The following is a 57,080-nucleotide window of genomic DNA, read 5'->3' on the forward strand; positions in this document are numbered from 1 at the left end:
CGACGGTGTTGACCTGGCCGCCGTAGGGCACGAACAGCAGGGTCGAGGCCGGGTTGCGGTAGTCGGGGTCGGTGAGGTGCGTGTGAATGGTCTCGATCTGGCTGGTGGTGTAGGGCTTGCGCAGGTACGCCGCCTTGAACTTCCCCCGCGTCGGCGACATGCTCTCCGCGATCGAGCGCGCCCGGGTGATGTTGAGGAACGGGCCCTCGACCGACTCCGAGACGAACGGCGCCGGACTCAGCCCCTCGATCATCGCGTCGTTGAACGCCTTGAGGAGCTTCTTGGCGTTGGGAAGCGTGCCGTCGATCTGCGTCGAGAGCAGGAACCCTTCGGCCGCACTGGGGGGAATCAGGAACGGGCTGTAGAGGCTGGCGTAGGGCGAGCCCGGCGCGGAGTTCTTCGCGTACCAGGAGAAGTAGTTGGTGAGCGCGCGGGTGAACGACTCCTTGGTGACCGCCGGCCAGCTCCACAGGACGAGGTTGCTCAGCAGGGTCGCGGGCGGCTGTGGCAACGCCTTGGTCGGATCGTTCCCGGAGGCGCCCTGGCTGCGCATGAGGTAGCGCGTGATGACGCCGTAGTTTCCGCCACCGGCACCGGTGTGTGCCCACCACAGGTCGCGGTTGGGGTCGGACTTCTCCCGGGTGGCGATGACCGGCCGAGCCCGACCGGACTTGTCCACGACCACGATCTCCAGGCCGTACAGGTGGTCGACGACCGACCCGTGTACGCGGGAGAGCGGGCCGTATCCGCCGCCGCAGAAGTGGCCGCCGACCCCGACGGACAGGCAGCCGCCGCCTGGCACGGTCACGCCCCACCCGTAGTAGAGCGCGTCGTACACCTCGTCCAGCGTCGCGCCCGCACCGATCGAGAAGGCTCCGTGCCGCTCGTCCCAGGACACGTCGTTCAGCTGCGACATGTCCACCAGCATCTTCACCTGCGGGTTGTCCACGAAGTCCTCGAAGCAGTGGCCGCCGCCACGAGCCGCGATCCGCTTGCCGGACTTCACCGCGTCCTCGACCGCACGGACGACGTCCTCGGTCGAGCGCGGCACCCGAATCTGGTCGGGGCTGCTGGAGAAGAGCCTGTTCTGGCCGCGCAGCACCAGGTCGGCGTAGCGCGGGTCGTCGGGACTGATCGCGCCGGAACCGCCGGCACCTCCCTTACCAGCGGTGCGGACCCGGGACGTCAGCTCCTCGGCGGAAGCGACGCCCGCCGAGGTGCCGACCAGCCCGAGCCCAGCGGCACCACCGAGCGCGACGGTCCCCGTAAGGAGGCCACGCCGGCTTACGTCTGTCATCGCTGAACCCCGTTCCATGTAGAAGAAGCGGGCCATGGCGGCCCGCTGGTTCCAGAACGTAGCGAACGGCCGCACCCGGTCACATCCACCGATCAGTTGATCATCCGGTGGGGCTTGCCCCCACGGATCGGGGGGTTGGCATGTCCGATCGACGGGTTTCGCTCCGACCAGCAGGTGAGAGGGGTGAGGACACTCCCCCGAAGCGAAGGAGCACCACCATGGGTGACGTCATCGTCGATCTGAGCATGTCGCTCGACGGATTCATCGCCGGCCCCGACGACGGACCCGAGCATCCGCTCGGCCGGGGCGGAGAGCGCCTGTTCACCTGGATGGCCGCCGGTCCGGAGTCCAACCGCGTCGAACGCCGACTCGTCCCACCGGACGCGAGCAAGGTCGTCATCGACGAGTGGATGACGGACTGCGGCGCGATGATCAGCGGCCGCCGAACGTTCGACATCGCGCGCGGCTGGAAGGACGGCCATCCGGTGGACGCACCGATCTTCGTGCTCACCCACGAGGCTCCCACGCACGGCGAGTGGAGCCCGCGGGTGTCGTTCGTGACCGAGGGGATCGAGCGTGCCCTCGAACTCGCGCGGAAGGCCGCCGGCGACCGGAAGATCTCCGTCTGCGGCGCCGACCCGGTTCAGCAGCTCCTCCGTCTCGGCCTGCTGGACGAGATCCAGGTGAGCGTCGCCCCCGTCTTGCTCGGATCGGGTGTGCGACTCTTCGACCACCTCGGAGGGGAGCCGATCGAGCTGGAACAGACGAGGGTCATCGAGTCCGAGGGCGTGACCCACCTGCGCGACCGCGTCCGGCGCGGTTGAGACGCCGGTCAGGACACGCGACCTCTAGGGTCGGAGCTGGACGACGAGGGCGGTCGCGTAGGCGGCGAGGCCCTCACCGCGTCCGGTGAAGCCAAGCCCGTCCGTCGTCGTCGCCGACACACTGACCGGCGCGCCGCAGGCCTCACCGAGTACGCGTTCGGCCTCCGCGCGGCGCCGGCCGATCCGGGGGCGAACCCCGACGACCTGCACCGAGATGTTGCCGACCCGCCAACCGGCGGCGCTCACCCGGCGCGTCATCTCGGCGAGGAGTACGACCCCGGAGGCGCCCGCCCATGCGGGGTCCGACGTTCCGATCTGGGAGCCGAGGTCACCAAGGCCCGCGGCCGAGAGCAGGGCGTCGCAGCAGGCGTGTGCGGCGACGTCGCCGTCGGAGTGCCCGGCGAGGCCGACGTCCTCCTCGGGCCAGTGCAGCCCGGCGACCCACATGGGCAGGTTCGGTGCGAACGCGTGGACGTCGATGGCGGTGCCCACTCTCGGCAGGTTGAGGTCTCCGGCCGGTTCAGCGGCCACTGGCGGCCCTCCGCCTGGTCAACAGCGCCTCCGCGACCAGCAGGTCGAGCGGCCGGGTGACCTTGAACGCCTCCTCCGCGCCGGGGATGGCCACGACGGACACGCCGTGACACTCGACCAGGCCGGCGTCGTCGGTGATGACGCTCAACTCGTCGACGGGCAGGCCGGCCGCCCAGGCGTGCGCGGTGGCGAGGGCGGCCCGCCGGAACCCCTGCGGCGTCTGGACCGCACGGAGTTCGGAACGGTCGAGGGTTCGGACGACCTTGTCGCCGGCGACCACCTTCACCGTGTCGGCGAGGGGGACGACGGGGACGCAGGCGTCGGCCCCGTGCCGGATCGTCATCGCCACCGCGTCCACGAGTTCGGGCGGGGCGAGCGGACGGGCGGCGTCGTGGACCAGCACCACGTCGACGTCGGCCGGCAGCGTCGCGAGCGCGCGGGCGACGGAGGCGTGTCGGTCCTGACCGCCGGGGACGACGTGAACGTCACTGCCCCATTCGTAGTCGGCGAGCAGGCGTTCGACCGCCGTCACGTCGTCAGGTGGGGCGGCGACGACCACGAGGTCGACCGAACGCGCCTGGTCGACGGCGCGGATCGCGTGGACGAGCAGAGGGGCGCCACCGAGCACGCGGAGCGCCTTGGGAATGCCAGGACCCAGGCGTTCGCCACGCCCAGCGGCCGGAATGATCGCAGCGGTTCTCATCACTTCTACGAAGCCAGGAAGGGGTGCGGGCGCACCCGAGCGCAAGGAAAACCTCGGCCCCGGGGTTTGTCCGGGGCCGAGGGCTGACGAGCGTCGTCAGGAAGCGAGCACCTCGTCGAGGAGGGTCTCGGCCTTGTCCTCGTTGGTGTTCTCTGCCAGTGCGAGTTCGGACACGAGGATCTGGCGTGCCTTGGCCAGCATCCGCTTCTCACCCGCGGACAGTCCGCGGTCGCGCTCACGACGCCAGAGGTCTCGAACTACCTCCGCCACCTTGATGACGTCACCGGAGGCGAGCTTCTCGAGGTTGGCCTTGTAACGCCGCGACCAGTTGGTCGGTTCTTCCGTGTGTGGCGCGCGAAGGACTTCGAAGACCTTCTCAAGACCATCCTGACCAACTACATCGCGAACGCCGACCAGGTCGACATTGTCCGCAGGGACCCGGACAACGAGATCGCTTTGTGCGACGATGCGCAGGACGAGGTAGATCTTGTCCTCGCCCTTGATCTTGCGTGTCTCGATGTCATCGATGACGGCAGCCCCATGATGGGGGTACACCACTGTCTCGCCGACCTTGAAAGTCATATGTCAGGTACCCCTTCCTTGGTGACAAGGGTAACACGGGGCGATCCTGGCACCCTCGACGTTTCCGCAGGTCAGCGCGGGGATAGGGGGTTGACAAGCCGTACACCGCCATGCTCGGGCAGGTGAGCGGGCCCTCCGCGAGGCCTCAGGACCACTCCTCACAACCGCGAAAAGCAAGGTGTTCTCCGGGGATGTAGGTGGGCTTGGGCTGGTAGGGATTGACCCCCGGCTCGCCCCGGAGCAGGAAGGCGCTGGCCCAGGGAAGTTCGTCGGAGACGATGCGGGTCGTGGTCGGGATATAGCGGATCGTGAGTCCGCAGCGGCGGTGTGGAGACGTGTTCGCGTTGCTGCCATGGACGATGTGCGGGTGGTGCACCTCCACGTCGCCGGGCGCGAGCACGACGTCCACCGCCTTGTCCTCCTCGACGTCGACGGCGATCTCCTTCCCGAGAACGCTTTCCACGTCGGTGTTGTCCCGCATCCCCGCGACGTCGTGCTTGTGTGTTCCCGGGACCAACCGGACACAGCCGTTCTCCGGCGTCGAAGCGTCCACAGCGAGCCAGAGCGTCACGACCTCCATCGGCTCCAGCGGCCAGAAAGCGCCGTCCTGGTGCCACAGGACCGGCTGACCGGAGTACGCCGGCTTGCAGATGTAGTGCGACGCGAAGAGCGCGATGTCGGGTCCGACGAACAGTTGCGCGATGTCGAGCAACCGGTCGTCACTGATCAGCCGAACCCAGAACGGGTCGTTTTGCATCAGAACGTGCCCGAGCTGTTCCGGGCGGAGCTCGGGGTGGCGGGCCTGCAGCCACTCCACGTGCGCGTTCACTTCGTTGATCAGCTCCGGGTCGATGACGTTCCGGAAGATCATGTAGCCGTCGGCGTCGTAGCGTTCGAGGACCTCCCGCTGGTCCACGGCTGGTGCGCTCATGTCCTGCCCCTGCTTTCTCTGGCCGGTTCGGCGGTTGCCGACGTGGTTGCTGCCATCGTCGAGCCGGTACCGGTCCGGAGATAGCACTGCGAATGCGGGAATGTGTACTTTCGTGACATGCCGTCCGGGCAGCCGCTCCGGTTCGAGTCCCACGCACTGGGGCGCGCCTTCCACGCCGCCCACGTCCGGCTCGGGCCCCGCTCCGGCGGCTCCGACCTGCACGGGCACGCCGACTTCTACGAGCTCATGGGCGTCGTCGACGGATGTGGCGAACACCACGCGGGATCGGGGTCTCACCCATTGGAACCGGGCGACGTGGTGCTCGTCCGCCCGCGTGACCGGCACGCGATCGCCGGCCGCCCGCCGCGCGGCCTGGCCTTCGTCAACGTCGCGTTTCCGGCACCGGCCTGGGAGGCGTTCGTCGACCTGACCCACGCCGACCCGGAGGGGACCTGGAACCGGCGCCGGGAGCCTCCGCTGCTGTCGCTCCGGGGTCGGCGAGCGGTCGCGGCGCGGGCGGCGTTCGACCGGGCGCTCACGGCGTTCCAGCGCACACCGACGATGCTCGACCTGGTGCGGTTCTGGTCCGACGTCCTCGACCTGGCCGCCGACACCGACTTCGGTCGCCTTCCCGGCATGGACGGCGACGCCGGCGCGGGGACGACCAGTGCCGTACGCATCGCGGCCGCCACCGACAGCGACGGCGCGGTCCGGCCGGAGTGGCTGGTGCGGGCCCGCGCGGCGATGCACCGGGAGGAGAATCTTCGGGACGGCGTGGCGCGCCTGCGCGAACTCGCCTCCGTCAGTGCCGCGCACCTGGCCAGGTCGATGCGGGAGCACTACGCCACCTCGCCGACCCGGTTCGTCACGGCGCTGCGGCTCGAACGCGCGTGCGCGCTGCTCGCGACGACCGACCTCACCGTCACCGCCATCGCCCACCGCTGCGGGTTCGCGAGCCAGTCGTACTTCACGCGGTGCTTCCGCGCCGCCCACGGCGTCTCACCTCGGGCGTTCCGGCAGCGGGCTCGGCGTGCCTTCGTGCCCTGAGCGCGGAGTGCCGCAGGCACGCCCGATACGCTGTGCCCGCGCTGGGTGTGGACCTCCGAGGAAGGAACGCCGTGCAGTCATCGAGGGTCAGCCGCGGCCTCGTCGCGGGCTTGGTCGTAGTCGCTCTGCCCGTACTCTCCAGCTGTGTGGCCGTCTCCGGCTCACAGACTCAGGAGCCGTACACGCCGTCCGACGGTGTCTGGGCCAACAGCAACGGGCTCGAGCTCCGCAACGTCATCGCCGTCGCTCCTCGTAACGGGGAGGCGACGCTCGTCGGCACGATCCTCAACAACGGCGGGTCGGCCGACTCCCTGGTGAGCGTGCGGGTCAACGGAGCACGGACGCGGCTCGGCTCGGCTCCGCTCGAGCTTCCGGCCGGCCAGACGAAGCAACTCGGCGTCGACACCAGCCTCGGCCGGGCGGTCCCGGCCAGCCTGGAGGGTTCGTCCCTGAAGTCCGGCTCGACCATCCCGATGACGTTCGAGTTCGAGCGGGCCGGCGACGTCCGCCTCGACGTCATGGTGGTCCCCCAGTCGGGTTACTACGCCACGGTGCCGGCTCCCAGCGACGCGCCCTCGCCCTCCCACACCACCCCGGCCATCCCGGGCTGAGCACCGACGGCCGCGACGCTCCTCAGCACGTTCGAAACACCGCACCGCACCGCCACGGAAGTTCGGCGATGCGGTGCGGTTTTCCATGCTCGGCGCGGGTCCGATCCACGAGGCGGACCAGGCGAACCAGTCCCCAGGTCGAGGGGAGAGGGATCGGTGGGCGACGCCCCACCGAAACGAAGGTCCGCCGGGCCGAGTGGCTCCGGCGGACTCAGAACATCAGGGATGTCCCGTCGACCAGACGTTTGCGCTGGCCAGGGCGTCGGTCTCCCGGGGCGTCGGTCTGGCCAGGGCGTCGGTCTCCCGGGGCGTCGACTCACCGTTGACGTCGACTCCGCCCTGAGGGAGACCACCTGCCCCTCGAACCCCCGCCAGTCGGGGGCCGAGGGCTAGCCCTCGAACTTGTAGCCGAGGCCGCGCACCGTCACGAGGTGGCGCGGGTTGGACGGGTCAGGCTCGATCTTCGCCCGCAGCCGCTTGACGTGGACGTCCAGCGTCTTGGTGTCACCGACGTAGTCGGCTCCCCACACCCGGTCGATCAGCTGCCCGCGGGTCAGCACCCGGCCGGTGTTGCGGAGGAACATCTCCAACAGCTCGAACTCCTTCAACGGGAGCCGGACGTCGTCGCCGCCGACCGAGACGACGTGCCGGTCGACGTCCATCCGCACCGGGCCACCCTCCAGAGTGACCTGGACGACCTCGCTCACCTCGAACCCGCGCCGCAGCACGGCCCGGATACGCGCCACCAGCTCACGCGGGCTGAACGGCTTGGTCACGTAGTCGTCGGCGCCGAGTTCCAGCCCGACGACCTTGTCGACCTCGGTGTCCTTGGCGGTCACCATGATCACCGGCACGTTGGATCGGCGCCGCAGCTCGCGGCACACCTCCGTGCCCGGCAGTCCGGGCAGCATCAGATCCAGCAGCACGATGTCGGCGCCGCCTCGTTCGAACTCCTCCAACGCGACGTTGCCGTTGGCGGCGAGCGCGACCTCGAACCCCTCCTTGCGGAGCATGTACGAGAGCGCGTCGCTGTAGCTTTCCTCGTCCTCCACGACGAGAACACGTGTCACCGGGTTGCCTCCTTCGGGCGACGTCCGGCGGTGGTACCCGCCGGCATCGTGGGACTGTTCCGTCCATTCGCCGCCTGGCCGGGGTCACCGGCTGGTGCGGGCCCTTCCCCCGTGGTCGCCCCGTTGGGTCCACCGGGGCGAGGGATGTCGACTGTGGGATCGTTGCGCAGTGGGAGCTGGAGCGTGAACGTCGACCCTTCGCCCTCCACACTCCACACCTCGACCGCTCCGCCGTGGCTTGCCGCCACGTGCTTCACGATGGAAAGCCCGAGGCCGGTGCCACCGGTCTCGCGGCTGCGGGCCTGGTCGACGCGGTAGAAGCGTTCGAAGACCCGCTCAAGCTCCTTCTCCGGGATGCCGACGCCCTGGTCGCTGACCGAGATCTCGATGATCTGCGACACGCCGTCGACTCCGGCGGTGTCGGGGTCCGGCGCGGTGCGGCGTACGTCGACCACCACCCGGGTGTGGTGAGGGCTGTAGCTCACGGCGTTCTCGATCAGGTTGCCCAGAGCGATGACGAGCTGCTGCTCGCTGCCGGCGACGCGCAGGTCGGTCTCACCGGCGCGGACGAGTTCGACGAACTTCGCCTGCGCGTCGACGCGGGACCGGTCCAGCGCCCCGTCGATCACCCGGTCCAGGCGGACCACGGAGGCCTCCTCCACCGGATCGTCGGCCTGGACCCGGGAGAGCTCGATGATCTGCTGCACCAGCCGGGTCAGCCGCTCGCTCTCGATCTGCATCCGGTTGGAGAACCGCTGGACCGCCTCCGGGTCGTCGGCCGCGTGCTGGACCGCCTCGGCGAGCAGGACGAGGGCGCCGATCGGGGTCTTGAGCTCGTGGCTGACGTTGGCCACGAAGTCACGCCGGATCGCGTCGACGCGGCGTTCCTTGGTGCGGTCCTCGACCAGGACGAGGATGAGCTGGCTGCCGACGGGGGCGACCCGGGCCGAGACCGACAGGACGTCCTGGCCGAACCGGTCGCGGGGCAGCTCGAGGTCGCACTGGCGGATCTCCCCGTCGCGGCGTACCTGGCGGACCAGGTCGAGCAGCTCCTCGACGACGATCCGGGTGCCACGCACCAGGCCGAAGGATCGGGCGGGCGCGCTCGCCTGCCGGACCTCGTCATAGGGTCCGACGACCACGGCTGCCGAGCGCAGCACGGCAAGGACCTTCGCCACGTCGGGGGGAACGGCCGGCTCCGGGCGCTCCGGAGCCCGAGCCTGGGCGCGCTCGCTGAACCGGAACGCGAGGGCAGCCACTCCACCGACGGCGAGGCCGACCAGACCGCCAAGGGTGGCGGCAAGTGTCGCGTCCACGCCACGATGGTAAGCCGACATCGGTGCGGTAAGCCCCGCTCAGGGCCCTGCGCCCACCTCGCGACGACCACTGTTCACCCGTTGTTTGACACAGGACTTCGCACCGCCACCTGGATCACCTACGGTGTTCGCTATGCGAGACGCATTCCATGAGCAGCTGCAGCACCTCAACGACCGTCTGGTCGAGATGGCCAACCTCGTCGAGGTCGCCGTTCGGGAGGGTACGGCCGCCCTGCTGGAGGCCGATGCGAGGCGGGCCGAGCGGGTGATCGCCGCGGATGCCCAGATCGACCGCTTGCAGGCTCTTGTGGAAGAACGCACCTTTGAGCAACTTGCCCTGCAACAGCCGGTTGCGGCCGATCTGCGGTCCCTGGTCGCGGCCCTGCGGATGGTGGCCGACCTGGAGCGGATGGGCGACCTCGCCGAGCACGTCGCCAAGATCGCCCGGATGCGTTACCCCGAGTGCGCGATCCCGGAGGAGCTGAAGCCGACGATCGCCGAGATGGGTCACGTCGCCGAGCGCATGGTCCACAAGGTCTCCAAGACGGTGGAGGCCTCCGACGTCAGCCGCGCCGTCGACCTGGTGGCCGAGGACGACGAGATGGACCGGCTGCGACGCTCCCTCTTCCACACCCTGCTCGACGCGGAGTGGAAGCACGGCGTGGAGGCCGCGGTCGACATCGCGCTGCTCGGCCGTTACTACGAGCGAATCGCCGACCACGCCGTCTCGATGGCCCGCCGGGTCATCTACCTCGTCACCGGCGACGTGCCCGCGCGCACGTCCTGACCGGCGACCACCGGACCTCTCCCGGCCCGGAGACCTCCCGGCCTGACACCCTCACACCGAAGACCTCGTGGCCGGCCCGTCCAGGGCCGGCCACTTCCGCATCTGAGGTGACCGGCCGCACCGCCTCGGCACCCGATGACACCCGGGTGGCCGGAGACACGCCGCGGTCCGCGCAGGCGTATCCCCGACCACCCTCCCGGCGGTGGTCTACGACGCGGGTGACATGCGCGCCGCCTGGAACTCCTCCGAGCTCTGGTCCGCGACCACCCTGCCGTCGTGCACGGTCACGATCCGGTCCACCCAGCGCAGGGTCTGCGGTCGGTGGGCGATGACGATCGTCGTACGCCCGGCGGCCGCCCGGCGCATGGCCTCCTCGACCCGCCGCTCGCTCTTCAGGTCGAGGTGTGACGTCGCCTCGTCCAGGACCAGCACCCGAGGATCGAGCACCAGGGCCCGGGCCAGGCACAGCAACTGCCGCTGGCCCGCGGACAGCGACTTGCCACGTTCCTGCACCTCGTGGAGGTAGCCGCCGTCCAGTTGGCTGATGAACTCGTGCGCGCCGACCGCCCGGGCCGCCGCCTCGACGAGCTCGTCGCTGACGTTCGGCGTCCCGTAGGCGATGTTGTCCCGGATGGTGCGGGAGAACAGGAACGGTTCCTGCGGGACGTAGCCCATCGCCTGTCGGTACTCCGACGGGTTGAACCGGGTCACCGGCGTACCGTCAACCTCGACCTGCCCGTCGGTGGTGTCGTAGAACCGCGTGATCACCTTGGCGATCGTCGACTTGCCGGCGCCGGTCTGTCCGACGAAGGCGACCCGCTCACCCGCGTCGATGCGCAGGTCGGCGTTGCGCAGGGCCGGCTTGCGGGTGCCGTTGTACTGCAGGGTGACGTCCCGCAGCTCGATGTCACCGCGCAGCTGACCGACGGTGGCCGGCTGCTCCGGCGTGGGCACGCTGATCTCCTCGGCGAGCAGAGCCGAGATCCGGGTGATGCCGGTGCGCGCCCGCTGGTAGATGTCGAACACCGTCGCCATCTGCTGGATCGGCGCGAACGCCAGTGCTAGGTAGAGCAGGAACGGCACGAGGTCCGCGACCTGGAGCTGACCGGCGTCGATGAGGCGCCAGCCGACGATCAGCGTGGTGGCGATGGTGAGACCGGCGAGCAACTCGATGAACGCGACGTAGAGCGCCGTGGCGCGGTTGCTCGTCCGCCGGGCGACGAACTGCTGGCCCGCCAGGTCACGGAAGTGCTCCTGGTTGGCCGCCTCCCGCCGGAACGCCTGCGTCACCGGCAGCACCGCGAGCGTCTCGTGCAGGTAGGTGTTGAGTGCGGAGTTGAGCTCCCGGGCCTGCTCGTACGCCGGTCCCACCACGCGGCGGTACCAGATCGTCGCGAGGGTCGCCGGCGGTACGACCGCGAGGACCACCAGGGCGAGGGTCGGGTTGAGGATCAGTAGCACCACGGTCATGCCGGTGAACGTCACGATCGCGACCAGTGCGTTGGTGAGTCCGGCCTGGATCAGCTCGGCGACCGCGTTGACGTCGGAGGTGAGGCGGGTCATGATGCGGCCGGCGTGCGTACGGTCGTAGTAGTCCATGCCGAGCCGCTGCAGGTGCGCGAACATCCTTACCCGCAAGCCGTACAGGATGCGTTCGGTCGTACGCGAGGTCACGAACGTCGTCGCCCACACGTCGCCCCAGTCGATCAGCGCGACCGCGCCGAAGATCGCACAGGTCAGGAGCAGCAGACCGAGCGACTTGTTGCCGAGCGCGTGCTGGAGCCCGTTCTGGACCAGCAGAGGTCCGGCCAGTACGGCGAGTGCGTCCACCAGCAGCAGGATCAGACCGAGGACGATCCCCCACTGCTGGGTGCGCACCATCTTGACAAACCGGAACCGGCCGATCCGCGTCGCCTCCCGCTCGATGTCCACGCTGGCCTCGTCGGTGGCCGGCCGCAGTGCGGCCAGCGCCCTCAGCAGTTCGGGCGAGACGGGGTCTCCGACGCGGGCCCGCAGCGGGTTGACGGCGTGCTCGGAGGGCTGCCAGGCCTCGGGTGTGACCTCGGCGGTGGCAGTGTTCTCCTCCTGCGCGGTGGCCCCGTCCGCGAGCTCCGACATCAGGGAGCGGTAGAGCGTGGACCTGGCCAGCAACTCCTCGTGGCTGCCCTCGTCCACGACCCGGCCTCCGTCGACCAGGACCACCCGGTCGGCGAGTTGGACCGTCGACTCCCGGTAGGCGACGACGATCACCGTCCGGCCGGCCACGACGTCCTGCATCGCGTCGAGGATGCGGCGTTCGACGTGGACGTCGACAGCCGAGGTCGCGTCGTCGAGCACCAGGACGTCGGCGTCGGCGACCAGGGCGCGTGCCAGCGCGATCCGCTGCCGCTGTCCACCGGAAAGGCTCAGCCCCTCCTGGCCGACCTCGGTCTCGTAGCCCTCGGGCAGACCCTCGATGAAGTCGTGGATGGCGGCGATCTTCGCCATCCTGACCACCTCGTCGTCGGTGGCGTCCGAACGGCCGTAGGCGATGTTGTCGCGGATCGAGCCGGACAGCAGCATGGCCTCGTCGAAGACGACACTGACGCGCCGGCGTAGGTCGGGCAGGGACAGCTCCCGGACGTCCACTCCGTCGAGGAGTACGCGACCCTCGCTCACGTCCCGCAGACGGGACACCAACTGCAGGGCGGTCGACTTTCCCGAACCGGTCGGACCGACGATGGCCACCGTCTCGCCGGGAAGGACGTCCAGGCTGAAGCCGTCGAGTGCCCGCGGACCCTCGGAGTACTGGAAGCCCACGTGGTCGAAGCTGACGAACGCGCCCCGCTCCTCGTGGTCATGGTCGTGATCGCGACCGTCAAGCTTGCCTTGACGCTGTTCCCGGGGTTCCTGGCGGTCCTGCACCTCGGGCTGGACGGCGAACACCTCGGCGATCCGCTCGGTGCCCGACCGGGCCCGCGGCAGGAGGGTGAGCACCATCGCCAACAGGCGGGCGGACCCGTTGAGGTCGGCGAGATAGGCGAGGAACGCGAAGAACGTACCGACGGTCAGGTGGCCGTTCAGGGCGAGCCAGCCGCCGAGCATGAGCACGAGCACCTGTCCCACCAGCGGAGACGCCTGCAGGGTGGCAAGGAGCGGCGAGCGTTCCCGCACCGCGCGCACACGCGAGCGGAACATCACGGTGAGCGACTCGACGAACCGGCCGAGTTCGGCTCGCTCCTGTCCGAAGCCCTTGACGACGCGGACACCGGTGATCGCCTCCTCGGCGACCGTGGTCATGTCGGCCTCACGCTGCTGGGCGTCCCAGGAGGCCGCGTAGACCCGCATGTGCAGGCGCCGCGCGACGACGACCAGCCCGACGAGCACGGCACAAAGGACCAATGCCAGTGGGGGCGACAACGTTGCCATGATGAACAGCGCCGCCACGACCTGAAGCACGGTTCCCAGCACCGGCGGGAGCAGGCCGACGGCCTGTTGGATCAGTACCAGGTCGGAGTTGACCCGGGCGACCAACTGGCCACTCTGCATCCGTTCGTGCGCCGCGGCGTCGAGATGTTGCAGGTGGGCGTAGAGATCGTCGCGGATGTCGTTCTGAACGTGGATGCTCAGCCGGCCGCCCGTCTCACGCCACAGGCAACTGCTCGCGGCACGGAACGCGACGACGGCGACCAACGCGGCCACCCAGGGCAGAACGGGCTTGCTCCGCGCGATGATCGCGTCGTCGACGACGATCTTCTGCAGCAACGGCGCGGAGACCATGGCCGTGGTCCAGGCGGCAGCGGCGACCAGCGAGAGCACCAGGGCGCGACGGTGCCGGCCGAGGTAGGGAGCGAGCCAGCGCAACCATCCCTTGACAGGGGTCTCCGGTTGGGAGATCGCCTTGTCAGAAAGGGAATCCGGCGTCGCGGTCGAAGGCGACGGACGGTTCGATCGGGGCGAGGGCAGGGCAGGTCTTGTCCGGGACCCGGCGCGGGGTCCAAGGGAAAACACGGATTCGTCTTTCCCGCCGACGGCGGAGCGTCAGGAGTAGCTGTTACCAGTGCGCGGGCACCTCCGCCGACGACGAGGTGTTCCGAAGCTCGAGTCGCGCGCGGAGAAGGAGGACGTGGACTCCATGGCAGGGCAGGAAGCCGGATCAAGGCACCGGGCACACCACAGCACGCAGGGACGTGCGCGTGAGGTCCAGGCGAGTCTGTCAGCGCGTGGGCATGGCGGTGCCACACCGTCGCGCGTCAGTCTCGCTGTCCGGGCGTGAAGAACCCACTCAGGTGGCTTCTAGCAGGGCCACAGGGTCCGGCGTATCCCTCTCCACACGAGGCTCTCAGGCGCCCGTGCTGGGAATCCCTGTCACAAGATGGAAGGGAAGAAGTAGGCGGGGACGTGCGGGTGGTACCGCACCGCAGCTCGTTGGGGAAGGATCTTGCGAAGCGTCCTAAGTGACGCTGACATGGCGCGCACGCACCTCGACTGCAGCTGGTGGGCTGGTAAGGAGAGAGTGAAGGAATCTGGAACTACGTCGTCCCCGATGCCAGAAGGCTAACCGTGCGGTGCGAGGGGCGCGACCGCTTTCCACATCATGGACGGCGGCGCGACCTCCACCACTTGGCAGGTCGAAGATTCCAACACCTGAGCGTTGCCCGCGGTTGCGCCACGGCCCGCACGTTTTCGAACTTTTCCTGACGGGGTTGGTCTCCGCGCGTCGACCAGCGCGTTCGCGCCAACACCGGTAGTGATCACCGTGGTCGACGCTCCTGGCACGCGTGCATGCGCACCGCGGAGGTAGCCGAACCAGACCACCTTCCCTCCTGCGGGCGGGTTCCGTCATCCGCGCGGAGTGAAACGCACGACACAACTGAGGATCTCCGCGAGCGCCGCGCGGTCGTCGTCTGATGATCAGAGCACGATCTCCCGTCTGATCATCAGACGGGAGAAGGGCCGGTCCGCCCGATCTTCGTGGGCGGTCACACCGGAACCGTCCGCCGACCTGGACACGGCCGGCGGACGGGGTGGCGTCAGAGCCTCAGCGGCGGCCCTGGTTCTTGACCGCCTCGATCGCGGCGGCGGCCGCCTCCGGGTCGAGGTACTCGCCACCGGTCTTGATCGGGCGCAGATCGTCGTCGAGCTCGTAGAACAGCGGGATGCCGGTCGGGATGTTGAGGCCGACCACCGTCTCGTCGTCGATCTTGTCCAGGTGCTTCACCAGGGCGCGCAGCGAGTTGCCGTGCGCGACGACCAGTACGGTCTGGCCCCGGCGCAGGTCGGGAACGATCGCGTCGTACCAGTACGGCAGCATCCGGGCCACGACGTCGGCGAGGCACTCGGTGCGGGGAAGCAGCTCGGGCGGCAGGTCGGCATAACGGGCGTCGCCGGCCTGGGAGAACTCCGAGTCGTCGGCCAGCGGCGGCGGGGGCGTGTCGTAGGAGCGCCGCCAGATCATGAACTGCTCTTCGCCGAACTGCTCCAGCGTCTGCTTCTTGTCCTTGCCCTGGAGCGCGCCGTAGTGGCGCTCGTTGAGCCGCCAGCTCCGGCGGACGGGCAGCCAGTTGCGGTCGCAGACGTCCAGCGCGATCTCCGCGGTCCGGATCGCCCGCCGAAGCAGGGACGTGTGCAACACCTCGGGGTGGATCCCCCGCTCACGGAGCAGCTCACCGCCGCGGCGCGCCTCCGCCTCACCAGCCGCGGACAGGTTGACGTCGACCCAGCCGGTGAAGAGGTTCTTGGCGTTCCACTCGCTCTCGCCGTGGCGAATCAGGACCAGTCGCTTGGACGCTGTGCTCATGCGCCCGACTTTACCGAGCGAAGCTTGGAGGCCCGTACACCGGAAGGGTTGACTTGGCCGCGTGACGAACCGCTTACTCCCCGATGACCCGGAGGCCCTCCTCCGGCTCGGTCGGGAGCTCCTCGCCGCGCAGTCGTTCAGCACCCTGCTCGGGGCGCGGCTGGACGTGTTCCGCCCGGGGTACGCCGAGCTCTCGGTGCCGCTCGGCCCCCAACTGCTGCAGCAGTACGGCCACGCGCACGGGGGCGTGACCAGCTACCTCGCGGACAACTCCATGAGCTTCGCCGGTGGCTCGCTGCTCGGCCCCGCCGTGGCGACGGCGGAGTTCAAGATCAACTATCTCCGGCCCGCCGTGGGTGAGCGGATGGTCGCCACCGCGACGGTGGTGAACGCCGGCAGCCGGCTCGCCGTGGTGCGGTGCGAGATCGGCACCTCCGACGCCCGGGAACGCACGACCCTCTGCGCGCTCGCCCAGGGCACGATCATCACCGTCGCCGGCGGCGAGGTGCTGGTCGAGGGCTGACCTCAGCCCTCCTCGGGAGCGAGTCGGCGGAACGCCTCCAGGTTGGCCGTCGACTCACCCCGCGAGGTCCGCCACGCCCACTCGCGCCGGATCGCGGTCGCGAAGCCGAGTTCGAGCAGGTGGTTGAACGACGAGTCCGCCGCGGAGAGGACCACACCCAGCACTCGGTCGATCTCCTCCGGCGTCACGGCGCCCAACGGCAGCTTGCCGGTCAGGTGGATGTCACCGAGATGATCCACGGCGAACGCCACGCCGTACAGCCGTAGGTTCCGCTCGAGCAGGAAGCGGTAGACCGCTTCGTGGTTCTCGTCCGCCCGGCGTACGACGAAGGCGTGCACGCTCACCGCCTGCTGCCCGACCTCGAGGACGCAGGTCGTCGTCAGCTTCTGCTCCCCCGGCAGGGTCACCACGAACGTGCCTGGTCGCGCCTCCTCGTGCCGCGCGTCCAGGTCGGCGAGGGCGGCCCGGATCACGCCGGCAGGGTCATCGCTCACCAGCACACCGTAACGGTTGACTGCTCACTGACCACCCGTGCTAACTTTTGACCATGCGGTCAGAAAAGCAGCCGGACGGTCAGCCCGCGGCCGAGGCCACGCCGCGCTCCTTCATCGAGGAGGCACGACGGACGCAGATCATCGACTGTGCGATCGACACGATCGCCGAGGTGGGCTACGCGGGCGCCTCGCTGTCGCGGATCGCGCAGCGGGCGGGGATCAGCAAGGGCGTGATCTCCTACCACTTCGCCGGCAAGGACGAGCTGATCGAGCAGGTCGTCGTCCACATCTACGCAGTCGGTGGGGAGTTCATGTGGAACTCCCAGCTCAAGGACGCCACGGGGCCCGTCGAACAGCTCCGGGCCTACATCTCGGCCAACATCGAGTTCATCGCGACGCACCGCAAGCAGATCGCGGTCGTCACCGAGATTTTCATGAGTTTCCGCGACAAGCAGGGGCGACCGAAGTACGACGTCGCGGCGGAGGAGCCGGTGTTCGCTCCCCTGATCGAACTGCTGCGCGGCGGCCAGGAAGCCGGCGTGTTCCGGACCTTCGACGTTCGGGTGATGGCGCTCGCCATCCGCCGGCTCATCGACGGAACCGTCGGCGAACTCCTCGCCCACCCAGACACCGACGTGTCCGCCTACATCGACGCGGCCGTCGACCTCTTCCACCACGCCACCCGAAAGTGACGCCATGACAACCCGGTCCGACACGTCGAGAACCTGGGAGGTCGTGGCGCGGCGAGCCCGTGGTGGTTCGGACACACCGTGCTGGCCCACCACCTGGCCATCACCTACGGCAACATCCCCGCGTGGACCTACCTGGAGCCGCCGAGCAACCCGGCCGAGGGTGCGCCACTCGACCTCCTGGTCGGGCTGAACCAGGTGTACTTCATGGGGTTCTTCTTCCTGCTCTCCGGCTACTTCACGCCACGCTCGTTCGACACCAAGGGCGCGCGGCGGTTCTCCCTCGACCGGTTGCGTCGGCTCGGGATCCCGCTGCTGGCGTTCCTGTTCCTGCTCCGCCCGCTCTACACGCTGCCGGCATACTTCGCGATCGCGCCGGACGAGCGCCCGTCGTACGCGTTGTACTACGTCCTGAGCTTCGACCCCGGACCGCTGTGGTTCGTCGAGGTGCTGCTGGTCTTCGCGCTCGGCTACGCGCTCGTTCGCACCTGGCGGCCGGCTCCCGCGAAGGTCGTCGACGAACAGGCGCGTCCGCCTCGCATCTGGGCGGTTCTGGGGTACGGCGTCGCGCTCGGCGCGGTGTCCTTCCTCTGGCGGATGCTGGTGCCGGTCGGGACGTACATCCCGGTCGTCGGGCTGCCGAGCGCCGCCTACCTGCCGCAGTACCTCAGCCTGTTCGCGGTCGGCGTCCTCGCCTACCGGCGGAACTGGTTCCACCGGCTGCCCGGCTCCTACGGTTGGCTCGGTGGCGCGGTGATGCTGGTCGCGAGCATCGTGTTCCTCCCGTTGATGAACCTCGATGCGAGCGCCGGCCAGTCGGCCGGGGGCAGCGCCGCCCTCGCCCAGGCGATGTGGGACGCGCTGTTCTCCGTCGGCGCCATCCTCGTGCTGTTCACGGTGTTCCGGCGGTTCCTCGACCGGCGTGGGCGGCTGGGCGGGTTCCTCGCCCGTAACGCGTTCGCGGTCTACGTCATCCATCCGGTCGTCCTGGTCGCGATCGGGGTCTCCCTGCGCGGCCTGGACCTGAACCACCTGCTGAAGTTCGCGCTCACCTTGGCGATCGCGGTTCCCGTGACCTGGCTGCTGGCGGCGGCGGTCCGCAGGTTGCCGGTCGCCCGGGGCGTGCTGTGAGGACTCCGGACGGCCCGGCCCGGGTCAGCGTCCAAGGACCCTGACCGAGTGTTCCGGCGGCGCGAGCGCGGCAGCGTAGATCTCCAGCGTTCGCGCCGCCGTCACGGCCCAGCCGAACCCCTGCGCATGCTTCACGCCGCCCAGACCCAACCGGGTCAGCTGGGCGGGGTCGCCCAGCAGCTCCTCCAGGACCCTGGCCCACTCCCGTGGATCGTGCCCGTCGACGAGGATGCCGGAGTCACCGTCGGACACCGCGGTCAGCAGCCCGCCGGTGGCGGCCGCCACCACCGGCGTACCGCAGGCCTGCGCCTCCAGGGCCACCAGACCGAACGACTCGTTGTACGACGGAACCGCCACCAGCGTCGCGGCGCGATACCACTGGGCGAGCTCGGCCTGGCGTACCGGCGGGACGAACCGCACGTTGGCGGCGATGCCGAGGTCGGCGGCCAGGTCGGCGAGCGCATCTGGCGCGGCCGTCCCCGACCCGCTCGGCCCACCGACCACGGCCACGACCAGCCGATCGCGCAGCTCCGGCCGCAGCGTGAGGAGCTCCGCCGCCGCCCGCACCAGAACGTCGGGTGCCTTGAGCGGCTGGATCCGGCCGACGAACATCAACACCACCGCGTCCTCGGGCAGCCCGAGCAGCCGACGGGCGGCCAGACAGTCCCCAGGGGTGAACACCTCCAGGTCCACGCCGGGGTTGACCGTGACGACGGAGCGCGGGTCGGCGTCGTACATCTCGATCAGCTGGCGGGCCTCCTCGTCGGTGTTGGCGACCAACCAGTCGGCCGCCTCGACCACCTGTTCCTCGCCGATGATCCGGGCCCGCGGCTCGGGCTCGTCCCCCGCCGCGAGGAGGGCGTTCTTCACCTTTCCCATGGTGTGCATGGAGTGCACCAGCGGGACGCCCCAACGCTCCTTCGCGAGCGCACCGATCTGGCCGGACAACCAGTAGTGGGAGTGGATGAGGTCGTACCACCCGACCTCGTGGTCCGCCTCCGCGCGCAGGACGCCGCGGGCGAACGCGCACAGCTGGGCGGGCAGCTCGTTCTTCGCCAGGCCCTCGAACGGTCCGGCCACGACGTGCCGCACCCGCACACCCGGATCGGCCTCCACCACCGGCGGCAGGTCACTGCGCGTCGCCCTGGTGAAGATCTCCACCTCGATGTCGAGTGCCGCGATCCGGCGGGCGAGCTCGACGACGTAGACGTTCATCCCACCGGCGTCGCCGACGCCGGGCTGGTCCAACGGGGACGTGTGAACGCTCAACATCGCCACCCGCCTCGGCCGGGTCCTGTAGCGCACCCCGACGCACCTCCTCGCGGCTCTGAGCACGAAACGACGCGCCCGCTCGGGTCGGTGCTGCGATTGTGCGGGCCAACCAACGACAACCTCCGACCGGCGCTCGGTCATTCCCCGCTGTCCGACATCGCGCGCGAAAACGCGGCATAGACGGGCGCGGTGAAGAGGACGAAACGTACCTCCTGCACCCGGGTGGGCGTGTTGCGGACGATCCGGACAGCGGTTTCGGCGGCGTCGTCGAGGGGCCAACCGAACAGACCGGCGGAGATCGCGGGGAACGCCACGCTCGCGGCTCCCAACTCGTCGGCGACGCCGAGGGAGTTGCGGTAGCAGGAGGCGAGCAGGGCCGGATCACGCTGGCCGGCGTTCCAGTTCGGTCCGACAACGTGGATCACCCAGCGGGCGGGCATGTTGCCGGCGGTCGTCCAGCCGGCCTCGCCGGTCGGCACCCCGTCGGGGTAGCGGCGAACGCACTCCTCGAGGATGGCCGGCCCGCCGGCGCGGTGGATCGCCCCGTCCACGCCTCCTCCGCCCCGCATCTGGCGGTTGGCTGCGTTCACCACCGCATCGACCCGCTGCGTGGTGATGTCTCCCTCGATGAGTAGGACGTCCACGCTCACCTCCGACTCGACGCGCCGTGGCCGACGCCGTTCAACAGGGACAGGACGGCGATGCCCACCACGAGGTTGATCGCGCCGGTGACGAGCTCACTGGTCAGGTTGGCGGAGGCCAGAAACGGTACGACCACGCCGACGACCGTGGTCAGCGCGACGATCCAGGAGAAGAACAGCAGCGGGCGTGGTGCCGCGATGAGCAGGACGTGCAGGAGACCGGTCGCGGCGACCGCCGCGACGGCTGCTGTCACGGCGTAGGCGAGCGTGGTCGATTCGCCGAGTTCGGCGCCACTCAGGGGCGGAACGACGGAAATGTGAGCGAATGCCCGGACGACGACGAGACCCACGACCACGACCAGTGCGGAGACGAGCGCCGTGGCGACACCACCGGCCCACAGCCGTCCGGCGTCCACAACAGGGGCGCGGTCGTGCTGCGTCGTCAGCGACGGTCTGCGATGCTCGGTCATGGCGGTTCCAAGACCTTCATAGTCGCACAGGAGCGACGCTCCGGAGGCCGGTCAGGGAGCCAGCCGGATGCGCACCCGCCGGAAGCCGCGGCCCTTGTTCTCCACCTTGGCGATCTCGATCGCGCCGATGCTTCTCGTGGACGCGACGTGGGTGCCCGCGTCGGCCTGGACGTCGAGTCCGGTGATGTCGACGAGACGGACGACCTCGACCTCGGGCGGGACGAGGTTGGTGGCGGTGCGGATGATGTCGGGCAGGGCGAACGCCTCGGCCCGCGGCAGGACCCGCACCTCGATCGCCCGGTCGGCGCTGACCTCGACGTTGGCGGCCTCGGCCACCCGGTCCCGGAACCCCTCGGGCAGGGAGTCCAGGTTGAAGTCCAGCCGGCCCTCCAGCGGATTCATGTTCGACCCGGTGATCAGCGCGCCGTAGTCGCGGAAGACGACTCCGCCGAGCAGGTGCAGCGCCGAGTGGGTGCGCATGAGTGCCGTCCGCCGAGCGTCCTCGACCGCTCCTCGTACGGGCGTTCCGACCGGCGGGATCGGGTCGTCCTCGTGCGGAAGGAGGGCGAGGTCGTCACCCTTGCGGACTCCGACGATCCGGGTCCGTACGCCGCCCCAGAGCAGGACACCCTCGTCCGGTGGTTGCCCGCCCCCGCCGGGATAGAACGCCGAGCGGTCCAGCACGATGCCGCTCTCCGGTGCGGAGTCCAGGACCGTCGCGTCCCACTCCCGGACACTCTGGTCGGTCAGCTCGAGCCGCTGCGTACGGCCGTGACGATCGATCTCCGCGCTGGTCATGAGAACACGCTAGCCGCGGTGCTCGGCGACTCCACGCACCACGGCGGCGAGTGTCCGCGGTCCGCCGCCCAGGTCGTGCCCGCGGGAGGCGCACCCTAGCCGTTGAGAAACGCGGTGATGCGCTCGCGCACCTGCTGGCGGTGCGCCCACAGGAGGCCGCCGGGCGGGAAGAGGCTCAGCTCGCCGCGCGGGAACGCGGCCGCCACCTCACGGGCCACCTCCGCCGGGTGCGCCTCGTCTCCGGCCTGACCGATCACGAGGACGGGGACGACGCAGCGGGCCAGGACCTTCCGGTCGGTCAGCGGAGGCTGTCGGGAGAAGGCCCGCACGATCTGCGCGAACGGTGTACCCGCCAGCGCCTGCGCCCGCTCGCGTGACCAGGCCACGACGTCGGGCCGGCTCCGCGCGACCTCGGGCTGCAGGTCGCGCAGGGCCCTCGCCAGGCCGTCGTGGTCCCGGCGGTCCACGAGGTCGGCGGCCGCGTGCATCCGGGCTACGACGGAGTCGGGGCGGGGGGTGTCCAGGCTGGCGGGGAGCAGGAGGACGACGCGCTCGAACCGGTCAGGTGTGTCCGCGAGCAGGCGCAGGATCGCGCCCGCGCCGAGGGACAGGCCGGCCGCCCGGGTCGCTTCGGTGTCATCGGCCACCATGCGGAGTTCGGCGGCCAGGTCGGCGTGGCGCCACCGCTCCGGTGGTGTCTTCGTGGCGGGCAGCGCGCCGCCGTGACCGCGGAAGTGGAAGAAGGCACGGGTTCCGCGGACGCCACTGCCGAAGGGGCGCGTCTCCGCGATGGAGCCGGCCAGTCCGTGGGCGAACACCGTGACGGGCCGCCCCGCGCCCGTCAGGAGTGCTTTCGGACGGGGTGGGTGCGGCCCGGTTGACGGCTGTGCGAACGACTCGGTAGACGACCCGGCGGGCGGATCAGCCGGGGGTTCGGGTGGCGGAGGGGCTACGGGGGGCATCGCGGGCGTCGGGTGTGACGGGGGCGGAACCGGGGCGTCCCGGCTCACCAACCGCCGTAGGGTCCGTCGTTGCGGCCGCCGCGCTGGCCACCGATCTCGCGGACGGCCGGGCGGACCCCGACCACGTAGACCGCGGCGGCGATGGTGCCGGCGATGTTGAAGATGCTGAGCGGCGACCAGAACTGCGGGATCAGGTGGATCAGCAGGGCGAGCCCGGTCAGGATCAGCCACAGCGGCTTCGTCTGCTTGTTGACGGCCGGGAAGGCGTCGGTCGGACGCATCACCGCGTCACCGAAGGCGAACGCCTTCAGCACCAGCAGGACGACCCAGAGAGCAAGCTCCACGTAGCCCACGATCGAGATGGGTTCGAACACACCCCGAGGGTAGCCGCGATTCGGTCATCAGTGGTGTCACCTGGCGTCAGTCCCGGATGGGTGCCGGTCAGGATGGCCGCTTCAATCCTGACTCGCGAGACATTTCCGGGCGCCATGATCCTGGACAGCCTGGACGTACGTCACCAAGCGGTCCGGCAGTGGACGCGGGGTCAGGCCACCGCTCAGGTCGCTCCGCGCACGCTCGGGACACACCGCGATGGTGCGCCGGCCGATCGGCGATCACCGGTGGTAGGCGACCGTGTCGCACACGTGTCCACGGGCGCACCGCGGGGCACTGGTACGACGTCGAGGCACGCGGGGGCATGCCCCACCGCCGCGACGACGGGCGGGGCCGGCCGGCCGTGGGGCAGGCCGGCAGGACGGCGTTCGCCCCGGGACGCCGCCCGCCCTCGCCTCGGACCAGCCGGTTCAGGCGTCAGCTGTTGGTGGACGTCGACGTGGTGGACGACGCCATGCTGGGGCTCGTGCTCGGCGCGGTGCCGGCGTTGGCCCGTGAGCTGTTGTTCGTCGAGGTCGACTTCGCCGCCGAGCCGCGGGTGCCGGTGCTCTTGCGGGTTCCCGCCGTGGACGACGAGGCCGTCGAACGGCCCTTCGTGGCGGAGCGCTTGCGGGTGGTCGACTTGCTGGTCGAGCGGGCCGACTTGCTCGCCGACTTGGTCGTCGACCGGCCACCGGCCGCCTTCGACGTCGAGCGCCCACGGCCGCTCGAGGACGAGGAGCGCTTGATCTGGCGGCCGTTTTGGCCACGCAGGTGGACGACGACGTTCTGGCCACGCTCGGCAAGGTCGCCGTAGGCGTCACCGGCCTGCATCCAGGCGGACTGGATGACGGCCTGCGCCCGGTCCGACAGCTTCTCCGCCTGGGTGCGGATGTCGTTGGTGGCGCTGCGCAGGACGACGCTGAGAGAGTCCGCGCCTTCCTCGATGCGATCCTGCATGCGGTCGGAGACGACGGCCGGGTCGGTGTTTTCCAGGGACGAGATCTTCTCCGAGGCCATCCGGGAGAACTCGCGGATCTTCTCTACGGCCAGGTCACCGGCGCCGGCCAGCACGTAGAGCGGACTGGCGGGCTCGCTGTGGTTCTTGCGAGTGGTGCGGGGCATTTCAATCCTCCTGACGGGCGTGTCGGACCGCCCGGTTCTGGGTCGTGCTCTCGCGTTCCGGCTCACTGGTCTCTTCCTCATCGGCCTCGCGGCGAAACGACGAGTAGATGTCGAGCAGGACCCGCTTCTGGCGTACGGAGAGATTCGGGTCGGCGTGAATGGCCATCTCGACCGAAATGTCCTCCCGCTCCCCACCCTCCGTGGAATCGAGCAGTCCAGCCCGGACGTAGAGCACCTCTGCCGATACCCGCAGCGCCTTCGCGAGCTGTTGGAGCACTTCCGCGGAGGGCTTGCGCACGCCTCGCTCGATCTGGCTGAGGTATGGGTTGGAGACCCCAGCGAGGTCGGCGAGCTGCCGCAGCGAAAGCTCCGCGTTGCGCCGTTGCTCCCGCAGGTAGTCACCAAGTGTGCCGATCGACCGAACCTTCATAGCTCCAGTCTGCTTGCAAAAGTTAGCACTCGCAAGCCACCAGCTACCGCATGTTCGCGCTATCCCGGAGTCCGGGATGGAGGGATGGGTGTCGCGTGGGTAGGCCGCGGGGCGTCAGATCCCGACGGCTCGGATCTCACCGACAGGAACGCCACCGCCGTGGAGCACGGTCGCCGCCTGCGCCTCGACCACCGGGTTGGTGACGCCGAGCCGGCGCAACAGTGCGGACATCACGACCGGGCGGGCCCGCTGTGCGCCGTCCTCGATCTTCAGGGCAATGGCCCGACCGTCCGCGAGCGCGACGGCGTAGCAGCCCTCGGCGCCGCCCTTACCGAACAGTCCGGGCGTGGCAGCGATGAGGGCGGCCTCGTCGCGCTTCGTGCCGCTGGTGAAGGCCGGGTGCGCCTGCACCGCCGCGACGATCCGCGCCTCCGGAGATCCCGCGGGGGCCGCCACCATCGCCTGGAACGCCCGCGCCAGTCCGGTGAGGCTGAGTGCGAAGAGCGGCGCACCACAGCCGTCGACGCCGCTGTGTGCGATCTTCTCTCCGGCGAGCTCCTCCACCGTGTCCTTGATCGCCACCTGCAGCGGGTGCCGTGGGTCGAGGTAGGTCTGCGTCGGCCAGCCCGCGGCGACGCAGGTGGCGAGCATGGCCGAGTGCTTGCCCGAGCAGTTCATCGTGATCGGCTCGGGGCCGATGCCGGCCAGGATCCGCACGCGTCGTGCGTCCTCGTCGACGGGCAGCTCGGGTGGGCAACGCAGGGCCGACTCGTCGAGCCCCGCACCGGCGAGGATGCGGCGGGCGCCCTCGACGTGGAACGCCTCACCGGAGTGGCTCGCCGTCGCCAGCGCGAGCAGCTCACCGTCGAGGTCCAGACCGTTGCGCAGCATGGCGGTCGCCTGCATCGGCTTGTTGGACGAGCGCGGGAAGATCGGCGAAACGGCGTCACCCAGCGCGAACGACGTCGTACCGTCCGGATCCAGCACCACCACCGAGCCCCGGTGCCGGCACTCCACGAACCCGGACCGGACGACCTCGGCCAGGACGGGCAGCGACTCAGGCGCTGATGCGGTCGACGACTCGAGCGAGGATTCAGGCGCGGACACGAGGCCGAACACTACCCGGGCTTCACGTTGAGAAGCTCCCGCGCGTCTTCCGTCGTCATCGGCGGCCGCTGGGCGAGCCCGGCGAGCTGGGCCGCTCGCTCCACGAGTTCGACGTTGTGGCGTACGGGCCGGCCGCGGGCGAAGCTCCTGGTGTCCTCCATGCCGACCCGCAGGTGGCCGCCGCAGCTGAGCGCGGCGAGCGCGACCGGCAGTGTCGTACGCCCGATCCCGGTCGCCGACCACGAGGTCACCACGTCGGGGAGCGCCTGGACCACCGCCACCAGCGTCGGCGCGTCACCCGGCATGCCACCGGGGACGCCCATGACCAGGTCGCAGTGCACCTTGCCGCCCGCCGGGAGGCCGTAGGTGTCGAGGAGACGGTGGAGCGCCGCCACGTGGCCGAGGTCGAACAGCTCGAACTCCGGCACGATGCGCAGCTCCTGGGTGCGTTGGTAGAGCTCGGTCACGAACGGCCAGGGGTTCGCGAACACGTCGTCGCCGAAGTTGACCGTCCCCATGGTGAGCGAGCAGGAGTCCGGATCGGCGTCCAGAACCCGCAGCCGGTCCTCGAAGGAGTCGGTCACCGCGCCGCCGGTGGACAGCTGGACGACCAGGTCGGTCTCGGAGCGGACGGCGGCCACGGCGGCACGCAGCCGGCCGAGGTCGAGGGTCGGCCGATGCTCCGCGTCGCGGATGTGCAGGTGGATCATCGCGGCGCCGGCCGCCTCGCAGCGGCGGGCGGTCTCGACCACTTCGGACAGCTTCGTCGGAAGCGTCGGACAGGCGCCCTTCGTGGTCTCCGCTCCTGTCGGGGCCACCGTGATCAGGGTCGGCATAGGTCGCATCCTCGCAGAGCCGGAACAATAGGGGGATGCGTGCGGTGGTGCAGCGTGTCTCCCATGCCAGTGTCGTCGTCGACGGCGAAACTGTGGGCGCGATCGACAAGCCGGGACTCCTGGTCCTGCTCGGCGCGACCCACACCGACAGCCCGGCCGAGGCCGAGAAGCTGGCCGGCAAGATCTGGGGCCTGCGAATCCTCGACGGCGAGCGGTCGTGCTCCGACGTCGGCGCTCCCCTGCTGGTGGTGAGTCAGTTCACCCTGTACGCCGACACCCGCAAGGGCCGCCGCCCGTCCTGGTCGGCGGCCGCGCCCGGTGAGGTCGCCGAACCCCTCGTCGAGCACTTCTGCACGACCCTGCGCGGGCTCGGCGCCACCGTCGAGACCGGTCGGTTCGGCGCGCACATGGACGTCTCGCTCGTCAACGACGGCCCGGTGACCCTGATCGTGGAGGTGTGAGGCGTGAACACTCGTGCGGATCTGGAGTCCGCCGCCGATCTTCCCAGCTGGGCGCCCTCGCCCAGGGAGTACGACGACCTCGCGCTGGCGCTGGACGGGATCCTCGCCGAGATCACCGTCGTGGCCCCGCCCGACGCCGTTCCGGCCGCCGCGGGGGTCACGGCCGTCGACCTCACCGACCTTGAGGGGACGCCGGTGGCCCGGCTGTCGGTGAGGAGGAGCGCGCCGGTCGGACGTACCGTCGGACCCGCCGACGCGGTGTCGCCGGCTGACGCGGTGTCGCCGGCTGACGCGGTGTCGCCGGCTGACGCGGTGTCGCCGGCTGACGCGGTGTCGCCGGCTGACCCTGCCCCCGGCCCGGAGCGGTGGGCCCTGACCGGCCCGGTCACGCCACTGCGTCCTCGGGAGGACGGCGTGTTCCGGCACCTGCACCGCAGCCCGGCGCAGGTGCGCGCGGACCTCACCGGGGGCACCTGCGCCGGGACGGTGAAGGTCGCGGCCGTACCCGTCGACGGTCCACTCGACACGGCGACCCTGAACCGCCTGGCGGAGACCACGGCGGCCTACGACGCGGTCGTGCTGCTCCCGCTGGTCGGTCTCGGATCACCGCGCGGCGTGTCCGCCCACACGCTGGTCCGCGTGACCGCGGCGGCCGCGGGGCTCCTGCCCACGCGACCGCTGGTCGTACCCGTCCACCTGGCCGCGCGCGCCGACGCCGACGAGGACGCCGCGCTGCGGCTCCTGGTCGCCTCGGCGTACGGCGAACCCGTCGAGGTGGCCGACCACTCCGACGGCGGGGACCCGACGACCTGGACCGACCTCGGGCGCTACCCCGCCCCCGTCGCCGACCTGCTTCGGGCCGAACACCCGCCCGCGCACCGACGCGGGTTGGTCGTCTTCTTCACCGGGCTGTCGGGGTCGGGCAAGTCCACCCTCGCCCGCCAGCTCCACGACCTGGTGCTCGAACGCGGCGACCGGACCGTGACGATGCTCGACGGCGACGTCGTACGCCGGATGCTGTCAGCCGGGCTCGGCTTCTCCCGTGCGGACCGAGAAGCCAACATCGCCCGGATCGGGTTCGTCGCGGCCGAGGTGGCCCGGCACGGTGGCGTGGCCATCTGCGCGCCGATCGCCCCGTACGCCGGCACCAGGAACGACGTACGGCGCATGGTCGAGGCGGCGGGTGGCGTGTTCGTCCTGGTGCACGTGTCGACCCCGCTGGCCGAGTGTGAACGCCGGGACCGCAAGGGTCTCTACGCCAAGGCGCGCGCCGGCCTGATCAAGGAGTTCACCGGGATCACCGACCCGTACGAAGTCCCCACCGACGCCGACCTCGCGCTCGACACGTCCCACCTCAGCGTCGACACCGCGACCAGCGCCGTGATGGACCTCCTCACCGCACGCGGGTTCCTCACCGCACCCGGGCGGGCCGGGTCGCCGGACCAGCCGTGAGCGTCACCCGGGCCGCCAGCCCGATCGCCACGCAGCCCGCCACGACCACCGCCATCGGCAGCGCCGACCTGACCTGCACCACCGTGACCAGCGGCCCGACGACCGCACCGATGACGAACTGCAGGGTGCCGATCAGTGCGGACGCCGTGCCGGCCGCCTCCGGGTGCCGGGCGAGACCGAGCGCCATCGCGTTCGGGCCGACCATGCCGAAGCTCGCGATCGCGACGAACAGCGGGACGAGGACGCCGGGCACGCCGGCCGCCGAGGTCGCCGCGCCGACGACCAGCAGGACCGCGCCGAGCAGCGAGATCAGCTGGCCGGCCGCCAGCAACCGGTGCGGGTCGATCCGGCGTACCAACCGGCCGTTGGTCTGGGAGAACACCATCAGCCCCACGCCGTTGGCGCCGAACAGCAGGCCGTAGACCTGCGGGCTGATGCCGAACACCTCCTGGTAGACGAACGGCGAGGCGGAGATGTAGGCGAACATGCCCGCGAAGCCGAACCCACCGGCCAGCGCGTACCCGAGGAACGCGCGGTCGCGGGCCAGCCGGGCGTAGGTGTGCAGCGCGTCGTTGATCCCGCCGACCCGGCGGCGTTCCGGCGCCAGGCTGTCCCGCAGCCCGAGCAGGACGGCGAGGAAGAGCACCACCCCGAACGCCGCGAGCACGCCGAACAACACCCGCCAGCCGCCGAACCGCAGCAACTGGCCGCCGACGACCGGCGCCAGGATCGGGGCGAGCCCGGTGACCAGCAGCAGCATCGAGAACAGCCGGGCGACCTCCCGGCCGGAGACGAGGTCCCGGACGACCGCGCGGGCGACCACGATGCCGGCCGCCCCGGCGAGGGCCTGCAGCAACCGTCCGGCGATGAGTACCTCGATGGTCGGCGCGACCACACACACCACGGAGGCGAGGACGTACGCCGCCAGGCCGACCAGCAGGGGCCGTCGCCTCCCCACCGCGTCGGAGATCGGGCCGACCACGGCCTGGCCGACGGCGAGCCCGACGAGGGCCGCGGTGAGGGTGAGCTGGAGCAGCGTTTCGCTGGTCTCCAGCTCACGCGTCATCCGCGGGAGGGCGGGCAGGTAGAGGTCGATGGTCATCGGGCCGAGCGCCGTCAGCCCGCCGAGCAGGACGACGAGACCGGCCGCGATCCGGCGTGGAACCGCGGGGTCCGGCTGTGACGGAACGGGCGACATCGGGGCAGTCTGCACGTTCACCGCAGCAGCGCGGAAGCAGTGGTTCTTCCGGCGTACGGCGAACACGTCACGATACGGACAGGGTCGGCCTTCGTTCCGACGCTCGCGGTGGTGACGACGCCGCGAGGGTGACGACGCCGCGGAGCTTGCCCTAGCGGTTCGCGAGCTTGGCGAGCAGGAGCGTCTCCGCCACGCAGGCCTTCTCGAAGTCGCCGAGGTGCAGGCTCTCGTCCGTGCCGTGGGCCCGGCTGTGCGGGTCCGCCGCGCCGGTCACCAGGATCGCCGCCGCCGGGAAGGTGTCGGCGAACTCCGCGATGAACGGGATCGAGCCGCCGATTCCGACGTCGACCGACTCCCGTCCCCACACCTGCGCGAAGGCTTCCCGGGCCGCGTCGTAGACCGGGCCCTCCGCGTTCGCGGTGTAGGGCTGCCCGACGTCGCCGGGTGTCACGGCGACCTGGACGCCCCACGGCGCGTGGGAACGCAGGTGCTCCATGAGCGCGTCCAGGGCCTTCGAGGCGTCGTCGCCCGGCGCCACCCGCACGCTGACCTTCGCGCGGGCGACCGGGATCAGTGTGTTGGACGCGTCGGCGACCCTGGTCGTGTCGATCGCGAGGACGGTAGCCGTCGGGGCGGACCAGATGCGCTCGGAGATGGTCCCGGTCCCGAGCAGCTGGACTCCGTCGAGCACGGACGCCTCCGCCCGGAAGCGCTCCTCGGGGTAGTCGACGGTGGGAGCCGGTGCCCGCCCGAGCCCTTCGATCGCGACGTTTCCGGCCTCGTCGTGCAGGCTCGCGAGGAGCCGGCACAGCGCGGTGAGCGCGTCGGGGGCTGCTCCGCCATAGACACCGGAGTGCACACCGTGGTCGAGCGCCCGCACCTCCACCACGCAGTCGGCCAGGCCGCGTAGCGTCGTGGTGAGCGCGGGAACGCCGACGTCGAAGTTGGCCGCGTCGGCGAGCACGATGACATCGGCGGCGAGCTGGTCGCGGTAACGCTCCAGGAAGGTGCCGAGGGCCGGCGACCCGATCTCCTCCTCGCCCTCGACGAAGATCGTGACACCGACCGGTGGCCTGCCCTGGTAGGCCCGGATCGCGCCGAGATGGAGCGCGATGCCCACCTTGTCGTCGGCGGCACCCCGACCGTAGAGACGTCCGTCACGCTCGGTCGGCTCGAACGGCGGGCTGGTCCACTGCGCCGGGTCACCCGTCGGCTGGACGTCGTGGTGGGCGTAGAGCAGGACCGTGGGCTGACCCTCCGGCGCGGGGAAGTGCGCCACCACGGCCGGTTTGCCGCCTTCGACCTCGAGGATTTCGACGCCGGTCGCCCCTTCGGCGCGGAAGAGTTCGGCGGTCACCTCGGCGGTGCGGCGTACGTCAGCGGCGGCGCCGGGGTCGGCGCTGATCGACGGGATGCGGATCAACCCTTCGAGCGCCTCGCGGACGCCCGGGAGAACCGCGCGAACTGCCTCAGCTGCGTCAAGTTCGGTCACGATCCGGAAGCGTACGCCGTTCCCGGTACGCCCGTCTGTCTCCACATGTGGACAGACCTTCGCCTGATCCGGGTCCCAACTTCTAGCCTTCTTCTCTACTCAGGCGATAGGAAATATGGGAAGGGTGGGGACGTGCGCAAGCTCGTGCTTCTCGCGATCGTCGGGCTGGCCGCCCAGCTCGTGGACGGCAGTCTCGGTATGGCGTACGGCGTCACCTCGACGACCCTGCTCCTCGCCACCGGCGCCGCACCGGCGGCCGCGTCGGCGACGGTTCACCTGGCCGAGATCGGCACGACCCTCGTGTCCGGCGCCTCGCACTGGAAGTTCGGCAACGTCGACTGGAAGGTCGTCTTCCGGATCGCCGTGCCCGGCGCGATCGGCTCCTTCGCCGGGGCGACGTTCCTGAGCTCACTGTCCACCGACAGCGCCGCGCCGATCATGTCGGGCATCCTGCTCGCCCTCGGCGTCTACATCCTCATCCGGTTCACCGCCTGGGGGACGCCGCGTGGCCGCCTCGGCAAGCCGGTCCGGAAGCGCTTCCTCGCCCCGCTCGGCGTCTTCGCCGGCTTCGTCGACTCCACCGGTGGCGGCGGCTGGGGGCCGGTCGCGACGCCGGCCCTGCTCGCCAGCGGGCGGATGGAGCCGCGCAAGGTCATCGGCTCGGTCGACACCAGTGAGTTCCTGGTCGCCGTGGCCGCCAGCATCGGTTTCCTCATCGGCCTCGGGGGCGAGGGCATCCCGGTCGGCGGCGTCATCGCGCTTCTGCTCGGTGGCCTGATCGCCGCGCCGATCGCCGCCTGGCTGGTCCGACACATCCCGAGTCGCATTCTCGGATCGCTCGTCGGTGGCCTGATCGTCCTGACGAACGTACGGACGATCCTGAACTCCGACTTCCTGAACGCCTCGTTCGCCGTCCGCACGGCTTCCTACATCGTCATCGCGGTCGTCTGGGCCGGCGCCATCGCGTGGTCGCTGCGGGCCTACCGGGCCGAGCGGGCCGAGGTCAAGGCCGCCGAGGCCGAGCCCGTCGCCGCCTGAGCGCTCGGGCGCTTGTCGCTGAAGCCTGGTCGCTGATCGGGGCGTCGGACCTCGATCAGCCGGCCATGGCGAGGGCGAAGGGCAGGACGTCGCCCGCCCCCGCCTGCCGCAGTGCCCGTGCCGCCACGGTGACGGTCCACCGCGAGTCGACCAGGTCGTCGACCAGCAGCACCGGCGGGGCTTCCCCGAACTCGGCGCGCAGCCCGGCCAGTGCGTCGCGCAGCTCCGCCCCGACCCCGAGGCGTTCCCAGACTCCGGCGAGCCGGAACGCGCTGTTGCCGCCGGGCGAACCCGTCGGTCCGCCACCCACCGGCTCGACCGCCCCGAGCAGCGGGAGCCGGCCGATGCGCGCCAGCCCCTCCGCGACCGAGGAGACCAGCCGCGGGCGCTGCCTGGAACCGAGCAGCACCACACCGGCGGGTCGGTGCGCCCAGTCCCAGGTGCGGAGGACGTCGACGCAGGCGGTGAGGACGGCGTCGGGGGCTGGCTGGTCCTCGCTCCCGGGCGCGAGGAGTGAGCGGAGTCGCTGGCCCCATCCGAGGTCGGTCAACCGCGCCACCGCACGCCCGACCTCCGCGCGTTCCTCCGGCCGGATCTTGCCGCGGACGGGGACGCCGAGCCGGTCCATGCCGCTCGGCCACATGGCGCGTGGCTCGATCTCGACGCCGACCTGCGCGAGCTTCCCGGCCGCGGCGTCCTGCGCCCCGGCAGGAACGTCGGTGGAGTACCACGCTTCGGCACACCGGTCGCAGCGGCCACAGTCGGTGGCGGTCGGATCGTCGAGGGCGCGCTGGAGGTAGGCCATCCGGCACCCGTCGGTCGTCTCGAAGGCGAGCATCGACTTCGCCTCCGCGTCGCGTGTCTGGGCGACGCGGGAGTAGCGCTCCGCGTCGTAGACCCACGGCTGACCGGTCGCCTGCCAGCCACCGGAGACCCGGAGCACAGCCCCCTCGACGTCGAGCACCTTCAGCAGCAGCTCGAGGCGAGTCCGGCGGACGTCGACGACGGCCTCCAGGGCGGCGGTGGACAGTGGCCTGCCGGCGTCGCCCAGGGCGGCCAGGACGGAGTCGGCCTGCTCCTGGCGTGGCATCGACGTGGTCGCGAAGTAGTGCCAGATGTCGGCGTCCTCGACGCCGGGGAGCAGCAGGACGTCGGCACGGTCGGTGGCCCGGCCGGCGCGGCCGATCTGCTGGTAGTAGGCGATCGGGGACGAGGGCGCGCCGAGGTGGACGATGAAGCCGAGGTCGGGCTTGTCGAAGCCCATACCGAGGGCGGAGGTGGCCACCAGCGCCTTCACCTCGTTGCGGCGGAGCGCCTCCTCCGCGTCGCGGCGTTCGGCGTCGTCGGTGCGTCCGGTGTAGGAGCGCACCGCGTGGCCGGCGTCCCTGAGCAGACTCGCGACGTCCTCGGCGGCGGAGACGGTGAGGGTGTAGACGATGCCGCTGCCCGGCAGGTCGTCCAGGTGGGAGGCCAGCCAGGCGAGCCGCTGCGCGGCGGTGGGGAGCCGGAGGACGCCGAGGCGCAGACTGTCGCGGGCCAGCGGGCCGCGCAGGGTCAGGACCTCACCGCCGCCGAGCTGCTCGGCCACGTCGGCGACCACGCGGGCGTTGGCGGTGGCGGTCGTGCCCAGGACCGGGGTGTCGGCGGGCAGCTCGGCCAACAGGTCACGGATGCGCCGGTAGTCGGGCCGGAAGTCATGGCCCCAGTCGGAGACGCAGTGCGCCTCGTCGACGACGAGCAGGCCGGTGCGGGCGGCCAGATCGGGGAGCTGCTCGGCGCGGAAGCGGGGGTTGTTGAGCCGCTCCGGACTCACCAGGAGGACGTCGACCTCATCGGCGGCGAGCGCCTTCAGGATGTCGTCCCATTCCTGGGCGTTCGCGGAGTTGATGGTGACCGCGCGGATGCCCGCCCGCTCGGCCGCGGCCACCTGGTCGCGCATCAGCGCGAGCAGCGGGGAGACGATCAGCGTGGGTCCGGCGCCCTGGGCGCGCCGCAGGGCGGTCGCGACGAAGTAGACGGCCGACTTGCCCCACCCTGTCCGCTGGACGACCAGGACGCGTCGCCGGTGGGCGACCAGCGCCTCGATCGCCTCCCACTGGCCATCGCGGAAGTCGGCGTCGTCGCGCCCCACCAGGCGGCGCAGGTGGCGGTCGGCCTCCTGGCGCACGGCGCCGGAGGGCTCCTCGGGCTGCTGGGACATCACTTCGCCGACCGTAGCGGAGGACACCGACAGCGCCTCGAACCCGGGGCTGGCCGGGGCGGCGGAAGGAGGGCATGGAAAAACCCCCGCGTCGGGGGGTATCGCGAGGGCTTTTCCAGATGGCTTCGGACCACCGAGGATCAGACGGGGGTGCCCATTGGTCGGTTCCCTCTCCGCCAAGATTCTTCCGCAGTTTTTTTCGCGCTCGCCGCGGCGGCGTCGGGACCCGTCAGCGACCGCTCTCGGAGGAGGCGTCGGCACGGTCGCCACCGGGCCGCAGCGGGAGGTAGGTCGACAGGTCGGAGCGCTCGCCGCTCGCCCTCAGCGCACCCGAACCGCGCGCGTCCTCCCAGCTCATCCGGCCCGAGCTGAGGAGTACCCAGGTCACCGGATCGGTCTCCACCACGCCCGGCGGCGTGCCCCTGGTGTGGCGCGGACCGGGCACGCACTGGATCGCGGCGTAGGGCGGCACCCGCACCTCGACCGAGCGTCCGGGCGCCCGCGCGAGCAGAAGGGCGAGCGAATCGCGTACGACCAGCCGCAGGTCGTCGGGCTCGGGCCGGTCTCCGGCGTCGAGCGCAGCGAGGACACGGGCGAGGGCGGCCGCCGCCTCCGCAGGATCGGCGGGTCGCAGACGTGCTGGCACCGAACGAGCTTAGTCGCAGGCCTACGGAGGTAGGTCTCCCAGTGCTGGCCAGGACACCGCCACGCGACCGGACGGCACGGGCCGTTCGGAGTTCATCCAGGACCTGATCGGGGGTCACCTACGGGCCGGACGGTGTTCGGGCGCGTTGGGGACCGTCGAGATGCCCTGCTCCGTCGAGAGTTCGAGCCCGGCCGTCGTCAGGAGTCCGTGTGTCCCACCACTCCGAGCAAGACGCGAAGAAGCTCTCCCGTCGCCGGATGCTGACGGCGTTCGGCGGGGTGACCGCCGGGGTGCTGTTCACCGACCGGGCGGCCGCGCACGGCGCGCCGCACACCACGCCGAACGCCGCGGCAGGCGGCACCCCGACGCCCTCCGCGCTCCCCCGGTCCAGCGCCTTCGCCGGAGCGTCGGCCCGACGAAGCCTCAGCGCCCTCCCGGCCGGCGGCGTACCGTCCGACCCGTTCCGACTCGGTGTCGCCTCCGGCGAGCCGTGGCCGGACTCCGTGGTCCTGTGGACCCGGCTCGCGCCGGAGCCGCTGCACGGCGGCGGGATGCCCGACCAGGCCGTTTCGGTGCAGTGGCAGGTCGCGAACGACGAGCGCTTCACCCGGGTCGTCGCGGCCGGGACCGCGCTCGCCCGACCGGGTGAAGCGCACTCGGTGCACGTCGAGCCCGAGGGACTACTGCCGGGCCGGGAGTACTTCTACCGGTTCCGTGCCGGCCGGGAGATCTCGCCGGTCGGGCGTACCCGCACGGCTCCGGCCCGGCACGCCCGACCCGAACGGCTCCGGGTCGCGGTGGCGTCGTGCCAGCACTACCAGGAGGGCTACTTCGTCGCACACCGCGACCTCGCCGAGCAGGACCTCGACTTCGTGGCGTTCCTCGGGGACTACATCTACGAGACCAAGCCGCTCACGAAGGGCGTGCGGCGCCACCAGGGCGAGGGCGAAGCGCGCACCCTGGCCGACTATCGCAACCGGTACGCGCAGTACAAGGCGGACCCGGACCTGCGCGCCGCGCACGCGAGCTGCCCCTGGATCGTGACCTTCGACGACCACGAGGTCGCCAACGACTGGTCCGGCGACCAGCCGCGCGACCCGCGGAAGGAGTCGCCGACGTCGTTCCGCGCCCGCCGGGCGGCGGCGTTGCGCGCGTGGTACGAGCACACCCCGGTACGCCGGACCGCGGCTCCGCGCGCCGGTGGGATCGCCGCCCACCGGCGTTTCCAGTGGGGCGACCTGGCCCGGATCCACGTCCTGGACACGCGGCAGCACCGTAGTCCCCGCGCGAAGAGCCCCCGCGACTACACCGACCCGGACCGGACGATGACCGGCGCCGCGCAGGAGCGCTGGCTCCTCGACGGCCTGAACGGCGGCCGGCAGCTGTGGAACCTGCTCGCGAACCAGGTTCCAATGGCCCGCACCGACCGCAGGGCCGGCCCGGAGCAGCATCTTTGGGCCGATCCGTGGGACGGCTTCCAGGCCCAGCGCGCACGACTGCTGAAGGCACTCGGAGCTCCCCGGGTCGCCAACCCCGTCGTGCTCTCCGGTGACCGGCACTTCACGATGGTGTGCGACCTGGAACGCGACTTCGACGTACCGGACTCGCCGGTGGTCGCGACGGAGATCGTGGGTACGTCGATGACCTCCGGCGGGGACCAGGACCAGGCCGCCTGGCACCGACAGTGGGACCGGATCATCGCGGAGTCGCCCTACTGGAAGTACGGCGACGCCCGGCGCGGCTACGTCGTCTGCGACGTCGACCGCCAGCGCCTGCTCGCCACGCTGAGGGTGGCCTCCCGCGTCGGCGACCCCGACGCCACGGTCCGAGCCGACCGGAAGTTCGTCGTTCAGGCCGGCCAGCGCGGCTTGGACACGGCCTGACCTGCCGGCCCCGGCCCTGGCCCAGGTCCTGAGGTGGAGGCCAGCAGGACGCCGAGCACCGGTCGGGTCCGCAGCCGGTCGACCGCCCGGGTCAGCGGACGCGCGAACGCCCAGGCGAGGAGCAGGCTCATACCGGCGCCGAGCAGCACGCCCGCGAGGACGTCGTGTGGATAGTGCACGCCGACGTACACCCGGGAGAACGCCAGGGCCACTCCGATCGGCACGATCAGGAGGGCGAGCATCCGCCACGCGAGGACCAGGCCCATGGTGGACGCGGCCGCCACGGTCGCGTGGTTGCTCGGGAAGGACCAGTCCCCACTGGCCGGACAGGCCACGAGCGTGACCACGTCGGCGATCGCCCGGCAGGGCCGTTCCTCACGGACCAGCGACTTGAGGATCTCGCTGAGGAGGACGGCGGCCAGGGTGGCCACCGGCACCAGCAGGGCGAGCACGACGCCGCGGGAGGAGCCACGGCGTGATCTCCACTAGGTGAGGACGGCGAGGAACACGGGCACCAGCAGGGCGGCGTCCGTCCCGGTCGCGATCACGCCTCGCAGCCAGTCGGGTGTGTGCGCGGCGAATGCCGTCACATCGCGATACCAGGCGTCGTCCCAGAACAGCGCAAGCGCGTCCACCCTCACCAGCCTCGCCTCCGTTTCGTTTCCACGACAGTAGGCGCGGGGCCTTCGGGCGCACGTCGTCCGCAAGTCGCCGCGAAGAGCTACCTTCCGGTGATGGTCAGCGGGATCCGTCAGCCGCCCGGCGTATCCGAGACAGTTCGCGATTGCTGATGCAGTCTGATTCGCATGAGCCCCGGACCGCCCAGGCACCGCGCTGGTCCAGCGCCGCTCGCCACCGACGTCGGAAGCACCGCCGGGTACGTCGCCGGCATCTTCGTCGTCTTCCTCGCCGCGCGGGCGGGCATCACCTTCCTCCGGGGCGGCTTCGACGCTCCGGTGAGCACGCGCGGGATGCTCGACTGGGTGAGCGTGGCGGGTCCGGCCGCGGCCGGGACGTTCGTCGTGGCGCTGGCCCTCACGCTGCTGCTGCGGCGTACGCGGGCCCGGCTGTGGTCGGCCCGCGACCGGGCGCTGCTCGCGACGGCGGTGGTCGCCCTTCCCCTGCTGGCGTTGGGGATACCGACCCTCCTGCTGGCTCCGGTTCGCTGAGCCCGCGGCGGACGGGGACCGTTCGTACACCCGAGTCCGGTCATCGAACCTGGGTGCGGTGATCGCGCCTGGGTCCGGTGATCGCTACCTGAGTCGTAGCGTCGATCAACCTGAGTAGCCGCACTGATCCTTTTCGGCCGCACGAGCCGCCATGCTCTAACCCGGGAACCATGATCCGCCGGCGTTCCCGGCGCTCTCCAGGTCGCCCTGAGCGCCGGGATCGTGCCGGTGGCCGGTCCGGGGTACCCACGGGACGACCACCACCGTGGCTCTGCCCCGGACGACGGCGTTCGGTCCGCACCGGGACCCGGCGCGCAGCGCGCCGAACCCGAGACGTGCCGGACAGCGACGCGCCGCGCCGGATGAACCGGCGCGGCGCGTTGCCAGCAAACGGGGGACGGGGAGACGGGGGACGGGGAGGTGGGGCCGCGCCCGGACGGGGGGTCCGGGCGCGGCCACCGCCTCAGCGGGGACTCAGGTGGGAGCGGTCACCCTCGGGTCGAGACTCTTCAGGCCCTACCTTCTTTGGGTGCCTCCGGTCGTCCGGAATGATCGGGGCGTGCGGGCGGGATCGGTATGGCCCTCATCAGGCTGCCGCCGGATGGCTCAGGCCGCTCTGCCGCCGATCCCGCCACCTTGTTCTGACTGCTGATTAGGCGCTGCGGACCATCGCTATGTAGGGCGTTGACGGCGGAGCAGGGTCGCCGCACACCAGAGGACATCAAGGAACTGGAGACGCCGTGAGGGTTGTGGCGGGCATAGACATCGCCAAGGAGTTCCACTGGGTCGCAGTGGTTGTCGTCGAAACAGGGAAGGAATTGATCTCGCGGCGGGTCGACAACGACCCCGAGGCGATCGCCGAGTTCCTCACCGAGCTCGCCCGCATCGCCGACGAACACGGCCCGGTCACGGTCGGAATCGACGTGCTGGGCGGGATCGCAGGGCTGATCACCGCGATGCTGCTCGACGCCGAGCGCCGCTTGGTGCACGTCCCCGGCCTGGCCGTGAACCGCGCCCGTCACGCCACCCGTGGCGGCGAGCACAAGTCCGACCCTCGCGACGCGCGGGTGATCGCCGACCAGCTGCGCCTGCGCAACGACTGGCGCCCGGTCATCGGTGAGGACGACCTGACCGTCGATCTCGGCCTGCTGGTGGCGCGGCGACGCGATCTGGTTGCCGAACAGACGCGTCGAATCAACCGTGCTCACGACATGCTCGCCGGCATCTTCCCTGGCCTCGAGGCAGCCCTCGACCTGACCAACCTCGCAGAGCTGCACCTGCTGGCCCGCTACGCCACACCGGCACAGATCCGGCGCGCCGGCCGCGCTCGCATCCTCACCTACCTTCGTCGCGCCGGAGTCCGCAGCGACCGAGCCGCCCGCATCGCCACCGCGGCAGTCGACGCCGCCCAGCGGCAGAGAGCGGAAGTACCTGGCGAAGCCAGGACCGCGCAGTTCTTGCGCGAGTTCGCCGTCGACGCCATCACCGCGCGAGGACGCATCAGTGCTGTGGAGGCTGAGATCAGCGACGTCCTCGACCGCCACCCTGATGCGGCCCTCGTCCTCAGCCTGCCGGGCATGGGGGCCACCCTCACGGCCGAATTCCTGGCTGAGGCCGGCGACCTGGCTCGATTCCCGAGCGCCGACGCGCTTGCGGCCGCGTCCGGGCTCGCCCCGGTTCTGCAGCAGTCCGGCAAGATGCACTACCTCCGCCGAGCTTCCGGCGGCGCGAGAACCCTCAAGCACATCTTCTACCGGTCGGCGTTCTGCGCCATCCAAGTCGACCCGGTCAGCAAGGCCTACTACTCGCGAAAACGAGCCGAGGGCAAACGACACCAACAGGCCCTCATCGCCCTCGCCAGACGACGGGTAGCCGTGCTGCATGCCATCCTGCGCACGCGCAAGCCCTACCAGGCCGGCCACACTCGAACCGCCGCCGCGGCTTGACAGAAGCATTAGACAGCGGCCTGGGTGCCGCTGACCTCGACCTCCTCGATGCCGTTGGCCTCGGCCGGGGTCAGCGCCCACTGCACGACCTCCGACACGTCCTCGGCCAGCCGGATCGTCAGGTCGGCGCGAACCGCCTCGGGCACGTCGTCCAGGTCGGGCTCGTTGCGCTTCGGCAGGATCACCTCGGTGAGTCCGGCCCGGTGGGCCGCCAGCAGCTTCTGCTTGACGCCACCGATCGGCAGCACCCGCCCGGTCAGCGAGACCTCTCCGGTCATGCTCACCTCCGGCCGGACCGGACGCCCGGACAACAGCGACGCCAGGGCCGTGGTCATCGTGACACCCGCGGACGGTCCGTCCTTCGGGACCGCACCGGCCGGGACGTGCACGTGCACGCGGCTGGTCGCCAGTTCGCCGACCGGCACACCGAGGCCCGCACCGTGGGCCCGCAGGTAGGACAGAGCGATCTGCGCGGACTCCTTCATGACGTCGCCGAGCTGACCGGTCAGGGTCAGACCTGGCTCGCCGCCCATGGTGGCGGCCTCGACGTAGAGCACGTCGCCGCCGGCACCGGTCACGGCCAGACCGGTCGCGACGCCCGGGGTCGAGCCGTCCCGAGCGGACTCGGGCAGGAACCTCGGCCGGCCGAGGTACTTCTTGACCTCCGCGGCGCCGACCGTGACAGGTCCGCTCTCCGCACCGGTCGCGAGCACCGTGGCGACCTTCCGCAGGATCTTGGCGAGCGCGCGCTCGAGGGTACGAACGCCGGCCTCCCGGGTGTAGTCGGCCGCGACCGCCCGCAGCGCCTCCTCCTCGACCGTCACGTCCTCGGGCGAGAGCGCGGCCCGCTCGAGCGCCTGCGGGAGCAGGTGGTCCCGAGCGATGGCGACCTTCTCGTCCTCGGTGTAGCCGTCGAGCGCGACGACCTCCATCCGGTCCAGCAGCGCCGGCGGGATGGTGTCGGCGACGTTCGCGGTCGCGAGGAACAGGACGTCGGACAGGTCCAGCTCGACCTCGAGGTAGTGGTCGCGGAACGTGTGGTTCTGCGCCGGGTCGAGCACCTCCAGGAGCGCCGCGGCGGGGTCGCCACGGAAGTCCGAACCGACCTTGTCCACCTCGTCGAGCAGGACGACCGGGTTCATCGAACCGGCCTCCTTGATGGCGCGGACGATGCGACCGGCCATCGCGCCCACGTAGGTACGCCGGTGACCACGGATCTCGGCCTCGTCGCGGACGCCGCCGAGGGCGACCCGGACGAACTTCCGGTCCAGGGCACGCGCCACGGACTCACCGAGGGAGGTCTTGCCGACGCCGGGCGGGCCGACCAGGGCGAGGACCGCGCCGGAGCCACGACCGCCGACCGCCTGCAGGCCACGGTTCGCGCGCCGGCTCCGGACCGCGAGGTACTCCACGATCCGGTCCTTCACGTCGTCCAGGCCCGCGTGGTCGGCGTCCAGGACCTCACGCGCCCCGCTGATGTCGGTGGTGTCGGTCGTACGGACGTTCCACGGGAGCTCGAGGATCGTGTCCAGCCAGGTGCGGATCCAACCGGTCTCCGGCGACTGGTCGGAGCTGCGTTCGAGCTTGTCGACCTCACGAAGCGCCGCCTCGCGGACCTTCTCCGACAGGTCGGCCTTCTCCACCTGGGTGCGGTAGTCGTCGGCACCCTCGGGGTCGTCGCCGAGTTCCTTGCGGATCGCCGCGAGCTGCTGACGCAGCAGGTACTCGCGCTGTGTCTTGTCCATCGTGTCGCGGACGTCCTCGCGGATCTTCTCCGCGACCTCGAGTTCGGCCAGGTGCGCACGCGCCCACTCGAGCAGCAGCGTCAGCCGCTTGCCGGTCTCCGGCGTCTCGAGGAGCTGGACCTTCTTGTCGTTCTCCAGCCAGGACGCGTACCCGGCCGCGTCGGCCAGCTCGCTCGGGTCGTTCATCCGCTGCACGGTGTCGACGACCTGCCAGCTGCCCCGCTCGGTCAGGATCGAGACGAGGACGGACTTGTACTCGCGAGCGAGCTCACGGGTGTGTTCGTCGATCGCGGGGACGTCGAGCACGTCGGCCTCGACCCACAGGGCCGCGCCGGGGCCGTTGACCCCGACACCGACGCGGGCCCGGCCGATCGCGCGAAGGACGACGGCGGGCTTGCCGTTGGGCAGCCGCCCGGTCTGGGCGATCTCGGCCACCGCGCCGACGGCGCCGTACTTGCCGTCGAGTTGGGGTACCACGAGAAGTTGGGGAGGTGTGTCGCCGCTTGTGCCGTTCTGGGCGGCCAGGCGCGCCGCGTCCACGGCGGAGCGGCGTTCGCCGTCCAGCTCCACTGGCACGACCATGCCAGGAAGCAGAACGCTGTCGGCGAGGAAGAGCAGTGGCAGTGTCAGCTGGGTCATGACCACGACAACTGATTACATGCTTACGAACATTCCCGAGTTCGCCTGGCGGGCGACGGTTTTCTCGTCTGGTGGAACACCGCCCGCTCCGGCCCGCATTCCACCTGGTCAGCGCGGCGCGCGATGCCGCAGCGGTGGCTCACAAGGCGGCCATGGGGTGACCGAGCGTGGATGTTCGAGTGCCCACGGTCGTAAAAGTTGTCCACAGACTTCTCGCGGTCGACCACGGTGGGGGCCGCATACCCACTAGCGTCTTGCATATCGGTCACCGCACCGCACACACCGGTGGCCGGCGCCGAGCGGCCGTTGAACCCCCCTACCGTCCCCAATGGTCGCTCGCGAAGGCTGCGGCACCTGAGGGCCCCCACCCGAATCAGGTCCGCGGCGACCCGCCCGCGGGAGGGGTCCCGTCCCGGCCCCTCCCGCCCGGGTCATCCAGCCCTTCGGGCCTTCCCCCGTATCGCGACGGTTTGATCGATCGATTCAGGTCAACCGGGGGGTCAATCGCGTCAGCTCGGATCAATCGACGTCAGGCCGGGATCAACCGATGTCAGGCAGGTCGATCGGGTCGAATCCGCAGTGGTGCACCACGTACCTAGCCGGATGAGTACAAGTTGAGTACTCGTGCGGATGCCCCTGGCGCGCCCGGCCAGGAAGCTGACCGAATGACTCCCGAACGCCGTACCGCTGCGGGCAGCGGCCTCTTGTGGTGCACCGCGTTCGTCCTCGGCCCCTACCTCGTGGCCGTTCTCGCCCTGCTCGCGTGGAGTTGGCCGCACGACACGCTGCCCACCGGCCAGTGCGAGGGAATCGGTTTCGGCTGCGACCTGACCCGCCGCGACGGAGCACTCCTCCTCACCTTCATCTCGGCGCCGTTCGCGGCGCTCGCCACCGGCGTCGCCTGGCTCCTGGTGCTGGCGCTTCGGCGCGGGCCGGTGAAACGGTGGGCCGGCTCCGCGCAGGGAGCCCTGTCGGCCGCCATGGTCCTCCTCGCCGTCGCCGGCCTGCTCGTCGTGCAGGTCGCGGCCTGACGGGGTCCGCCCACCGGCCTGTCGCGCCCCGGCCGGCCGCGCCCCCGGCCTACCCGGCTGCCACGACCCGGTAGAGCGCGGTCCCGTGCGCCGGAACGTTCTGCGCGAGGGACCCGCCGCCCTTCTCGGTCGTGTGGGCCCACAGGTCGCGTACCTCGTAGCTCGCGGCCTCCGGCAGACCCACCTCCGCGGCGGAGGTCGAGATGTCGGCCGCCTCGTCGGTCTCGTTGAACAACGCCACCGCGCGACTGCCGTCCGCCAGCGGCTTGACGAAGACGTGCAACCCACCCTCGGACCGGATCGGTGCTCCCTGCACGCCGAGCGGGTCCTGGTCGACCGCGATCACCTCGGTGTTGACCAGGATCTCCATCGTCTCCGGGGTGACCCTGCGCAGGTCGGAGCCGATCAGCAGGGGCGCCGCCATGATGGCCCAGAGGCCGAAGTGCGTGCGGTACTCCGTGTCGGTCATGCCGCCGTTGCCGACCTCCAGCATGTCGGGGTCGTTCCAGTGGCCGGGCCCGGCGTACTCCGCGAGCACCATGTTCTGCTTCGTGAGCTTGAGCAGGCTCGCCCAGTTGTCGGAGATGTCGCCGGTCGTCCGCCACAGGTGACCGACGCCCTTCGCCCAGGTCCATGGGTCGTTCTGGCCCCACTCGCAGATGCTGTAGACGATCGGGCGGCCCGTCGCCACGAGCGCGTCGCGCATCCGGGTGTACCGCTGGACCGCGTCCCGACCCTCGTTGTGGCAGTTGTCGTACTTCAGGTAGTCGACCTCGTACGACGCGAACAGAAGGGCGTCCTGCTCCTCGTGGTCGAGGGCGCCCGGGAACCCGATCGGGCTGCAGGTGTGGCTGCCCGCGCTGGTGTAGATGCCGAACTTCAGGCCCTTGGAGTGCACGTAGTCGGCGAGCGCCTTGATGCCGTGCGGGAAGCGGACCGGGTCGGGTACGAGGTCGCCGTGCTCGTCGCGCTCGGGGAGCGCCCAGCAGTCGTCGAGGTTGACGTACTCGTACCCCGCGTCCTTCAGGCCGGAGGAGACGAAGAAGTCCGCGGTCGCGAGCACCATCTCCTCGTCGAACTCCGGGCCGTCGTTCGTGGTGTTCCAGTTGTTCCAGCCCATCGGTGGCGTGGGCGCGAGGCTCAGGTCGAGGGTGCGGGACGGGCCGGTGCCTCCGGCCGGGCTGCTGGACACGGAAGGGGCGCTGTCGGGCATGGGTCGACTCCTGGCACGAGCTGGCGTGGTCTGGCAGGGCACGAACTGGCAGGGCACGATCTGGTGGGGCACACGAGCGGCGGAACGGACGCGGCCGTACGACGTCCAACCGGCATCGTCCGGGTTCGGACGCGGCCCTAGCTAGGTTCGCGACCCGAACCGGTCACACCCGCCACCGCTCCCCCGCGGGTGTTCCGCGAGCCGAGCCACGCGACCACCTCGGACCAACCTCGGACCGTCGCGGACCCCGCGGTCGACGCGCAGAGGTGGCGGTAACGCGGGTGACCGGAGACCCCTGCGGCGACTACGATCAGCGTGCCGATCTTTGGAGGTCAGTCCCCATGTCAGGCAACCCCGATCTGTCCGCTACCCCCACCACGCTCCGCCCGCTCGGGCCGCCGCCTCCGGCGCCCAAGCCGGGCTACCACTGGGCAGCTGCGCTGGTCGGCATCTGCCTGGTGATCGGCATCGTCACGCTCTCGGTCGGGCTCTTCAACCTGCCCTGGGACCCGGTCCGCGCCGGTGGTTGGGCGTTCGCGCTCTCGCTGATGTTCCTCGTGCCGTGCGCGATCATGGTCCTGCTGATCAGCTGGGCCGTGATCGCCGTGATGCGCCGCGCCGGGGCACGCACCTGGCCGGGGATCCTGCAGGCACTACCCGCCGTCGTGCTGGTGCTCGGACTGCTCCTGCTGCTCGCCTCCTGGCTGTTCAACAACCCGGAGAGCTGACCCACCACAGCGCGAGGCGCCGGCCCCCCACGAGGAGGAAGCCGGCGCCACCGTCACGTTCGGGCCAGGTCGCCGGCCCGCTCGTCACTCAGGACTCGAACAGCTCCGGCAGTGGCCGGGCCCAGGCGGTCCGGAGTTCGTCGAGAGGTACGTCGAAGAGTCCGTCGACCTTCAGCGTCGCGTCCGCACCCGAGGACCCGACCGTTCCGATCCGGGCGACCGGCACGCCGATGCGCTCGCAGAGTTCGACGAAGCGGGCTTCCTCCTCCGGACCGACCGCGACCACCGCACGAGCGGCCGACTCGCTGAACAGCGCGACGAACGGGTCCGCACCCCCCGGGAGCACGACCTCGACACCGTGACCGGCGCGCAGGCTGCCCTCGACCAGCACCTGGGCGAGCCCCCCGTCGGACAGGTCGTGCGCGGCCAGCACCAGGCCGTTCGCGGCGGCGTCCACGAGGACGTCGGCCAACCGGCGTTCGGCCTCGAGATCCACCCGCGGCGGCAGCCCACCGAGGTGCCCGTGCACGACGTGCGCCCACTCCGAACCGCCGAACTCCGGCTCGGTCGTCCCGAGCAGGTAGAGAGCGGACCCCGGGGTGCTCCAGCCCTGCCGGACCCGGCGAGTGACGTCGTCGGTGACGCCGAGGACACCCACGACCGGCGTCGGCAGGATCGCCTGCGCACCGGTCTGGTTGTAGAAACTCACGTTGCCGCCGGTCACCGGCAGCCCGAGGATCCGGCACGCGTCCGCGAGACCCTGCGTCGCCTGCTCGAACTGCCACATCACCGCCGGGTCCTCCGGGGACCCGAAGTTGAGGCAGTCCGTCACGGCCAGCGGGCGGGCGCCGCTCACGGCGACGTTGCGGTAGGCCTCGGCGAGCGCGAGCTGGGTGCCGGTGTAGGGGTCGAGCTTGGTGAAGCGGCCGTTGCAGTCGGTCGCGAGCGCGACGCCGAGCGTCGAGTCGTCGGCCAGCCGCACCATGCCGGCGTCGTCGGGCTGGGCGAGCACGGTGTTGCCGAGGACGTAGCGGTCGTACTGGTCGGTGACCCAGGACCGGTCGGCGAGGTTGCTCGAGCCCACGAGCCGCAGCAGCGTCGCCCGCAGCTCCTCGGCGGAGGCGGGGCGCGGCAGCGCGTCGGGAACGTCGGCCTGGAGGGTGTCCTGCCAGTCCGGACGGGCCAGCGGCCGGTGGTAGACGGGACCCTCGTGGGCGACGGTCCGCGGTGGCACGTCGACCACGGTCTCGCCGTGCCAGCCGATGGTGAGCCGGCCGGAGTCGTCGACCTCACCGATCACCGTCGCGGGCACGTCCCACTTCTCGCAGATCGCGAGGAACCGGTCGACGTCGGCGGGCGTGACGACCGCCATCATGCGCTCCTGCGACTCGCTCATCAGGATCTCCTCCGGCGCGAGGGAGGAGTCGCGCAGGGGGACCCGGTCGAGCCAGACCCGCATGCCGCCCTCGCCCGCCGAGGCGAGCTCGGAGGTCGCGCAGGACAGGCCGGCACCGCCGAGGTCCTGGATGCCGACCACGATGCCCGCCGCGAACAGCTCCAGCGTGCACTCGATCAGCAGCTTCTCCATGAAGGGGTCGCCGACCTGCACCGAGGGCCGTTTCGCCGGGCCGTCGGCGTCGAAGGTCTCACTCGCCAGCACGGACACGCCGCCGATGCCGTCGCCACCGGTCCGCGCGCCGTAGAGGATCACCTGGTTGCCGACGCCCGCGGCCTTGGCGAGGTGCAGGTCCTCGTGCTTCAGCACACCGACGCAGAGGGCGTTGACCAGGGGGTTTCCGGCGTACGACGGATCGAACACGACCTCGCCACCGATGTTGGGCAGGCCGAGGCAGTTGCCGTAGCCGCCCACGCCGGCGACCACGCCGGGGAGCACCCGGTGGGTGTCGGGGGCGTCGGCGGACCCGAACCGTAGCGAGTCCATCACCGCGATCGGCCGGGCTCCCATCGCCAGGATGTCGCGGACGATGCCGCCCACGCCGGTCGCCGCGCCCTGGTAGGGCTCGACGTAGCTCGGGTGGTTGTGCGACTCGATCTTGAAGGTGACGGCGTAGCCCTCACCGACGTCGACGACTCCCGCCTGCTCCCCGATCCCGGCGAGCAGCTTGCCCCGGTGGGTCTCGGCCGGAAGGTCGCCGAACTTGCTCAGGTGGATCTTGCTGGACTTGTAGGAGCAGTGCTCGCTCCACATGACGGAGTACATCGCCAGCTCACAGCTGGTCGGCCGACGGCCGAGGATCTCCCGGATCCGGGCGTACTCGTCGTCCTTCAGCCCGAGCTCGGCGTAGGGCTGCGCGACGTCGGGGTTCTCCGCGGCGTGCTTCACGGTGTCGACGGTCACCGGGGTGGTTCTCCTGTCGGGCGCGGCGGGTACGACAGGGCAACCGTACCCAGCGCCGCCTCCCGCGGCCTCCCCGGAGCCCTGCCGACCTGCGGAGTTGGTCGACGCGGGGCCCTGGCGCGGCCCACTCGGGCGGCATGTCCGGACACGTGCCGGTTGGTGCCGCCGCGACAGGCGAGGGAGTCTCCGGAACCGCTCCGTCCCTTACATAAGGTGTAGCTCGCTGCACTGCGCCGACGCGGCCGCGCCCGGGAGACTGTGGGCACCTGACCCGAGCGCCGCTCGTGCGAGGGAGCTGGTTCACCTGGACGGACTGGATCACCCAGAAGGAGCGTGGCTGATGGCCGGTCGGACGGCGCGGGGTCTGCGACGCTCGGCGGATCTCCTCTTCGTCTCGCTTCCCTCCGGGATGGCCGCGATGGTGGCCCTGCCGTTGCTGGGCGTGACGGCGCTCACCACGATCATCGCCGGCCTGGGCCTGGTGTTGTTCCCGCTCGCCCTGGAGGTCGTGCGCCGCTGGGCTGACTGGGAACGCCGTCGGTCCGGTGCGCTGCTCGGAGTGGACGTCCCGCCGAGCCCCGTCGTGAGGGCCCCCGGACCAACCACCGGGGCACGTGGTGTGGCCGGGTCGTTCGAACGCGTCCTCAGTAGCCATCTCGGCGCGGAGTGGACGCTCGCACGTATCCGGCGGCTCCTCACCGATCGGGCCACCTGGCGTGCGGTGCGCTGGCTGCTGGTCCACCTCGTCGTCGGCACGGCGACCGGCCTGGTCGGGTTGACGGCGATCCTCGGCGTACCGGCCACGATCGTCCAGACCTTCGCCTGGAGCAGCATCCGAGGCGTGACCCTGCTCGGCGTGACGCCGCCGAACTGGCCGGTCGCCCTGCTGCTCGGCGGCATCCAGACTGCGGTCTGTGTCTGGCTGCTGTGCTGGGGAGCGCCCTGGCTCGCCCACCGCCAGGCCCTGATGACGCTGCGGTTGTTGTCCCCGTCCGCGGCTGAACTGCGGGCCGAGGAACTCGCGGCGCGGGTCGACGTCCTCACCGAGACACGGGCGGGCGCGGTCGACGCGCACGACGCCGAACTCCGCCGGATCGAACGCGACCTGCACGACGGCACCCAGGCCCGACTCGTCTCGATCGCGATGCGGCTCGGTGTGGCCGAGCAGACGCTGAAGGACGACCCGGAGGTGGCGAAGCTGGTCCAGGAAGCGCGGGTGGGTGCGGAGGAGGCGATGCAGGAACTTCGGGAGGTGATCCGCACGATGTATCCGCCGATCCTCTCCGACCGCGGGCTCGACGGAGCCCTGGCCGCGCTGGTCGCGCGTTGCCCGGTCCCGACCACCCTCGACGTCGGCGACCTCGGCCAGCTGCCCACCCCCGTGGAGGCCGCGGCGTACTTCGTCGTCGCCGAGGCACTCACCAACGTCGCCAAGCACAGCGCCGCGACCGAGGCGGACGTGCGGGCCAGCCGCTACGGCGACCGGCTGGTGGTCGAGGTCCGCGACAACGGGATCGGAGGGATCGACGAGAGCCGGGGTACCGGTGTCGCGGGCATCCGCCGCCGGGTCGGCGCGATCGACGGCGCATCGCACATCGAGAGCCCGGCCGGTGGTCCGTCCAGTCTGCTCGTGGAGCTGCCATGCGGGTCGTGATCGCCGAGGACAACGTGATGCTGGCGGAGGGGCTACGCCTGGTCCTCGGCAGCGCGGGCTTCGAGGTGGTGGCGGCCACCGCGGACGCGCCGGGCTTCCTCGCCGCGGTCGCCGACCACAAGCCGGACGTGTGCATCGTCGACGTACGCCTGCCGCCGTCGTTTCGGGACGAGGGCATCCGCGCGGCGGTCCGCGCGCGGAAGGAGCGGCCGGGCCTGCCGATCCTGGTGTTCTCCCAGTACGTCGAGGAGACCTACGCCGGCGAGCTGCTCTCCGACGGCCACGGCGGCGTGGGCTACCTGCTCAAGGACCGGGTGGCGCGGGTGCAGGAGTTCCTGGACGCCCTGCGCCGGGTGGCCTCCGGTGGCACCGCGATGGACCCGGACGTGATCGGACAGCTGCTGACCCGGCGGCACGACCCGCTGCGGGTCCTGACTCCCCGGGAGCTCGAGGTCCTCGGGCTGATGGCCGAGGGGCACGGGAACGCCGCGATCGCGCAGCGGCTGGTCGTCACCGAGCGCGCCGTACACAAGCACATCGGCAACATCTTCGGCAAGCTCGACCTGCAGCCAGACGACTCCGGCCACCGGCGGGTCCTCGCCGTTCTCGCCTATCTGCGGCGTTCCCCCGACTGACCGCCGACCGACCGCCGACCGGCGACTGACCGGCGAGTGACCGGTTCTCGCACCGAGTTTTCCGACCCACCCGGAGTGTCGGGCGGCATGACCCCGACCCGGCATGGTCACCTCTAGGGCGTGTCCTACGGATCTTGGTCGACCAGGTGAGCCGAAGGCGAAGGCAGGTGAGCAGGCTCGCCCGACGGGAGGCGCGGACCGGCTACCTCCTGCTCGCACCGAGCCTGCTGGGCGTCGCAGTGTTCCTGGTCCTGCCGGTGTTCGTCGTGCTCGCCCTCAGCCTGCAGCAGTGGGACCTCATCAGCCCGGCCCGCTGGGTCGGACTGGCCAACTTCCGCGACATTCTCACCGATCCGACGTCGGCAACTCCGTCCTGGTCACGGCGCTCTTCGTGGTCATCGTCATCCCGGTGCAGACCGCGCTCGGACTCGCCACCGCGCTGCTGCTGAACCGCCGGTTGCCCGGCTCGCAGGTCTTCCGGGTGATCTACGTGATCCCGTGGATCTGCGCGCCCCTCGCGCTCGGTGTGGTGTGGCGGTGGATCTTCGACCCCTCCGACGGGGCGTTGAACGCGCTGATCGGGCACCGCGTCGAGTGGCTGTCGAGTCCGACCCTCGCGCTGCCCGCGGTGGCGGCGGTCGCGGTCTGGTCACAGGTCGGGTACGTCACGCTGTTCTTCCTCGCGGGGCTGAACGCCATTCCCGAGCAGCTGTACGAAGCGGCCAGGATCGACGGGGCTGGCCAGCGGCAGGTCTTCTGGCGGATCACCGTTCCGCTGTTGCGCCCGACGACGTTCTTCGTGTTGGTCACCGGCGTGATCTCGAGCTTCCAGGTGTTCGACACGGTGTACGCGATGACCCGGGGAGGCCCGGCCGGCCGCACGGACGTGATCGCCGCCCGGATCTACTTCGAGGCGTTCGAGGCCTTCCGGCTCGGGCGGGCCGCGGCGCTGGCGGTGTTGTTGTTCGTCCTGCTGGTCGTCGTCACGGTCGCCCAGCAGCTCTACTTCCGGCGGCGGATCACCTATGACCTCTCCTGAACCAGCCACGTCCCTGGCCACCCGCGCGCCGGCGCGCACCGGAGCGGACCGTCCCGGTCGTCGCGGGCGCAGTCCGCGCCGCGTCCTGGCAGGTGCCGCGACGTACGCGCTGCTGACGGTCGGTGCGGTGGTGACGCTCGCGCCGTACGTGCTGAGCATCCTCACCTCGGTCAAGTCCGCACGGCAGTTCGCCACACAGGGCGCGCTGGCCCTCCCCGCACCGTCGACGCTGGACAACTACGCCATGCTCTTCAGCGGCCGCTACGACTTCGTGCCGCCGCTTGCCATCACCGTCCAGGTGGTCGTCGTGGTGCTCGTGGGCCAGCTGGTGTTCTCGGTGTGCGCGGCATACGCGTTCGCCCGGCTGCGTTTCCCGGGGCGCGACGCGCTGTTCTGGATCTACCTCGCGACCCTGATGGTGCCGCAGGTCGTGACGCTGGTTCCGCTGTACACGATGATGTCGACGGCGGGCCTGCGGGACACGTTCTGGGGGATCGTGCTGCCGTTCGTGTTCGGTTCGCCGTACGCCATCTTCCTGCTGCGGGAGTACTTCCGCGGCATCCCGGAGGACCTCCTCAGCGCCGCCAAGCTGGACGGAGCCGGCACCCTGCGCACCCTCTGGTACGTCGTCGTCCCGATGAGCCGGCCCATCCTGGCGACGCTCGTCATCATCACCGTGGTCACGCACTGGAACAACTTCCTGTGGCCGCTGATCATCACCAGCAGTGACAAGTGGCGGGTGGTCACGGTCGCCACGGCCGGCCTGCAGAGCCAGTACTCCGGGAACTGGACGCTGGTCACCGCCGCGACCACGGTGGCGATGGCGCCGTTGCTGCTGGTGTTCGTGGTGTTCCAACGTCACGTCGTTCGCTCGATCTCGCTCACCGGGCTGAAATAGTCGAGCATTCACACCGTGCGGCACGTCCCGCACTCTCCGAAAGGACATCCACCGTGCGACATGGCCGACGGCTCCGCGCCGCCGCGGCCGCGGTCGCAGCACTGGCCCTGGCCGCCAGCGGCTGCGCCGTCGGGAGCGACAGCGACAGCGACACCGGGAACGACACCGGGGCAGACAAGACCGTGGTCACCTTCCGCCTCTGGGACGACCAGGTGGCGAAGGCCTACGAGAAGTCGTTCCAGGCGTTCGAGCAGAAGAACAAGAACATCGACGTCAAGGTCGAACTCGTCCCGTGGAACGACTACTGGAACAAGCTCACCACCGACGTCTCCGCCGGCACCGTCTCCGACATCTTCTGGACCAACACCTCGAACTTCGGCATCTACGCCGACACCGGCAACCTGATCGACGTCGGCACCGAACTCAGTGCCGAGAAGGGCGGCTGGAAGCAGTCGGTCGTCGACCTCTACACCCGTGACGGCAAGCTGTGGGGCGTCCCGCAGCTGTGGGACTCGATCGCCCTCTTCTACAACAAGAAGCTCGTCGAGGAGGCCGACGTCGACCCGACCTCGTTGAAGTGGGACCCGAGCGGAGGCGTGTCCGACACCTTCCTTCCGGCAGCGCAGAAGCTCACCGTCGACTTCGTCGGCAACCGGGCGAGCGAGCCACGGTTCACCTCGCGCAAGATCCGGCAGTTCGGGTTCAACGCCAGCATCGACGCGCAGGCCATCTACTGGGACTTCGTGGGCTCCAACGGCGGGATCTGGCAGCGGGGCGACGAGTTCGCGCCCGACAACCCCAGGACCCGGGAGGCGATCCAGTACGTCGTCGACCTGATCAACAAGGAGCACGTGGCCCCCTCCGCCGCGGACACGAACGAGAACGGCGACAAGACGCGGGACCTGTTCGTGCAGGGTGAGCTGGCGTTGTTCCAGTCCGGCCCGTACAACCTCAAGGCGATCGAGGACAACGCGCAGTTCGAATGGGGGCTCGCGCCGATGGTCGAGGGCCCCGCGGGTCGCGTCGGCGTGGTCCACGGCGTGGCCGCGGTCGGTTCGGCCAAGACCAAGCACCGGGCGGAGACGTTGAAGGTGCTGTCCTGGCTCGGATCAGCGGAGGGACAGCGGCCCATCGCCGAGGGCGGGTACGCGTTCCCGGGCGTGACCTCGGCGGAGCAGGGCTTCGTCGACTACTGGAAGAAGCAGGGCGTCGACGTGTCGCCGTTCCAGCAGGCCGCGACCGGGAAGACCTTCCCGGCGCCGACCGGTCCGCGGGTCAACGCCGGCGCGACCGCGATGGACCCGATCATGAAGGAGATCTTCCTCGGCCGTACGCCGGTCGCGAAGGGGCTCGCCGCCGCGCAGAAGGCGGGGAACGCCGCCATCAAGGAGTAGCCGGGGCGCCGGCGCCGCGGCGTCCGATCGTTCGGTGATCATGAAGGATCTCGGGGACGTACACCCCGAAATCCTTCATGATCCCGAAGATGATCGCGAGAGCCGTGGATCAGCGGGCGGCGACGAGGCCCCGCAGGATCGAGGTGAAGAAGCCGAGCCCGTCGGTCGTGGGGCAGGTGAGCGTGTCGATCGCGTGCTCGGGGTGCGGCATCAGGCCCACGACGTTGCCGGCGGCGTTGGTGATGCCGGCGATGTCACGGTAGGAGCCGTTGGGGTTGTCGCCGAGGTAGCGGACCACGACCCGACCCTCACCCTCGAGCCGGTCCAGGGTGTCCTCGTCGGCGACATATCCCCCCTCGCCGTTCTTCAGCGGGATGACGATCTCCTGACCGGCCGAGTAGGTGCTGGTCCAGGTGGTGTCGGCGTTCTCGACCCGCAGTGCCTGGTCGCGGCAGACGAACTTGCGCCTGTCGTTGCGGACGAGGGCGCCGGGAAGCAGATGCGACTCGCAGAGGACCTGGAAGCCGTTGCAGATGCCGAGCACCGGAAGTCCGGCGTTCGCGGCCTCGATGAGCGGCCCCATGATGGGCGCGAAGCGGGCGATCGCACCCGCGCGGAGATAGTCGCCGTAGGAGAAACCGCCCGGCAGCACCACCGCGTCGACAGCGCGCAGGTCGACGTCGCCGTGCCACAGCGCGACGGCCTCGCCGCCGGCGACCTGGACGGCTCGTGCCGCGTCGCGGTCGTCGAGCGAACCCGGGAAGGTCACCACACCGACGCGCATGTCAGGCCTGCGCCGTCGCTGGCTCGACCCGGACGGTGAAGTCCTCGATCACGGTGTTGGCGAGCAGGGTCTCGGCGGCGCGGCGCAACTCCGCCAGCCGCTCCTCGGTGAGTTCACCCTCGACCTCGAGCTCGAACCGCTTCCCCTGACGTACGTCAGAGACCCCGGCGAACCCGAGTCGGCCGAGGGCACCGGCGACAGCCCGACCCTGCGGGTCGAGAATCGCCCGCTTCGGCATCACATCGACGACGACCTTGGCCACGGTCGCACTCCTCCCGAACAGACTGCGGCCCAGCCTAGCGAGCCGAGGGTGCGGTCCCTGACGCCGGCCGAGGTGGCCACGCAGGTTGGTGGCGAAATCCCTCGCTTTGACCATGGACGCGCGGCTGTGACCAGAGTGCGTAGGGTTTACCTGGGACCGAAATATCCGGTAAATGACAGGGACTCCTACCCGGCGTAAAGTGCCGACTTCACAACAGAAGGGACAAACTTCACCTACCGGACCACCAAGGCACCCTGGCACCCGGCCGGCTCCAGCGGCCGTGCTTCGGCGAGCCCTGCTCGGTCCACCGTCGGCCCGCACACCCCAGGTCTCGATATCGAGGTGCGTCCACGCCATGACCGCAACGCCGCGCGATCCGAGTCACCGCGATGCCGAGGATCCCTTCGTCGACGGGCGAGGTGATCGCTCCGCACCGGTCGAGGGGTCCGCCGACGCGGACCCGACCACCGTGGACGAGGCGGCTGTGGACGACGCGGCCTCCGACGAGACGGCCTCGGACAAGACGGACGCCGACGCGGTCCCTGCCGAGAGCGCGACGAACGACGACACCGAAGACACCATCACCGTGGGCGCCGACGAGAGCACCCGGTTCGACCTGACGGCCGTACCTCCGCCCAGCCGCCCGGGGCCGCCGGACCGGCCGCTGCCACCGGCCGACGCCGACCTCATCGCGGCGACCCGGATCGGCGACGACGACGCCTACGACGAACTCCTGCGCCGGCACGAGACCGCCGGGCAGCGTCTGGTCAGCCGGCTGACCAGCGATTCCGATCAGGCCGAGGTCGTGGTGCGGGACGCCGCCGACCGAGGCCTCGCCACGCTGAGATCGGGCTCTGGCCCCGACCTCGCCTTCCGCGCGTTCCTCCTACGCACGATCCTCGGCCGGCCCACGACCCGCGGCTGGCCGGTCGGGCATGACCCGACCAGCGACGAGATCGAGTTCCGGCTCGCACAGGCGCTCCGCGGCATCGACAGCGCCGCCCACACCGCGCCGACGAGCAAGGGCACACCGGACCCGGTCGAGGATGCCGCGCGTTCGGCCGAGGACGCGCCGACGGTGCCCGGCTTCGAACCCCCCGACACCCTCCTGGACGTGCCCGCCGCCTCGGCAGACGCACCGACCCTCCCCGCCTTCGAGCCCGCGACCCTCGTCGACCTTCCCCGCGATGCCCCCGGCGAAGTGCCCGCCGCCTCGGCAGACGCACCGACCCTCCCCGCCTTCGAGCCGGCCACCGTACTGCCGCCCGACGATCCCGTGTTCGACCTCGTGGCCACGGAGGCGTTCGGCGTACTCCCGGAGCCCTGGCAGGCCGCGCTCTGGCACATCGAGGTCGAGGGAGACCACCCCGATCACGTCGGGGTCCTGCTCGGCATGAGCGCCGCCGACGTGGCCGTCGCCAGCGCGCGGGCCCGCGCCGCGTTCCGGCAGTACTACGCCCGCCAGCACCTCGACGCGTCCTGGCCACCCCTGTGTCAGGACGTCATCGACCGGTTGAGCCGCTTCACCTTCGCCGGCCTGTACGACGACGAGGCCGGTCAGGTCGCCGCTCACCTGCAGACCTGTACCGCGTGTACGGCACTCACGCAGCGCCTGGAGGACGTCGACGACGACCTGCCGTTGGTGCTCGCGGCGACGGTCCTCGGCGAGCACGCGGCGGCCTACCTCGAGGCGGTGCGGCAGCCCCCGCAGGACTTCGCGCCGCTCACGCCCGCCGCTCGGGCCGAGGCGGACGGCCCTCCTGGAGCGCAGGCCCCGCCCTGGCCCACCCGCTTCGCCGAGCTGGGCCGGCGTACCTGGACCGAGCGTCACGTCTGGTTGCGTCGACGGAGCACCGGCATCGCCGCCCTCGGCACGCTCGCCGCCGCGTCCGTCGTCATCCTCGCCTGGGCCACCGTCGCCGTCCTCACCGGTGGCGGAGTCGTACCCGCCGGCGACGAACGGCCGGCGACGCCGGGCCGAGGAGGCGGTGGCCCGGTGGTCGAGGAGCCGGACACCCAGTCTGGTGTGACCGACGAGGCGACTCCGGAGGAGTTCGGCGTCCTGCCCGCGACCGTCGCGCCGAGCCCGACCGACCTGCCGTCCACCGACTTCACCGTCGGGCCGACCCGCGAGTCCTCCGATGACGAGGCGCCCGAACGCGGGAACCACCCGCGTCCGCCCGACCCGACGCATTCCACACCGGGCCGGTCGCCGTCGCACACCCCGACGAGTCCCCCGCACACTCCGACCTCGACGCCGACACCGACACCGACGGACACCGAGGAGCCATCTCCGTCGCAGACTCCGAGCCCGCCGGAGGAGCCGCCCACTACCCCGCCGACGTCGCCGCCCCCGGATCCCAATCCGCCGACGTCGTCGCCGACCCCGCGCGAGCAGACCTCGACGCCGCCCACTACCCCGCCGTCGAGCCCGCCGGCCACCCCGGCACCCTGACAGTCGAGCCGCCCCCCGCCGGCGAGGGCCCGCGGGCCAGGACGTCAGACCCAGCGCTCACCGGTGACGCGCTCGTAGGCGTCGACGTAGCGCTGCCGGGTCGCCTCGACGACCTGGTCGGGGAGTTCGGGCCCCGGCGGCTGCTTGTCCCAGCCCTTCGAGGTGGCCCAGTCGCGGACGTACTGCTTGTCGAACCCGAACTGCGGCCGTCCCGGCTCCCAGGTCTCGGCCGGCCAGAACCGCGAGGAGTCCGGCGTCAGCAGCTCGTCCGCGATCACCAGCGTCCCGTCGGGAGCGAACCCGAGCTCGATCTTGGTGTCGGCGATGATGATGCCGCGGTCGGCGGCGAGTTCGGCGCCCCGGCGGTAGACCTCGAGCGTGAGCTTCCGCAGCTCCTCGGCGGTGCTCGGCCCGACCTCGCGGACGACCTC

The 57,080-nt window shown here is 70.8% G+C and carries 54 protein-coding genes (2 of these 54 cut by a window edge); 22 read left to right on the plus strand and 32 right to left on the minus strand.

All coding sequences use genetic code 11. The annotated features are described in order from the left end of the window. Window positions 1-1,297, minus strand: partial view of an FAD-binding oxidoreductase gene (locus tag HEB94_RS45985; RefSeq protein WP_192755666.1) — the 5' portion only. The gene continues 347 nt to the left of window position 1, outside the view; the window shows 1,297 of its 1,644 coding nt (coding positions 1-1,297); the start codon lies at window positions 1,295-1,297; its stop codon lies off the left edge, out of view. Window positions 1,298-1,515: 218 nt separating this feature from the next. Here HEB94_RS45985 and HEB94_RS45990 point away from each other — a divergent pair, with 218 nt between their 5' ends. Further along, window positions 1,516-2,121, plus strand: coding sequence for a dihydrofolate reductase family protein (locus tag HEB94_RS45990; RefSeq protein WP_192755667.1), 606 nt, complete (start codon window positions 1,516-1,518; stop codon window positions 2,119-2,121). A 24-nt stretch (window positions 2,122-2,145) separates the two neighbouring features. On the opposite strand, the gene ispF is transcribed toward HEB94_RS45990, so the two are convergent. From ispF to HEB94_RS46010, 4 genes are all read right to left on the minus strand, one after another. Then, complete coding sequence (gene ispF, locus HEB94_RS45995; RefSeq protein ID WP_192755668.1) at window positions 2,146-2,652, minus strand: 2-C-methyl-D-erythritol 2,4-cyclodiphosphate synthase; 507 nt, start codon at window positions 2,650-2,652, stop codon at window positions 2,146-2,148. Further along, a complete protein-coding gene (gene ispD / locus HEB94_RS46000; protein WP_192755669.1) occupies window positions 2,642-3,355 on the minus strand; it encodes a 2-C-methyl-D-erythritol 4-phosphate cytidylyltransferase in 714 nt (237 codons plus the stop codon). The genes ispF and ispD overlap by 11 nt, the downstream gene beginning before the upstream one ends. A 96-nt stretch (window positions 3,356-3,451) precedes the next feature. Then, the gene (locus HEB94_RS46005; protein ID WP_192755670.1) at window positions 3,452-3,937 is read right to left on the minus strand and encodes a CarD family transcriptional regulator; all 486 of its coding nucleotides are present in this window, start codon (window positions 3,935-3,937) and stop codon (window positions 3,452-3,454) included. A gap of 145 nt (window positions 3,938-4,082) precedes the next feature. Further along, complete coding sequence (locus HEB94_RS46010) at window positions 4,083-4,868, minus strand: phytanoyl-CoA dioxygenase family protein (protein ID WP_192755671.1); 786 nt, start codon at window positions 4,866-4,868, stop codon at window positions 4,083-4,085. Between the two features lie 117 nt (window positions 4,869-4,985). Here HEB94_RS46010 and HEB94_RS46015 point away from each other — a divergent pair, with 117 nt between their 5' ends. Then, on the plus strand, window positions 4,986-5,915 hold the full coding sequence (locus tag HEB94_RS46015) for an AraC family transcriptional regulator (RefSeq protein ID WP_192755672.1): 930 nt from the start codon (window positions 4,986-4,988) through the stop codon (window positions 5,913-5,915). A gap of 71 nt (window positions 5,916-5,986) precedes the next feature. After that, a complete protein-coding gene (locus HEB94_RS46020; RefSeq protein ID WP_192755673.1) occupies window positions 5,987-6,526 on the plus strand; it encodes a copper chaperone PCu(A)C in 540 nt (179 codons plus the stop codon). 389 nt (window positions 6,527-6,915) lie between these two features. On the opposite strand, the gene HEB94_RS46025 is transcribed toward HEB94_RS46020, so the two are convergent. Then, window positions 6,916-7,596: a response regulator gene (locus HEB94_RS46025; RefSeq protein ID WP_192755674.1), complete on the minus strand. Its 681-nt coding sequence runs from the start codon at window positions 7,594-7,596 to the stop codon at window positions 6,916-6,918. Continuing rightward, window positions 7,593-8,912, minus strand: a complete 1,320-nt coding sequence (locus tag HEB94_RS46030) for a sensor histidine kinase (RefSeq protein ID WP_337918440.1) — start codon at window positions 8,910-8,912, stop codon at window positions 7,593-7,595. The genes HEB94_RS46025 and HEB94_RS46030 overlap by 4 nt, the downstream gene beginning before the upstream one ends. 133 nt (window positions 8,913-9,045) lie before the next feature. Here HEB94_RS46030 and phoU point away from each other — a divergent pair, with 133 nt between their 5' ends. Then, entirely contained in the window at window positions 9,046-9,699 is a 654-nt protein-coding gene (phoU, locus tag HEB94_RS46035; protein ID WP_192755676.1) for a phosphate signaling complex protein PhoU, read from the plus strand. Window positions 9,700-9,906: 207 nt separating this feature from the next. Here phoU and HEB94_RS46040 read toward each other — a convergent pair whose 3' ends face one another. Together HEB94_RS46040 and HEB94_RS46045 are read right to left on the minus strand one after the other, a co-directional pair. Then, the gene (locus HEB94_RS46040; protein WP_192755677.1) at window positions 9,907-13,542 is read right to left on the minus strand and encodes an ABC transporter ATP-binding protein; all 3,636 of its coding nucleotides are present in this window, start codon (window positions 13,540-13,542) and stop codon (window positions 9,907-9,909) included. 1,177 nt (window positions 13,543-14,719) lie between these two features. Then, window positions 14,720-15,478 (minus strand): phosphoglyceromutase, encoded by a 759-nt coding sequence (locus HEB94_RS46045; protein WP_192755678.1) that lies wholly within the window; start codon window positions 15,476-15,478, stop codon window positions 14,720-14,722. 61 nt (window positions 15,479-15,539) lie between these two features. On the opposite strand from HEB94_RS46045, the gene HEB94_RS46050 reads away from it, so the two are divergent. Further along, window positions 15,540-16,001, plus strand: a complete 462-nt coding sequence (locus HEB94_RS46050) for a hotdog fold thioesterase (protein WP_192755679.1) — start codon at window positions 15,540-15,542, stop codon at window positions 15,999-16,001. A 2-nt stretch (window positions 16,002-16,003) separates the two neighbouring features. Here the strand turns inward: HEB94_RS46050 and HEB94_RS46055 are convergent, their stop codons facing one another. Further along, window positions 16,004-16,495, minus strand: coding sequence for a type III secretion system chaperone family protein (locus HEB94_RS46055; protein WP_337918441.1), 492 nt, complete (start codon window positions 16,493-16,495; stop codon window positions 16,004-16,006). Window positions 16,496-16,548: 53 nt separating this feature from the next. Here HEB94_RS46055 and HEB94_RS46060 point away from each other — a divergent pair, with 53 nt between their 5' ends. Continuing rightward, window positions 16,549-17,187, plus strand: coding sequence for a TetR/AcrR family transcriptional regulator (locus HEB94_RS46060; protein WP_192755680.1), 639 nt, complete (start codon window positions 16,549-16,551; stop codon window positions 17,185-17,187). Between the two features lie 78 nt (window positions 17,188-17,265). Next, window positions 17,266-18,315, plus strand: coding sequence for an acyltransferase family protein (locus HEB94_RS46065; RefSeq protein WP_192755681.1), 1,050 nt, complete (start codon window positions 17,266-17,268; stop codon window positions 18,313-18,315). Window positions 18,316-18,339: 24 nt separating this feature from the next. Here the strand turns inward: HEB94_RS46065 and mshA are convergent, their stop codons facing one another. The 10 genes from mshA to HEB94_RS46115 form a co-directional block, all read right to left on the minus strand. Then, on the minus strand, window positions 18,340-19,587 hold the full coding sequence (mshA, locus tag HEB94_RS46070) for a D-inositol-3-phosphate glycosyltransferase (protein ID WP_202896897.1): 1,248 nt from the start codon (window positions 19,585-19,587) through the stop codon (window positions 18,340-18,342). 137 nt (window positions 19,588-19,724) lie between these two features. Then, a complete protein-coding gene (locus HEB94_RS46075) occupies window positions 19,725-20,231 on the minus strand; it encodes an O-acetyl-ADP-ribose deacetylase (protein ID WP_192755683.1) in 507 nt (168 codons plus the stop codon). A gap of 2 nt (window positions 20,232-20,233) precedes the next feature. Continuing rightward, window positions 20,234-20,698 (minus strand): DUF6069 family protein, encoded by a 465-nt coding sequence (locus tag HEB94_RS46080; RefSeq protein ID WP_192755684.1) that lies wholly within the window; start codon window positions 20,696-20,698, stop codon window positions 20,234-20,236. A 51-nt stretch (window positions 20,699-20,749) separates the two neighbouring features. Beyond that, window positions 20,750-21,496, minus strand: coding sequence for an alanyl-tRNA editing protein (locus HEB94_RS46085; protein WP_192755685.1), 747 nt, complete (start codon window positions 21,494-21,496; stop codon window positions 20,750-20,752). 95 nt (window positions 21,497-21,591) lie between these two features. Continuing rightward, window positions 21,592-22,314, minus strand: coding sequence for an alpha/beta fold hydrolase (locus HEB94_RS46090; protein WP_202896898.1), 723 nt, complete (start codon window positions 22,312-22,314; stop codon window positions 21,592-21,594). 188 nt (window positions 22,315-22,502) lie between these two features. Continuing rightward, a complete protein-coding gene (locus HEB94_RS46095; RefSeq protein ID WP_202896899.1) occupies window positions 22,503-22,832 on the minus strand; it encodes a DUF2516 family protein in 330 nt (109 codons plus the stop codon). A 436-nt stretch (window positions 22,833-23,268) separates the two neighbouring features. Further along, window positions 23,269-23,955: a hypothetical protein gene (locus HEB94_RS46100; protein WP_192755686.1), complete on the minus strand. Its 687-nt coding sequence runs from the start codon at window positions 23,953-23,955 to the stop codon at window positions 23,269-23,271. A 1-nt stretch (window position 23,956) separates the two neighbouring features. Then, entirely contained in the window at window positions 23,957-24,385 is a 429-nt protein-coding gene (locus tag HEB94_RS46105) for a helix-turn-helix domain-containing protein (protein ID WP_192755687.1), read from the minus strand. Window positions 24,386-24,499: 114 nt separating this feature from the next. After that, the gene (locus HEB94_RS46110; RefSeq protein WP_192755688.1) at window positions 24,500-25,492 is read right to left on the minus strand and encodes an asparaginase; all 993 of its coding nucleotides are present in this window, start codon (window positions 25,490-25,492) and stop codon (window positions 24,500-24,502) included. 11 nt (window positions 25,493-25,503) lie between these two features. Next, window positions 25,504-26,328: a beta-keto acid cleavage family enzyme gene (locus tag HEB94_RS46115; RefSeq protein WP_192755689.1), complete on the minus strand. Its 825-nt coding sequence runs from the start codon at window positions 26,326-26,328 to the stop codon at window positions 25,504-25,506. A 35-nt stretch (window positions 26,329-26,363) separates the two neighbouring features. Between HEB94_RS46115 and dtd the strand changes: the two genes are divergently transcribed. Beyond that, entirely contained in the window at window positions 26,364-26,789 is a 426-nt protein-coding gene (dtd, locus tag HEB94_RS46120; RefSeq protein ID WP_192755690.1) for a D-aminoacyl-tRNA deacylase, read from the plus strand. A gap of 3 nt (window positions 26,790-26,792) precedes the next feature. Then, window positions 26,793-28,241 carry an adenylyl-sulfate kinase gene (gene cysC / locus HEB94_RS54030; RefSeq protein ID WP_192755691.1) on the plus strand — a complete coding sequence of 483 codons (1,449 nt, stop codon included), beginning with the start codon at window positions 26,793-26,795 and terminating at the stop codon, window positions 28,239-28,241. Here cysC and HEB94_RS46130 read toward each other — a convergent pair. Continuing rightward, the gene (locus HEB94_RS46130; protein ID WP_192755692.1) at window positions 28,201-29,439 is read right to left on the minus strand and encodes a Bcr/CflA family multidrug efflux MFS transporter; all 1,239 of its coding nucleotides are present in this window, start codon (window positions 29,437-29,439) and stop codon (window positions 28,201-28,203) included. The two genes, cysC and HEB94_RS46130, sit on opposite strands and share 41 nt — an antisense overlap. Window positions 29,440-29,590: 151 nt before the next feature. Next, window positions 29,591-30,931, minus strand: coding sequence for a M20/M25/M40 family metallo-hydrolase (locus HEB94_RS46135; protein WP_192755693.1), 1,341 nt, complete (start codon window positions 30,929-30,931; stop codon window positions 29,591-29,593). A 132-nt stretch (window positions 30,932-31,063) separates the two neighbouring features. On the opposite strand from HEB94_RS46135, the gene HEB94_RS46140 reads away from it, so the two are divergent. Continuing rightward, the gene (locus HEB94_RS46140) at window positions 31,064-31,969 is read left to right on the plus strand and encodes a TSUP family transporter (protein ID WP_192755694.1); all 906 of its coding nucleotides are present in this window, start codon (window positions 31,064-31,066) and stop codon (window positions 31,967-31,969) included. 55 nt (window positions 31,970-32,024) lie between these two features. Here the strand turns inward: HEB94_RS46140 and HEB94_RS46145 are convergent, their stop codons facing one another. Further along, a complete protein-coding gene (locus tag HEB94_RS46145; RefSeq protein ID WP_192757118.1) occupies window positions 32,025-34,169 on the minus strand; it encodes a RecQ family ATP-dependent DNA helicase in 2,145 nt (714 codons plus the stop codon). 229 nt (window positions 34,170-34,398) lie between these two features. Continuing rightward, the gene (locus tag HEB94_RS46150) at window positions 34,399-34,815 is read right to left on the minus strand and encodes a sterol carrier family protein (RefSeq protein WP_192755695.1); all 417 of its coding nucleotides are present in this window, start codon (window positions 34,813-34,815) and stop codon (window positions 34,399-34,401) included. Window positions 34,816-35,024: 209 nt separating this feature from the next. Here HEB94_RS46150 and HEB94_RS46155 point away from each other — a divergent pair, with 209 nt between their 5' ends. After that, on the plus strand, window positions 35,025-36,698 hold the full coding sequence (locus tag HEB94_RS46155) for an alkaline phosphatase D family protein (RefSeq protein WP_337918442.1): 1,674 nt from the start codon (window positions 35,025-35,027) through the stop codon (window positions 36,696-36,698). Here the strand turns inward: HEB94_RS46155 and HEB94_RS46160 are convergent. Beyond that, complete coding sequence (locus HEB94_RS46160) at window positions 36,665-37,150, minus strand: phosphatase PAP2 family protein (protein WP_192755696.1); 486 nt, start codon at window positions 37,148-37,150, stop codon at window positions 36,665-36,667. The two genes, HEB94_RS46155 and HEB94_RS46160, sit on opposite strands and share 34 nt — an antisense overlap. 33 nt (window positions 37,151-37,183) lie before the next feature. Continuing rightward, the gene (locus tag HEB94_RS46165) at window positions 37,184-37,333 is read right to left on the minus strand and encodes a hypothetical protein (RefSeq protein ID WP_192755697.1); all 150 of its coding nucleotides are present in this window, start codon (window positions 37,331-37,333) and stop codon (window positions 37,184-37,186) included. A gap of 171 nt (window positions 37,334-37,504) precedes the next feature. On the opposite strand from HEB94_RS46165, the gene HEB94_RS46170 reads away from it, so the two are divergent. Together HEB94_RS46170 and HEB94_RS46175 are read left to right on the plus strand one after the other, a co-directional pair. Next, complete coding sequence (locus HEB94_RS46170; protein WP_192755698.1) at window positions 37,505-37,867, plus strand: hypothetical protein; 363 nt, start codon at window positions 37,505-37,507, stop codon at window positions 37,865-37,867. 740 nt (window positions 37,868-38,607) lie between these two features. Then, window positions 38,608-39,813 carry an IS110 family RNA-guided transposase gene (locus HEB94_RS46175; RefSeq protein WP_192752052.1) on the plus strand — a complete coding sequence of 402 codons (1,206 nt, stop codon included), beginning with the start codon at window positions 38,608-38,610 and terminating at the stop codon, window positions 39,811-39,813. 8 nt (window positions 39,814-39,821) lie between these two features. Here HEB94_RS46175 and lon read toward each other — a convergent pair whose 3' ends face one another. After that, window positions 39,822-42,197, minus strand: coding sequence for an endopeptidase La (gene lon / locus HEB94_RS46180; RefSeq protein ID WP_192755699.1), 2,376 nt, complete (start codon window positions 42,195-42,197; stop codon window positions 39,822-39,824). A 665-nt stretch (window positions 42,198-42,862) separates the two neighbouring features. On the opposite strand from lon, the gene HEB94_RS46185 reads away from it, so the two are divergent. After that, a complete protein-coding gene (locus tag HEB94_RS46185; RefSeq protein ID WP_192755700.1) occupies window positions 42,863-43,228 on the plus strand; it encodes a hypothetical protein in 366 nt (121 codons plus the stop codon). A gap of 49 nt (window positions 43,229-43,277) precedes the next feature. Here the strand turns inward: HEB94_RS46185 and HEB94_RS46190 are convergent, their stop codons facing one another. Next, window positions 43,278-44,441, minus strand: coding sequence for a glycoside hydrolase family 27 protein (locus HEB94_RS46190; RefSeq protein ID WP_192755701.1), 1,164 nt, complete (start codon window positions 44,439-44,441; stop codon window positions 43,278-43,280). A gap of 341 nt (window positions 44,442-44,782) precedes the next feature. On the opposite strand from HEB94_RS46190, the gene HEB94_RS46195 reads away from it, so the two are divergent. Beyond that, the gene (locus HEB94_RS46195) at window positions 44,783-45,169 is read left to right on the plus strand and encodes a hypothetical protein (RefSeq protein ID WP_192755702.1); all 387 of its coding nucleotides are present in this window, start codon (window positions 44,783-44,785) and stop codon (window positions 45,167-45,169) included. Between the two features lie 88 nt (window positions 45,170-45,257). Here HEB94_RS46195 and purL read toward each other — a convergent pair whose 3' ends face one another. Then, window positions 45,258-47,528 carry a phosphoribosylformylglycinamidine synthase subunit PurL gene (purL, locus tag HEB94_RS46200; RefSeq protein ID WP_192755703.1) on the minus strand — a complete coding sequence of 757 codons (2,271 nt, stop codon included), beginning with the start codon at window positions 47,526-47,528 and terminating at the stop codon, window positions 45,258-45,260. Between the two features lie 340 nt (window positions 47,529-47,868). Here purL and HEB94_RS46205 point away from each other — a divergent pair, with 340 nt between their 5' ends. The 6 genes from HEB94_RS46205 (at window position 47,869) to HEB94_RS46225 (ending at window position 53,148) form a co-directional block, all read left to right on the plus strand. Next, complete coding sequence (locus tag HEB94_RS46205) at window positions 47,869-49,182, plus strand: sensor histidine kinase (protein WP_192755704.1); 1,314 nt, start codon at window positions 47,869-47,871, stop codon at window positions 49,180-49,182. Continuing rightward, window positions 49,170-49,817, plus strand: a complete 648-nt coding sequence (locus HEB94_RS46210; protein WP_192755705.1) for a response regulator transcription factor — start codon at window positions 49,170-49,172, stop codon at window positions 49,815-49,817. The genes HEB94_RS46205 and HEB94_RS46210 overlap by 13 nt, the downstream gene beginning before the upstream one ends. A 167-nt stretch (window positions 49,818-49,984) precedes the next feature. Further along, complete coding sequence (locus HEB94_RS54035; protein ID WP_337918445.1) at window positions 49,985-50,266, plus strand: hypothetical protein; 282 nt, start codon at window positions 49,985-49,987, stop codon at window positions 50,264-50,266. Beyond that, window positions 50,227-50,856, plus strand: coding sequence for a carbohydrate ABC transporter permease (locus HEB94_RS46215; protein ID WP_337918446.1), 630 nt, complete (start codon window positions 50,227-50,229; stop codon window positions 50,854-50,856). Before HEB94_RS54035 ends, HEB94_RS46215 begins: the two co-directional genes overlap by 40 nt. Continuing rightward, window positions 50,843-51,754 (plus strand): carbohydrate ABC transporter permease, encoded by a 912-nt coding sequence (locus HEB94_RS46220; protein ID WP_192755706.1) that lies wholly within the window; start codon window positions 50,843-50,845, stop codon window positions 51,752-51,754. The genes HEB94_RS46215 and HEB94_RS46220 overlap by 14 nt, the downstream gene beginning before the upstream one ends. 53 nt (window positions 51,755-51,807) lie before the next feature. Next, window positions 51,808-53,148, plus strand: a complete 1,341-nt coding sequence (locus tag HEB94_RS46225) for an extracellular solute-binding protein (RefSeq protein ID WP_192755707.1) — start codon at window positions 51,808-51,810, stop codon at window positions 53,146-53,148. Window positions 53,149-53,257: 109 nt separating this feature from the next. On the opposite strand, the gene purQ is transcribed toward HEB94_RS46225, so the two are convergent. Both purQ and purS read right to left on the minus strand, forming a co-directional pair. After that, a complete protein-coding gene (gene purQ / locus HEB94_RS46230; protein ID WP_192755708.1) occupies window positions 53,258-53,932 on the minus strand; it encodes a phosphoribosylformylglycinamidine synthase subunit PurQ in 675 nt (224 codons plus the stop codon). Window position 53,933: 1 nt separating this feature from the next. Continuing rightward, complete coding sequence (purS, locus tag HEB94_RS51920; RefSeq protein ID WP_192755709.1) at window positions 53,934-54,194, minus strand: phosphoribosylformylglycinamidine synthase subunit PurS; 261 nt, start codon at window positions 54,192-54,194, stop codon at window positions 53,934-53,936. 355 nt (window positions 54,195-54,549) lie between these two features. Between purS and HEB94_RS46240 the strand changes: the two genes are divergently transcribed. Continuing rightward, entirely contained in the window at window positions 54,550-56,649 is a 2,100-nt protein-coding gene (locus tag HEB94_RS46240) for an RNA polymerase sigma factor (protein ID WP_192755710.1), read from the plus strand. Between the two features lie 44 nt (window positions 56,650-56,693). On the opposite strand, the gene HEB94_RS46245 is transcribed toward HEB94_RS46240, so the two are convergent. Next, on the minus strand, window positions 56,694-57,080 hold the 3' portion of the coding sequence (locus HEB94_RS46245) for a phosphoribosylaminoimidazolesuccinocarboxamide synthase (RefSeq protein ID WP_192755711.1). It continues 474 nt past the right edge of the window; only the last 387 of its 861 coding nucleotides appear in the window; its start codon lies off the right edge, out of view; the stop codon is at window positions 56,694-56,696.

The sequence above is a fragment of the Actinopolymorpha pittospori genome, from assembly GCF_014873875.1.
Lineage (GTDB): Bacteria > Actinomycetota > Actinomycetes > Propionibacteriales > Actinopolymorphaceae > Actinopolymorpha > Actinopolymorpha pittospori.

Excerpts from the sequence above, each read along its gene's own strand:
- ispD (WP_192755669.1), bottom strand. The coding sequence starts at position 3,355 with ATGAGAACCGCTGCGATCATTCCGGCCGCTGGGCGTGGCGAACGCCTG.
- phoU (WP_192755676.1), top strand. The coding sequence starts at position 9,046 with ATGCGAGACGCATTCCATGAGCAGCTGCAGCACCTCAACGACCGTCTG.
- HEB94_RS46205 (WP_192755704.1), top strand. The coding sequence starts at position 47,869 with ATGGCCGGTCGGACGGCGCGGGGTCTGCGACGCTCGGCGGATCTCCTC.
- HEB94_RS46220 (WP_192755706.1), top strand. The coding sequence starts at position 50,843 with ATGACCTCTCCTGAACCAGCCACGTCCCTGGCCACCCGCGCGCCGGCG.
- HEB94_RS46195 (WP_192755702.1), top strand. The coding sequence starts at position 44,783 with ATGTCAGGCAACCCCGATCTGTCCGCTACCCCCACCACGCTCCGCCCG.
- HEB94_RS46060 (WP_192755680.1), top strand. The coding sequence starts at position 16,549 with ATGCGGTCAGAAAAGCAGCCGGACGGTCAGCCCGCGGCCGAGGCCACG.
- HEB94_RS46010 (WP_192755671.1), bottom strand. The coding sequence starts at position 4,868 with ATGAGCGCACCAGCCGTGGACCAGCGGGAGGTCCTCGAACGCTACGAC.
- HEB94_RS46185 (WP_192755700.1), top strand. The coding sequence starts at position 42,863 with ATGACTCCCGAACGCCGTACCGCTGCGGGCAGCGGCCTCTTGTGGTGC.
- HEB94_RS46240 (WP_192755710.1), top strand. The coding sequence starts at position 54,550 with ATGACCGCAACGCCGCGCGATCCGAGTCACCGCGATGCCGAGGATCCC.
- HEB94_RS46015 (WP_192755672.1), top strand. The coding sequence starts at position 4,986 with ATGCCGTCCGGGCAGCCGCTCCGGTTCGAGTCCCACGCACTGGGGCGC.
- HEB94_RS46005 (WP_192755670.1), bottom strand. The coding sequence starts at position 3,937 with ATGACTTTCAAGGTCGGCGAGACAGTGGTGTACCCCCATCATGGGGCT.
- HEB94_RS45990 (WP_192755667.1), top strand. The coding sequence starts at position 1,516 with ATGGGTGACGTCATCGTCGATCTGAGCATGTCGCTCGACGGATTCATC.
- HEB94_RS46100 (WP_192755686.1), bottom strand. The coding sequence starts at position 23,955 with ATGCCCCGCACCACTCGCAAGAACCACAGCGAGCCCGCCAGTCCGCTC.
- HEB94_RS46210 (WP_192755705.1), top strand. The coding sequence starts at position 49,170 with ATGCGGGTCGTGATCGCCGAGGACAACGTGATGCTGGCGGAGGGGCTA.
- HEB94_RS46045 (WP_192755678.1), bottom strand. The coding sequence starts at position 15,478 with ATGAGCACAGCGTCCAAGCGACTGGTCCTGATTCGCCACGGCGAGAGC.
- HEB94_RS46130 (WP_192755692.1), bottom strand. The coding sequence starts at position 29,439 with ATGTCGCCCGTTCCGTCACAGCCGGACCCCGCGGTTCCACGCCGGATC.
- HEB94_RS46115 (WP_192755689.1), bottom strand. The coding sequence starts at position 26,328 with ATGCCGACCCTGATCACGGTGGCCCCGACAGGAGCGGAGACCACGAAG.
- dtd (WP_192755690.1), top strand. The coding sequence starts at position 26,364 with ATGCGTGCGGTGGTGCAGCGTGTCTCCCATGCCAGTGTCGTCGTCGAC.
- lon (WP_192755699.1), bottom strand. The coding sequence starts at position 42,197 with ATGACCCAGCTGACACTGCCACTGCTCTTCCTCGCCGACAGCGTTCTG.
- HEB94_RS46105 (WP_192755687.1), bottom strand. The coding sequence starts at position 24,385 with ATGAAGGTTCGGTCGATCGGCACACTTGGTGACTACCTGCGGGAGCAA.
- HEB94_RS46145 (WP_192757118.1), bottom strand. The coding sequence starts at position 34,169 with ATGTCCCAGCAGCCCGAGGAGCCCTCCGGCGCCGTGCGCCAGGAGGCC.
- HEB94_RS46190 (WP_192755701.1), bottom strand. The coding sequence starts at position 44,441 with ATGCCCGACAGCGCCCCTTCCGTGTCCAGCAGCCCGGCCGGAGGCACC.
- mshA (WP_202896897.1), bottom strand. The coding sequence starts at position 19,587 with ATGTTGAGCGTTCACACGTCCCCGTTGGACCAGCCCGGCGTCGGCGAC.
- HEB94_RS46085 (WP_192755685.1), bottom strand. The coding sequence starts at position 21,496 with ATGACCAGCGCGGAGATCGATCGTCACGGCCGTACGCAGCGGCTCGAG.
- HEB94_RS46080 (WP_192755684.1), bottom strand. The coding sequence starts at position 20,698 with ATGACCGAGCATCGCAGACCGTCGCTGACGACGCAGCACGACCGCGCC.
- purQ (WP_192755708.1), bottom strand. The coding sequence starts at position 53,932 with ATGCGCGTCGGTGTGGTGACCTTCCCGGGTTCGCTCGACGACCGCGAC.
- HEB94_RS46170 (WP_192755698.1), top strand. The coding sequence starts at position 37,505 with ATGAGCCCCGGACCGCCCAGGCACCGCGCTGGTCCAGCGCCGCTCGCC.